The following is a 57,369-nucleotide window of genomic DNA, read 5'->3' as shown; positions in this document are numbered from 1 at the left end:
GCTCAACCCGTTTTTCGCCTTCAGGAGCGGTGTCTTCACGGGTTTTGGCTTTTATTTCATTCACGTCATTTGCAATCATGACGAGGTCTCTAACGAATGTATCGTTTTGAATGCTTCCCCGCGCCTTCACCCACATGCCTTTTTTCAGCGTTTTCATCAAAGCGGCGTCTTCTTTTTCTCTGGCGAACATTTTTACTAAAATGCTGTTTGTATAGTCCGTGATTTTGAAAATGCAGAGCGTGCGTCCGCTTTTCAGCTCGCGTGTTTCAGCATCAAACACAAACCCCTGCACCGTAATTCTTCTTTCTTCATCCATGATGCTGTCAAGCGTCCGGATTTCTTCGTTCTCTTTAATTTGATAGCCGATGACAAGCGGTCCGGACGGTGCCTGATCCTCATCGCCCTCTTTTTCCTTCTTCTCCATCTCGATAAGCGCCTGCATCGCCCGCTCCTGATCTTCAGCAAGCTTTTGCTCGCGGAATTTCTGGACTTCTTGGTCAGATACGAAAATTTCGGTATCCAGCTGCAGTTCCGGAAAGCCGAATTGGCGGTAGCTGTGCTGAATCAGTGCGCTGTATTTATTTTTGAGCGCAGATGCTTCTGTATCTGTTTTTGTTTTCACGATCAGTTTGTTTCCCTTGAGCTTCGGCTTCTGCTGATTCAAAAGAGCCACCATCGGCGGCGAGGTTCCTTCAAGCTCTTCAATACAGCGTGTCCAATAATCCTGTACAAGCTCCTCTGTCACTGTAGGGTCGATGACCTGAACAGACGATGTGACACGGGCGATGTGAGCAAACGATTGTGTTAACCTCATCATGAATGAATCATATATTTGATACGGCAAAAGAGCCTTAAAGCGAAATTGGAAATGCCAGGCCTTTTCTGCTTTATGGATTGTCAGTTTATCAATCTCTCCGTCTTCAAAGTATGTCATGAAGGTATCATCTGTCATATTAAGCTGCTGCAGAAGAATCTGAAACTGTCTTCTGTTTACTGATAACTGTTCCATTCAGACAGTATCCCTCCCTTAAAACATCATAAGTGAAGGTACCTCCGCAGGTGATGAGGTACCTTCTTTTTTCTCTATTTTAACATGATTTTGTATGATTCGTTATGGTGATTACTTCGTCTTGATAAATTCAGAAAGCTCATCCACTGAAACTTCGGCAGATTCACCGGTTTTGCGGATTTTCACTTCTACGATGCCTTCGTCGGCACGTTTTCCGACAGTGATGCGGATCGGAAGGCCGATCAGATCAGAATCAGCAAACTTCACGCCTGCGCGTTCAGCGCGGTCATCGTATAATACCTCATAACCTTCCGCCTGGAATTTGCCGTAAAGCTGTTCAGCAAGCTCTTTTTGCGCTTCGTTTTTCATATTCAGCGCCAAAATATGAAGGTCATACGGAGCAACGCTTTTCGGCCAGATCAAGCCTTTTTCGTCGTGATGCTGTTCAGCGATGGCTGAAAGCGTTCTGGACACGCCGATTCCGTAACATCCCATCAGCATCGGCTGCGCACGCCCGTTTTCATCAAGGTATGTCGCATTCATCGCTTCAGAGTAACGCGTGCCGAGTTTAAAGACTTGTCCGACCTCAATCCCTTCAGCGAAACGGATCGTGCCTTTTCCGTCAGGTGACGGATCGCCTTCCTGAATGATTCGAAGATCGGCATACGCTTTTACTGACGCGTCACGTTCGATGTTTACGTTTCGGTAATGACGGTCTTTTTCATTCGCGCCGCTAACGGCGTTTACCATTACTTTTACGGCTTGGTCGGCATAAATCTCAATGTCGCCGGCAGCGCCGATCGGCCCCGCAAATCCCGGCTCCGTGCCAAGTTTCTCTGCTACTTCTTCATGAGACGCAAGCTCAACCACTTCCGCGTTCAGAAGGTTTTTCACTTTCACGTCATTGACCTCATGATCGCCTCTTACTAACACGAGAACAAATCGGTCATCAGCTTTAAACAGCATTGATTTGATGCAGGCGCTCGGCTCGATCTGCAAGAACGAAGCGAGCTCTTCAATGCTTTTGATATTCGGCGTATCAATTTTTTCCAATGCCTCGGGGGTTTCATCTGACGGCTCGCTGTTCATGACAACTTCCGCCATTTCCGTATTGGCTGCGTAAGAGGATCCATCGGAATAAGCGATGGTATCTTCCCCTATTTCAGAAAGAGCCATAAATTCATGCGTGTCTTTTCCGCCCATCGCGCCCGAGTCGGCAATAACGGGACGGACGTTTAATTCACAGCGTGCGAAAATGCTGCTGTATGCGCCGTACATGTTTTGGTATGTTTCCTCAAGACTTTCTTCAGAAGCATGGAAAGAATACGCATCTTTCATGATGAATTCGCGTCCGCGCAATAAGCCGAAACGCGGGCGTTTTTCATCTCTGAATTTAGACTGGATCTGGTAAAGAGTGAGCGGCAGACGCTTATAAGATTTCACCTCATCGCGCACGAGAGAAGTAATGACTTCTTCATGTGTCGCGCCTAAAGCAAATTCACGGCCGTGGCGGTCTTTCAGACGCATTAATTCAGGCCCGTACGTATACCACCTGCCTGATTCCTGCCATGTTTCAGCCTGCTGAAGGGCCGGCATCAGCATTTCCACCGCGTTGATTTTTTCCATTTCTTCACGCACGATCTTCTGAATGTTTTGAATGACCCTGTAAGCCAGGGGCATATAGCTGTAAACCCCACTCGTATTTTGTCTGATAAATCCCGCTCTCAGCAGAAGCTTATGGCTTTTTGCTTCAGCATCAGCCGGCACTTCTCTCAGGGTCGGAATAAGCGTCAAACTTTGTCTCATGTCTTCGCACCTCTGATTTTTTACTAGTCAATTATAAGAATAAACGCTGGATATCGTTCCATGTGACAACCAGCATAAGAAGCATTAAGAAAGCTACGCCGATAAATACGACAAATGCTTCCTTGTCACGGTTTATCGGCTTGCCGCGGATTGCTTCAATGAATAAAAACAGCAGCCGCCCGCCGTCAAGCGCCGGTATCGGCAGCAGGTTGACGATTCCCAGGTTGATGCTTAAAAACGCCGCAAACTGGAATAGGTTGATAATACCGGTTTTTGCAACTTGATCCGTCATATCATAAATGCCGACAGGACCCGAAAGCATATCAAGCTTAAACTGGCCTGTCACAAGTTTGCTCAGATTGGTCAGGATCGCTTTTGTGACATCAACGGTAGATGTCGCGCCGTAGGCAATCGCTGCAAGCGCCCCTTTTTCAGTCGGCGCATAAGAGCCGAAGCGGCCGATTGTTTTTTTATTTTCATCTTTTACAGCTTCAGGTGTAACCGAGATATGAAACGATTTGCCGTCCCGTTTGACGGCGACATCGATTTTTTTTCCGGGATTTTCTTTTACCGCTGTCACGATGTCGGTCCATGACCTCATTTTTTCACCGTTAATGCTCTGGATATAGTCGCCTTCTTTTAAACCGGCAGCCGCTGCGCGTCCATTGTCTGTCAGCTTCCCGAGCTCAGGCTGATTCGAAGGCACGCCTTGAATGAATCCGAGCATGACGAGAATGACATACGCTAAGATGAAGTTCATTATCGGACCGGCAGCAATCGCCTTAATCCGCTTCCATACGGGTTTAGACCCGAATTGTCGATTGTAAGGCGCAATCTGCACTTCTTCTCCGTCTACGATAAAAAAAGAGGTCTGACTGACAGTAAAGCCCGCCAGTTCATCTTCTTTCCCCTGCTCGTACCCGGTAATCTTCATTTCGTGCTCAAGATCAGCCGTCTCCACCTCGATAATTAAAGCGTCGGGATATTTTTCCTTTTGATTAATGATGACTTTTTCCACTTCGTCATCTTTATTAAAAAGAAGTCCGACGGTATAACCGGGTTTGACTTCGATCATCTCCGGGTCTTCACCGGCCATGCGGACGAACCCGCCGACCGGAAGGAGTCTGATCGTATACACGGTTTCATTCTTTTTAAATGAAAAGATTTTAGGGCCGAAGCCGATCGCAAATTCACGGCAAAGGATTCCCGCTCTTTGGGCGAGCAATAAATGCCCCAGCTCATGGAAAAAAACGAGCGTTCCGAAAATAATAATAAACGCGATAACTGTATTCACGAACATACCACCTTATGTGAGTATTGAATTAACGTATCCCCGGGTGTCTTTGTCCACTTCTTGGATATCCGCAAGACTCGGATCCTGAATTACGCTGTGGCGGTCCAATGCTTTTTCAATCAGGTCCTCAATCGATAAGAATGAAATCCGTCCGGCAAGAAAAGCGGCAACGGCTTCTTCGTTGGCCGCATTTAAAACCGTCGGCATCGTTCCCCCTATTTTACCTGATTCAAAGGCAAATTGTAAGCAGCGGAACCTTTCAAAGTCAGCTTTCGCAAAATGGAGGCTTCCGATCTCCCATAATTCAAGCCTTTTTGTTTCAGGCAGAGGCAGCCGGTCCGGATATGTCAGCGCATATTGAATCGGCACCCTCATGTCCGGATTTCCGAGCTGGGCGATGACGCTTCTGTCGTGAAATTCAACCATCGAATGAATGATGCTCTCCTTATGTAATACAACGTCAATCTGTTCATACGGAATGTCAAACAGCCAATGCGCCTCAATGACTTCAAGTCCTTTATTCATCATTGTAGCCGAGTCAATCGTAATTTTTGCGCCCATCGACCAGTTCGGGTGGTTAAGGGCGTCGGCAATCGTTACAGACTCAAGCTCCTGCCGCGTTTTATCTCTGAAACTGCCGCCGGATGCCGTAATGATCAGGCGCTCGATATTTTTGCTCTGTTCGCCTTGCAACGCCTGGAAAATAGCGGAATGTTCGCTGTCGACCGGAAGAAGAGGAACACCGTATCGTTTTGCGTGTCCTTTCACTATATGCCCGGCAGTGACGAGAGTTTCCTTATTTGCAAGCGCAATTGTTTTTTTCTGTTCAATCGCTTTCAAAGTCGGGATTAAACCGACGCTTCCAAGCAGCGCATTGACCACGATATCGACTTCGTCCATGACTGCCGCTTCAATCAGGCCTTCTTCTCCGATGCCGATTTGACATTCATGAGAAAAAGACGCTTCTTTCACTTTTTGGTATGTATCCATGTCGCCGACTGCTACATATTTCGGCTGAAACGTTCTGATCAACGGGATCGCTTTCTCGGCGTTTTTACCGAAAGTCATCGAGACGAGACGGAACTGATCTTGATGCATGCGCAATACGTCTAACGTCTGCTCCCCTATTGATCCTGTTGCTCCTAAAAGACAAATATTCTTCAAAATGCCACTCCCATTCTATGCGTCCAGATCGGTCTTATTTTCATATTAGCCTTTCTCATGAAAAAAGCGCAAGCAGAAAGTATAAGAACGGCATGACAAACAAAAAGCTGTCAAATCGATCTAAAATGCCGCCGTGCCCGGGAAGGATTTTTCCCGAATCCTTCACATCATAGTGCCGCTTAAGCGCTGATTCAACCAAATCCCCGATCTGTCCGAACACAGACAAAACAAGCGTGATGACCAAAAGAACCGGGTATGAAATCGGAAGGTGCGCAAACAGCTGAAAAACAGCCGTAAAAATAAGGGCGATGACAATACCGCCGAGAAACCCTTCCACCGTTTTGTTGGGACTGATTTCGGGCCACAGCTTCCGCTTCCCGAGCGACTTTCCGACGAAATATGCGCCTGAGTCCGTTGACCATATGACAACGCAGGCATAAAAGATATACAAAAGCCCGTTTGTTTCAATGTTTCTGATTTCAATAAAATAATGAAAACACAGTCCGATATATACCGTCGCGAGAACGATAAACCCGACTTCGTCAAACGTAAAAGTGTTTTTCACGAGCACCGTATAGCTGAGCAGAATCAATACGGCGAAAATCGTTACTTCCATTTTCGCATCGAAAAAATGATACTTGTCCGGCATCATATACAGCCATAACAACAAGAGGCTGATCAGACCCGGAAAAGAAAAAAATCTGAGCTTTTTCATCCGCAAAAGCTCAAAAAGCGCTATACTTCCCATCACGTAAACAAATACGGTGAACGGCAATCCTCCGAAAATAACCAAAAATAAAAATAGTGCCGCTGCCAGAACACCCGTTAACAATCTTTGTTTCATTTCCACCATCCTCTAAATTCCGCCAAACCTCCGGCCCCGCTGTTGAAATTCTCCCACTGCCTGCAGAAAGTGATCTTCTTTAAAATCGGGCCACAGGACATCTGTAAAAACAAATTCACTGTAAGCCACCTGCCAAAGCATAAAGTTGCTCAATCTGATTTCTCCGCTCGTTCTGATGAGCAGCTCCGGGTCCTGGATTGATTCTGTCATTAAATGCCCGGAAAAGAGCGCTTCATCAATGTCTTCGATATTCAGCGTGCCGCTTTTCACCTGTTCAGCCAGTGCTTTTGCCGCATTGACGATTTCCGTGCGTCCGCCGTAGTTCAAAGCGAAATTGAGAATCAGCCCGTCATTTTGTTCTGTATCTTTTACGGCCTTCTCAATCGCCCTGTACGTATGAGAAGGGAGCGCGGATTCATCTCCGATAATTTTCACCTGTACATTTTCCTCTATTAATTCAGGAAGATACGTATTCAGGAACTCTTCCGGAAGCTTCATCAAAAAGTCGACTTCCATCTTCGGGCGCTTCCAGTTCTCCGTTGAAAACGCATAAAGAGTCAGAACTTTAACGCCGAGCTGACTTGCGAGCTTTGTCACCCTTTTTACCACTTTCATTCCTTCATGATGTCCTGCAATCCGAGGGAGTGAGCGCTTCTTCGCCCAGCGTCCGTTTCCGTCCATAATAATGGCAATGTGTGCGGGAATTTCACCCTTCAGTATGTCTTCTTTTGTATACCGTTCTAAGTTGGAAGCCGCATTCTGCTGATTCTTCCAATTTTTGAGTATGTTGAGCATGAGATTCCTCCGTCACCCAAAAAGGTTGCGTTGCTGATGATCAATGTAATCAACAGTATTAACAAAAAAACCCCCTGTAAACATGAGAGGGTCTTTTCACATTATCTATTGTACATAGTTTTTCATTAAACTTCCATGATTTCTTTTTCTTTGTCCTTCGTGACGCTGTCAATTTTTGACACATATTCATCTGTCAGCTTTTGAACGTCTTCACTGGAAGCACGAAGCTCGTCTTCTGTAATGTCTCCGTTTTTCTCAAGTTTTTTGAGGTCATCGTTGCTGTCACGGCGGACATTACGGACTGCTACTTTCGCTTCTTCCGCGTATTTTTTCACGACTTTGACAAGTTCTTTACGTCTTTCTTCCGTCAGAGCCGGGATCGCGATGCGGATAATTGTGCCGTCACTTGTCGGCGTTACGCCAAGATCAGCTTTCAGAATCGCTTTTTCAATATCGCCGATTGCCGTTTTGTCATACGGTGTGACAACAAGCATACGCGCTTCAGGCACATTGATGGAAGACAGCTGGTTTAAAGGTGTTTGGGCACCGTAGTATTCTACTGTCACTTTATCCAATAGAGATGGGTTTGCACGTCCTGCGCGGACTGACGCCAATTCGCGTGAATAAGCGGCAACCGCTTTTTCCATGCGTTCTTTTGTTTGTGTTAATACTTCGTTTGACAACGTTATTTCCCCCTTACGATCGTTCCGATTGATTCGCCGATTACGGCACGCTTAATATTTCCTTCTTCCATAATAGAAAAGACGATCAGCGGAATATCATTATCCATACATAGTGAAGAAGCCGTAGAATCCATGACTTCCAGCCCGTCTTTTAACACATCGAGATAAGATAATTTTTCGTATTTAACGGCTGACTCATCTTTTCTCGGATCAGCATTATACACACCGTCGACATTATTTTTCGCCATTAAGATCACGTCCGCTTCGATTTCAGCGGCACGCAGCGCTGCGGTTGTGTCCGTAGAGAAATAAGGGTTTCCTGTTCCCGCGGCAAAAATAACAACGCGTTTTTTCTCCAGGTGGCGGATGGCTTTTCTTCTGATGTAAGGCTCAGCGACCTGACGCATTTCAATTGATGTCTGCACTCTGGACTGAATTCCGAGCGTTTCCAGGCTGTCCTGCAGGGCAAGTGAGTTCATGACAGTAGCAAGCATGCCCATATAATCGGCCGTCGCACGGTCCATTCCTAAGTCACTGCCCGTTTTTCCGCGCCATAAGTTGCCGCCGCCTACGACTACGGCCACTTCGACGTCAAGCTCAGCGATTTCTTTTACCTGTTTAGCGATGGATTGGATGACAGTCGGATTAATGCCGTTTCCCTGCTCTCCTGCCAATGCTTCTCCGCTAAGCTTTAAAACGATACGATTGTATTTTGGTTTTTCCATAATAACCTCCAAGTGTAAACATTGCCGTTTCCTATTATGCAAGAGAAAAAAAGGTTTGTAAATATAGTTTTAAAAATAGGGAACACAAGTAGTGTCCCCTATACTGCCTGAAAAGCCGCGAAAGATTCGCCAAGGCTTTCCGCCATTATTTTTTCACTTGGTTCATAACTTCTTCAGCAAAGTTTTCTTGGCGTTTTTCAATACCTTCTCCAACTTCGTAGCGGACGTAAGTTTTAACAGATGCGTTTTTCGCAGCCACAACTTGTTTCACTTTTTCGTCTGGGTTTTTAACGAAAGCTTGGTCTAATAAGCAAATTTCTTCGAAGAATTTGTTCAGACGGCCTTCAACCATTTTAGCTACGATGTTTTCCGGTTTGCCTTCTTGAAGAGCTTGCTGAGTCAGAATCTGACGCTCATGGTTTGCTTCTTCTTCAGACACTTGGTCGCGGGAAATGTAACGAGGATTTACCGCTGCAACATGCATCGCGATGTCTTTTGCAAGATCTTCGTCAGTTGTTCCGCTAAGAACGGATAATACGCCGATGCGGCCTCCCATGTGAAGGTAAGCACCGAACGCTTCGCTGTCTTCTTTTGAAATAACAGCAAAACGGCGAAGAGTGATTTTCTCTCCGATTTTAGCAACGTTGCTTGTGATGTATTCTTCAACAGTAGAACCGTTTTCCATCTTTTGACCCATTGCTTCTTCAAGATCAGCAGGAGCGTTTGCAAGAAGGTGGTCAGCAAGCGTGTTCAGAAGCTCTTTGAAGCCTTCGTTTTTCGCAACGAAATCAGTTTCAGAGTTTACTTCTAAGATAACGCCTTTGTTGCCGTCAGTTTTAATAAGAGTAGAACCTTCAGCAGCGATACGGTCAGCTTTTTTAGCCGCTTTCGCAATTCCTTTTTCTCTCAGAAGGTCGATTGCTTTGTCCATATCTCCGTCAGTTTCAGTCAATGCTTTTTTACAGTCCATCATACCAGCGCCTGTTTTTTGACGCAGTTCTTTTACCTGCTGTGCAGTAATAGCCATTTGAATTCCTCCTTATATGTGTAAACAAGATATGTATAGATACATTTTTCTTGAAAAAAGGTGATAAAAGGCAGTCCCTCTTATCACCTTTTGATTAGGTTACGCAGTTGTCGTTTCTGTTTCAGGTGCAGTCTCTTCAGCAGCTTCCGCTTCTTCTTCGCCTTGCTTCGCTTCTAAGATAGCATCTGCCATTTTAGAAGTAAGAAGTTTGACAGCGCGGATTGCGTCATCGTTTGCAGGGATTACGACATCAATTTCATCAGGATCACAGTTTGTATCTACGATTCCGATGATAGGAATGTTCAATTTGCGAGCTTCCGCAACAGCGATGCGCTCTTTGCGAGGATCGATGATGAATAATGCATCAGGAAGATCCTTCATGTCTTTAATTCCGCCGAGGAATTTTTCAAGACGCTCTAATTCTTTTTTCAATTGAACAACTTCTTTTTTCGGAAGTACTTCAAATGTACCGTTTTCTTGCATTTTCTCGATGTCTTTCAGACGCTTAATGCGTTTTTGGATTGTTTCGAAGTTTGTCAGTGTACCGCCCAACCAGCGTTGGTTGACATAGTACATGCCAGAGCGTACAGCTTCTTCTTTAACAGAATCCTGAGCTTGTTTTTTTGTGCCGACGAAAAGGATTTTTCCGCCTTCAGCAGCAAGGTTTTTCGTGAAGTTGTAAGCTTCCTCTACTTTTTTCACTGTTTTTTGAAGGTCAATGATGTAGATTCCGTTACGCTCCGTGAAAATGTAACGCTTCATTTTTGGGTTCCAGCGGCGTGTTTGGTGGCCGAAGTGAACACCAGCTTCAAGCAATTGTTTCATAGAAATAACTGACATGTGATTTCCTCCTAATAAAATGGTTTTTTTCCTCCGCTTAGGTCATTTTTGTGCAGAACTGCCGTTTGCAGCACCCTCTGCATAAATCGTTAAGCGTGTGTATTTAACACCAAGACATAATATAACACAGCTTTATGCGACAATCAAGAATCCTTTACAGCTTTGCCGCGAAATTTTAAAAACAGCTCGATTTCTGTCTTTCCGCTCTGCATCCGTTTGGCGATTTCCGCGGGGGTGAGCCCTTGTTCATATAATTCTGAAACACGTTCTTCAAACGAATGCGCACCGTTGTTTTCATCACTTTCAGCCCGTTCCGTTGCACTGATGAGCTTTTCCATGTGGTCCGGAATAGCAGGCTCTTTTTTCGGTTCCGGCCGGGGTTCGGCGTCTTCTGCGTCCGGCGCTTGACGGCTTTTTGCGTCTTCGAGTCTTTCATTTTCTTCTTTCAGCTCAAGCAGAAACGCTGCAAGAGTGTTTTCCGTCTCTTCAAGAATCTTCTTCTGCTGGCGCTCCGTCTCCTTGAGGGCTGAAAACCTCGTGTACAGAATAATGACGGCATAAAGCAGTACGCCGTGAAGCACAAAGCTTAAAAGCCATAATAGTGTTGACATGTTTTTCACTCGCTAACCATGAGTTCATTATTGAATTACTTTTTCAAGCAGATGCTTTAATTTAAACAGCGCCTTTGAATGAATCTGTGAAATCCGCGACGTCGAAAGGTTCAGGACTTGTCCGATCTCGGTCAAAGTCAGTTCTTCTTTATAGAATAAACTGACGACAAGCTGCTCTTTTTCAGAGAGCTCGTGAATTTTGCCCGCAAGCTGAGCGATCAGCTCGTCCTTCATGATTTTTTCTTCCGGCGGCACATTTTTGTCATCTCTGATCATCACTTGAATATTCTCACCGTCATCCTGGTCGTGAAGCTTTTCATCAATGGATAAGAGATTGGCAAAAAACCCTTCATTCATCGTTGATACTACGTCCTGCTCCGTCATCCCCAGCTCTTCTGCGATCTCTGAAGGCGTCACATTCCGAAGGTAGCGCTGTTCAAGTTTTTCGATCGCCGCTTCGACTTTTTTTGTCTTCTCCCGTGAAGTTCTGGGCAGCCAATCTTCTTTACGCAGCCCGTCGATGATTGCACCGCGAATTCTAAACGAGGCATAGGTATCAAATTTTAAATCCCGGCCGGGGTCAAATTTTTCCAGGGCATCATATAAACCAAGCATACCAAGGCTCATTAGATCGTCTTTATGCACCGATTTCGGCAGTCCGACGGAAATTCTGCCGACATGATATGTGACCAGCGGCATGTAACGGCGCATTAAATCATCACCGGCTTTAGGATCTTTCCACTCTTTCCAGCGCGACCAAAGCACCTGATCTTCATAATTCAAGGATTGCATTGTTATCCCCCTACCTCATACCTTTATTAAATCGTTGTTTCACCTTGTTTAACAGTTCGAATGTGCAGCATGCAGGACTTTGGCTCAAATTCAATCGTCCGGCCGCTTGAGCCGCCCGTATCTTCACTGATGACCGGAATGTTATACAATGAAAGCTGCTCTTTGATGGCCGCTACATTCCTCGGACCGATTTTCATCAGGTCGTTTGTCATTTTAAACTTAAACATCTCCGCTCCCCCGGCGAGTTTTGCCTTCAGGGCAAACTTGCGGCAGCCGACTTTCAAAAGCATATCAATCGTCATCTTAACGGCGGTGTCCGCGTATTTTGCACGGTTGAGCTCCGCCGTTTTTGATAAACCGGAGTCCGGCAGCATGACGTGAACGAGTCCTGCCGTTTGTTTGTCTTTATCGTATAAAACCAGCCCCACGCATGAACCGAGTCCCGAGGTCCGGATTTTATCCGGGTAACGCGCGACTTGAACATCCGCAATCCCCACTTTAACGACTGCGGCTTCCGCACGGCTCATAAAGCCGCACCCAATGAGACGAAGAGCTTTTCAAAAGAATCATAGTCCGGGAGCATAAACATGTGGGCTTTGAGCTCCTGCCGGCTGCCCTGGTCAAAAATAGAAGTATCCACGACAATGGCATGCTCTCCGACTTGGCTGAGCTCCATCAGCCCTTCACTGATAACCGCGCCGAACATATCAAGTGAGATTTCCGGCACGCTCGGGTAAATCTCAAGCTTTGTCAAATCAGCCAATGCCGTTAAATAGGAACCTGCTAAAATATTGCCGAACTCATGTAAAGCAGAAGAACTCAAATGATCTTCACCCAACTGGTCAATATCAAAATCCGGATTTCCGATCAGCTCTCTGATAAACTGTTCCGCCTGATGGAAAGGCATGATGAGAAAGATAGAGCCGGTCATGTCGCCTTCCATTCTTAAAAAGATACTGGCGACCGGCGTTTCAGCCCCGCCGAAAAAATCAGCGAGCTCATCAAATGTCAATAAAGTCGCAAACGGCACTTCCATGTCTATCTTTCTGTTCAGCAGCTGAGCCATTGCAGAAGCCGAGTGACCCGCCCCGATATTTCCGACTTCCCGCAAAATATCCATCTGCTCTTCTTTGATCGCTTCAAACTTACTCATGTTGTCTTTTCCCCTTTAAGCATTAGGCTCTCCGGACGCAGATGCCGAAGCACCTTTATCCAGCACCGCATGCGCATCGATAATATTGAGGAGCCTGTTATCTTGCTTGACGATCTGTTTAATCCACACATCCGTTTCCTTTGTCTGGCTTTCAGGCGCGGATTCGATTTCATTTTCATGCACGGTGATGACGTCATTGGCCTCATCCACGACCCATCCGACATCGGCGTCACGATAAGAAATGATGATAATCCGAGTCTCTTCTGTGATGTCCTGTTCAGGCTGATTCAGACGTTTTCTTAAATCAAGAACCGGGGTAATCACTCCGCGCAGATTGATAACGCCGCGGATATAAGATTCCACACCTGGGACCCTCGTCGGTTTTTGCCACTTTTCAATTGATTTCACTTGGGAAACTGAGATAGCGTATTCTTTCCCGTTTATCATAAACACAATCATTTTTTCACCTGTTTTGATTTCAGCAGTCATTCGGGCACCTCCTCGTGTCGTTTTAGTAGATCAGCGCATTGCAATCAATAATCAGCGCCACTTCTCCGTTTCCGAGAATCGTAGCGCCGGAAATCGCAAAGACGCTTGTTAAATAGTCGCCGAGTGATTTCAGTACGACTTCCTGCTGTCCGATAAAAGAGTCCACGACAAAAGCAGTGGATTTATCGCCCTTTTTCACGACGATTACATGGAACTGATCGGCATCCTGTTTTGAATCCGTAATGCCGAATTCTTTTTTCAGATTGACGATCGGAACGATTTGGCCTCTGAAATCAATCACTTCTCTGTCATGCGTCTGCAGGATATCTTTCTTATCAATAACAGCCGTCTCTATAATAGAAGAAATCGGTATCGCAAACGTCTCTTCTTCCAGTTTAATGAGAAGAACGGATATAATTGAAAGTGTCAGCGGAAGCTGGATACTGAAAAGAGAACCTTGACCTTCCGCGGATTTGACACTGACAGAGCCGCCGAGTGATTCGAGTTTATTTTTTACGACATCCAGGCCGACGCCCCGCCCTGAAATGTCAGAAATTTGATCGGCAGTCGAGAAGCCCGGAGCAAAAATAAGCTCGTAAATCTCATTATCTTCAAGCGTTTCAGCATCACGTTCGGTGATTACACTCCGCTCGAGCGCTTTTTCAAGAATTTTCTTTCTGTTCAGGCCGGCCCCGTCATCTTCAACCTCAATAAAGACGTGGTTGCCGCTGTGATATGCCTTAAGCACGACATGACCTGATTCCGGTTTTCCTTTATTCACCCGCACTTCAGGCGATTCAATGCCGTGATCGATGCTGTTTCTGATTAAATGGACAAGCGGATCGCCGATTTCATCAATCACCGTGCGGTCCAGCTCCGTTTCAGCTCCGATGATGGACAATTCGATTTTCTTGTTTAATTCCTTTTGAAGCTGGCGGATCATTCTCGGGAAACGGTTAAAGACGGTTTCTACCGGCACCATCCGCATATTAAGAATAATAGACTGAAGGTCGCCCGAGATTCTGGTCAGGCGTTCAACGGTTTCAGTCAGCTCATTGTGGTCAAGCTCTTTGGCGATCTGCTCAAGACGTCCGCGGTCAATGACAAGTTCTTCAAAAAGGTTCATTGAAGAATCCAGTCTTTCAATGTTGACGCGAATCGTTTTCGAGCCGCTGTGATGCTTCGGCTGTTCTTCCGTTTTCGCTTGCGGCTTAGGCTGTTTCTCAGCCTTTTTAACCGGAGCTTCCTTCACCGGTTCAGCCGCTTGCGGTTTTTCGGCCGTTTTTAACGGCGCACCGGCAGAAATTTCGACATTCTCCACTTCTGAAATGCCGCTGATGAGTTCTTTAATTTCTTCAGCAGGCTGCTTTGTCAAGAAACACACCTGAAAATCCGTTCCGAAATCTTCCGTCTCAAGCACTTCCGCGGCGGGTATCGTTTTTGCGACTTCCCCGGCTTCATTCAGCTTTTCAAATATCATGTACACGCGCACGGCTTTGAGCATGCAGCTTTCATTCAGGGAAACCGTTATTTCATAGCGGCTGAATCCTTGCTCTTCCGCCTCTTCAATAACAGTCCGTTCGAACTCATCATAATTCCATTCAGTTGAAGCCTGTTGTATTGAAGCCGGCGGTTCTGCTGTTTCGGCTGAAGCCGCAGTCTCATGCACCGCATTTACGTCGAGCTTCGCACTCACTTCAGAAATATCACGTTTGCCGTCTCCTCCGTCAATAATGGACTGCACCATCTCTTCAAGATGATCAAGCGCTTCAAACAGCACGTCCAGCCAATCTGATGTAACGGTCATTTCTCCGTTGCGGATGGCGTCCAGCACATTTTCCATCAGGTGGGTTAAATGCGCCAGATCTGTATATCCCATCGTTGCGCTCATGCCTTTCAGCGTATGGGCAGCTCTGAAGATGTCATGCACAAGCTGAAGGTCTGCCGGATCTTTTTCCAACAGCAGCAGCTTTTCGTTACATGTCTGTAAGTGCTCTTTACTTTCATCAATAAAGACATCTAAATATTGATTCATATCCAATTGATTCACACCCTCTCTTTTTTCACACATCCGGTGATGGATGTCGCGATATCTTCCACATGTTTAATCTCATGAATGAGGCCCGCCTTTATCGCTGACTTCGGCATTCCGAACACAACACAGGATTCGTCCGATTCCGCAATCGTTTTAACGCCGCCTGTTCTGAGCATTTCTTTTACGCCCTCGGTTCCGTCGCTGCCCATGCCGGTCATAATGACGGCTACCTTTTCGTAATCGGATAAGCGGCTTGCCGACCGAAACAAATAATCGGCTGACGGTTTATGCCGGCTTTCCGTATCATGAACGTCAAGAATGATGCGGAGCCTTCCGCCCTCCTCTGCAACCGTCATATTTTTTCCGCCGGGCGCGATGTACACCCATCCGTCTTTCGCTTCTTCACCGTTTTCCGCTTCTTTGACCTGAATATCTGACAAATGGTTGAGTCTGTCTGCAAGTGAAGCGGTGAAGCCTTCAGGCATGTGCTGAACGACAAATACAGGCGCCTTTAAATCCTTCGGCAGTTTCGGAATCACCTTTTGCAGAGCCCGCGGTCCGCCTGTAGAGGTCGCGATGAATACGGCCTGCTTGGCTGATTTTGCTTTCGGTCTTTCAAATCCCGCCAAAGCCGGACGTTCCGGGATAGAAGACTCTTTCACTGCCGCCTCAGGTTTTTGTGCGCGGGACAGCCCGGCTGCAATCACCCTCTCAATCAGCTGCTCTTTAATTTTATAAAGATCAAGTGAAATCGCTCCGGAAGGCTTGGTGATAAAATCAAAAGCGCCCATTTCCAGGCAGTTGATCGTTCGGTCCTTCCCTTGCTGTGTCTGGCTCGATACCATGATTACGGGAAGTTTATATATGCTGATGATCTTCCGCAATGTATCCGTTCCGTTCATGACCGGCATTTCAATATCAAGCGTGACAACATCAGGCTTGAGAAGCTCTATTTTCTTCAGCGCCTCTTCCCCGTTTCTGGCTGTCCCGATGACTTCTATCTGCACTTCCGCAGCCAGAAAATCGGTAATCATCTTTCTCATAAAAGCTGAGTCATCAACGACAAGCACACGAATCACTGTAAAGTCCTCCTCAATAAAAAAGAAGATAATCTCTCAATAAATGCCGGTTTCTCTTCTCTTGGTTTGTTTTCTTCCGTTTGAAACAAGACATCCGTCAGAAGACGGACGGACCTGCTGGCTTTTGCTTGAGGACTTTTTATTAAAAAAGGCACCTGGTCAATGACGGCTTGACTTACTAACGGGTCATCGGGTATGGAGCCGGCGAAACGCACCTCCGCGCCTAAAAACGTGTGAATCGCATGAGAAAGGCGGTTGTACGTGTCCAGCGCCTGTTTTTGGGCGCGGGCGCGATTGACGGCAATGTTTACGGTCAGCCGTTCATCCGCGAGCAAAAGATGTTTGATCGCGCTGTAGGCATCCATAATGGCCGTCGGCTCAGGCGTTGTCACGGCGAGAATGTCTTCCGCCGATAAAATAAACGGCAGCTGTTCTTTTGAAAGTCCAGCTCCCATATCAAACAGAACGTAATCAAAATCGCTTAATACAGCGGAAAGACCATTCATAAAAGCCGCCCACTTCTCTCCGTCTGCTTGATAGATCGCCTCAAGCCCCGTTCCTCCGGATATGTAGCGAAGGCCTTTCGGACCGGAGGACAGTGATTGCGCCAATGCGTGCCGATTCTCCATCACATCAATAATGGTGCGGGAAGAAGCAGCGCCGATCAGCACATCAATGTTGCCCATTCCGATGTCAAGATCAATGATGAGTGCTTTTTTTCCTTTTTCCTGCAGGGCAACTGCCATGTTTAATGTTAAATTAGATTTTCCGACGCCGCCTTTACCGCTGATGACGGCTAATGTCTTCGCTTTTTTCTCATAAAGCTCCGGCTTGATCATTTGCCGCTCTCTCATTTTCCTTCTTAATGACTCTGCCTGATCGGGTTTCATGTCAAAAGCATCCTTACAAACTCTTTTGGTGAAGCCGATAGGATGTCTTCAGGCACATCCTGTCCATTTGTCAAATAGGCGGCGCCGATTCTTGATTCCGACAGCACTTGAAACACGGGGCCGAGTGAGGCGGTTTCATCCGTTTTCGTGAAAATGAATTGATTGACCGGCACACCTGAAAACTGTTTCAGCACCTGTTTCATATCGTCATATTTTGCAGATGCCGATAATACGAGAAAGGATTGTAAGCCTGATTCAAACGGAATCATCTCTTGTAATTCCGTAATATACTGCTCTTCTTTAAAGTTTCTACCGGCTGTATCAATGAAAACATGGTCATATTCAGCGAATTTTTCCAGTGCCTTCAGACATTCTTCCTTTGAATAGCATACTTCAAGAGGAGCCTGAAGCAGCTCCGCATATGTCTTCAGCTGCTCGACCGCGGCAATCCGGTAAGTATCCGTCGTCATAAAGGCAATTCTTTTATGCTCTGTCAGCATTGATGAGGCCGCGAGTTTCGCAAGTGTAGTCGTTTTACCGGCCCCGGTTGAACCGAAAAGCACGACGTATTTTGATTGAATCCCTTCCTGCCACCTGTCTGCCGAAGGGAGTTTTTTCACTAACAAATCCTGCAGTTTGGAGCTGACATTATCTTCAGTTAAATCTCCGGAAACAATTGAAGAACGGAGCAATTCACTGAGTACGGCGTTTTGCGTATGATCAGGAAGTCCGGCTTGCTTCAATAGTCTCTCGGCTTTTTTTAATGGTTCAGGGAACACTTCTTTATAATGCGCCAGTTCGCCGGAAATACTTTGATCCGGAAGACGCGGCGGCTGAACAGGCTCAGCTTTCTCCGCCGTTTCCGTCTTTTTCATTTCTTCAGCGGCAGCCGGCGGCGTTTTTCTCGCTTCCCTGACGTCACGATCTAAAACCGCTATCACTTCGACGGCCTGCTGCGACCGCAGCCCCAGCCATTTTCGTTTCTTTACTTGTTTGGAATGTAAAATAACGGCATCATTGCCGAGTTCCTTTTTGATTTGCTTCGCGGCATCCTGCATTGAAGCGGCTGTAAATTTTTTTATTTTCATTAAATATCCACCACTCCAATGCTTTGTACTTCAACATTTGCTTCCAGCTCATTATAAGAAAGAACCGGAAGATCAGGGAAATACCGTTCTAACAGCTGTTTTACATACATTCTGACAGCAGGCGAGCAAAGAAGAATCGCCGACTCCTGGCGGATGGAAAGCTGCTCGGCCTCTTTAGCGACAGAACGGATGATGCTGTCTGAAACCTCAGGGTCGAGTGACAGGTAATTGCCTTGTTCAGTCTGCTGTACCCCGTCTGCAATCGCTTTTTCCACCCGGCCTGAGCATGTAATGACCTTCAGCGTTTCATGCTCTCTCGCATATTGTGCCGTGATTTGTTTGGCAAGCGACTGTCTCGCGTATTCTGTCAAAAGATCTGAATCTGTCGTTAATCTTCCGTAATCGGCAAGAGTTTCAAAAATGGTCACCAAGTTTCTGATTGAAACTTTTTCTCTCAGCAATTTGGCAAGCACCTTTTGAATATCGCCGACAGAAAGAGGGTTTGGCGTGACTTCCTCAACAAGCACAGGATAATTTTCCTTCAGATGATCGATCAGCTGCTTCGTTTCCTGTCTGCCGACCAGTTCATGGGCATGCTGCTTAATTTTTTCTGTAATATGCGTAGATACGACTGACGCCGGATCAACAACTGTATATCCCAGCATGTCCGCTTCATCTTTTGCAGCTTCACTGATCCATTTTGCGGGAAGTCCGAACGACGGCTCTATCGTTTCAATTCCTTCAATGACGTCATCTTCAGGCGTCGGTGACATCGCTAAGTAATGATCTAGCAGGAGCTCTCCTTTAGCGACTTCATTGCCTTTAATTTTCAATCTGTATTCATTCGGCTGGAGCGCGATGTTATCCCTGATGCGCACAACCGGAATGACAAGTCCCAATTCAAGCGCAAGCTGACGTCTGATCATGACGATGCGGTCAAGAAGATCACCGCCCTGCCCCGCGTCTGCAAGCGGCACGAGTCCGTATCCGAACTCAAATTCAATCGGATCAATATGTAAAAGCTGCACAACGCTTTCCGGGCTTTTCAGTTCATCCGCCTGAGCCTCTTCTTCAAGAATTTCTTCCTCTTCTTCGCTCGGCTTATCCGCTTTGGACAGCATGTAAGCGCCGAATGCAAGCAGACCGGCGATCGGCCCCGTCAGCAGAATGCCGATCGGTGTAAGAAGACCGAGCAAAAGTACAGTTCCCGCAGCTACATACAAGAGCTTCGGATAAGCAAACAGCTGGCCTGTAATATCATGACCGAGGTTTCCTTCAGATGCCGCTCTCGTCACGACAATCCCTGTAGCCGTTGAAATGAGCAAGGCCGGCATTTGAGAAACGATACCGTCACCGACCGTCAGCATTGTAAAGTGAGACGCAGCTTCTTGTATGCTCATCCCCTGCTGCAGCATGCCGATTACGATTCCGAAAATAATATTGATCATCACGATGATGATCCCCGCGATGGCATCCCCTTTGACGAATTTGCTCGCACCGTCCATAGCGCCGTAAAAATCCGCTTCCCGGGCGACTTTTTCACGTCTGTGCTTTGCATCCTGCTCCGTAATCATGCCGGCATTTAAATCCGCGTCAATACTCATTTGCTTTCCGGGCATCGCATCAAGCGTAAATCTCGCCGCCACTTCCGATACCCGCTCGGCGCCTTTTGTAATGACGATAAACTGAATAATAATCAAGATAATGAAGACAACAAGCCCTACCAGCACATTTCCGCCGACAACGAAATTCCCGAATGTCTCAACAACCTTTCCCCCTTCTCCGTGAGAAAGAATCGAACGTGTCGTCGACACATTGAGCGAAAGCCGAAACAGCGTCAATAACAGCAGCAATGACGGGAATATCGAGAATTGCAGCGGTTCTTGCATATTCATTGTGGTGAGAAGCACGATCAACGCAAGAGAGATATTAATGATGATCAAAATACTTAACAACCATGGAGGGAATGGAATCACCAGCATTGCCACAATGAGGACAACACTTATTAAAACCGATAAATCTCTTGTTGACATGCTGTTTTTCTCTCCTTTTGAATCTGAAATTCACTATACTTTTTGTTTCGTTTTATATACATAAGCCAAAATTTCCGCAATGACTTTGAAAAACTCTTCCGGCACGGCCTGGTCAATGTCAACCTGATCATATAACGCACGCGCGAGCGGCCTGTTTTCAATCGTCATGACATCGTGTTCTTTGGCGATCTGCCTGATTTTTAATGCGAGATGGTCCACCCCTTTGGCAACAATGTAAGGGGCGTCCATTTTCTTTTCATCATATTTTAAAGCTATCGCATAATGGGTCGGGTTGGTAATGATGACATCCGCTTTCGGCACTTCCTGCATCATCCGCCTCATCGCCATTTCCCGCTGCTTCTGCTTAATTTTGGACTTGATAATCGGATCACCCTCCGATTTTTTGTATTCATCTTTTATATCCTGTTTTGACATTCTGATATTTTTCTCATAATCAAAACGCTGATATAAGTAATCAAGCCCGGCCAGCAGCATTAAAGCCCCTGATCCCGCAAGCCCCATCCAAAGCGTGAGCTTAGAAACGAAAGTGAGCACTTCCGCAGGCGTTAAGAGAGGAAGGCGGAGAATATCGCCATAATGAAGCCAGAGCACCATAAAGGCGGCAAAACCGACCACAGTAATCTTCAAAATGGATTTGACCAGTTCAACAATCGCCCTCATGCTGTAAATCCGCTTAAATCCTTTCAGCGGGCTGAGCTTATTCAAGTCAGGCTTGAGGACTTCCGCAGAAAACAGAAAACCCACCTGCATGTAATTGCTCACGACACCTGCCACAAGCGCGACCAGCATAATCGGCGCGAGAATGAGGCTGATATCTTTCACCGTATCCACGAACAGTTCATGCACGGCAGATGCTGACAGATGTAAAGATATCGATTTCGTATAAAACGTTTTAATAAAGGACAGCAGCCTGTCCCGCATATAAGGACCGAGCGCGATCAGCGAAAGAAAGATAATCAGTAAAGAAACGGCTGTATTCACATCCGTACTTTTCGCGACCTGTCCTTTCTTTCTTGTATCCTTCCGTTTTTTCGGAGTGGCTTTCTCCGTTTTTTCACCGGCAAAGAATTGCAGATTCAGTCTGAGCCTCATCATGTCACACCGACCAATGCCAATAGATTCCGCATGGTTTCAACGGTAAGGCTGAAGATGTTGCGGACAACGACAAACATCACCGCCATACAAACGATCAGCATAATAAAGCTCACGGCTATTTTCAGAGGAAGCCCGACAACGAAAACATTCAGCTGCGGCACCGTTCTCGCCACGATACCGAGCGCCAAATCAACTAAAAACAGACTGGCCACAACCGGCGCAGACATTTGAAAAGCGATAATAAACATGGCATTGAAGCTTTTTGCGATAAAAAGTCCAAAGTGATCATTTCCAAACGACGGAAATGCCTGATCAAGCGGGATATACTGAAAGCTGTAATAAATCCCGTCCAACAAAAGATAATGGGCGTTTATGCTGAGCATAAATAACAGCGCCAGCGTATAAACGAATTGTCCGATCAGCGGGCTTTGCGTTCCTGATTGCGGATCAATGACATTGGCGATGGAAAAGCCCATCTGAAAATCAATAAAGGAACCCGCTATCTGAATGGCTGTCATCATCATGAAAGCGATCAGCCCGAGGCTCAAGCCCACAACGGCCTCTTTTATGACAAGCAGCATATATTGTTCCCCTATTTCTATTTCCGGCGCATGTTTCAGCGTGCTGAAGCAGATCACCGAAAGAAAAAAAGCAAAGCCGATTCGGTGAACCGCCGGCAGATTCCGATGTCCGAACACCGGCACCGTTACAAAAAAAGCAGAGATTCTGATAAAGACCAATAAAAAAGCGGGAAATAAATCAATGATGGAATTCATTTGATTCTACCCTGCAAATCGGTTCAGATGAGAGAACAGATCAGTTGTGAACGAAAGAATCGTCGACAGCATCCAAGGACCGAAAAAGATCAGTCCAAGCATCACCGCCACGATTTTCGGAATGAACGCAAGCGTCTGTTCCTGGATTTGAGTTGTCGCTTGAAAGATACTGACGAGCAAACCGACGATCAGCGCGATCGCAAGCAGCGGCCCGCTGATCATTAGTGTTACATATACGGCTTTTTCCGCCATGGAAATTACAAATTCTGAACTCACAATTAGCACCTACCCTAAAAGCTGTCAAGCAAAGATTTCACGATTAAATACCATCCATCGACCAAAACGAAAAGCAATATTTTAAAGGGCAGAGAGATCATAACCGGCGGTAGCATCATCATTCCCATTGACATTAAGACGCTCGCCACGACCATATCGATAATTAAAAACGGAATAAAAATCATAAAGCCCATTTGAAAAGCGGTTTTGAGTTCTGATATCGCATAAGCGGGCACCATCGTCGTCAAAGGAATATCCTGAATCGATTCAGGTTTTTTCATTTTGGCATAGTTCATAAACAGCGCCAGATCCTTCTGCCTTGTATGCTTGCTCATATACTCTTTAATCGGCTTCTCGGCTTTTGTATATGCTTCATCGAGACTGATTTTGTTGTCCATCAGCGGCGTTAAGGCTTCCTTATTAATCTCTGAAAAAGTCGGCGCCATAATAAAAAACGTCAAGAACAGCGCAAGGCCGATTAAAACCTGGTTGGGAGGCATGTTCTGCGTCGCCAGTGAGGTTCTTACAAAAGACAGGACGATGACGATTCTCGTAAAGCAGGTCATCAAAATCAGAATCCCCGGCGCCACTGAAAAGACAGTCAAAAGCAGCAGTAATTTAACAGTGGAGCTGACTTCGGTCGGACTGTTTGAATTAAAAAGATTAATGAATTCATTCATGGTGATAAGGGCCTTTCTTCTTTCCTTCAGAACGGCTTTGTTTCAGCTCGTTCAGCTGTTCTTTCAGCGCTTTTGAAAACGACGGAAGCATCGTTTGCGGCTTTTTTTCTCCATCCTTACGCGGATTTACGAGCTTGGTCCATTCCACTTTTGAAGACATCGACTCTTCGTATTGGCTCAGAATCGCCTCGCGCTCTTTTTCATCTTCAATTTCTTTTAAAAGCTGTATCGTTTCGCCCACACCGACTACGAGAACGCTGTTTCCCACTTTGATCAGCTGCACGGAACGGTTTTGGCCGACTGACGTTCCGCCGATATTTTCTACATATTGAAACGGCTTCAGCAGACGGTTTCTTCTATTCATCAGTTTGACAAATCCATAGATCAGCAGAATGACGAATAATAACGCCCCAATCATCTTTACAAAATCAAAAGCGGAGACAGAAGATGCAGAAGCATCCCCTATCTCTTGATCAGCCGTTTGTTTCGATGTATCGCTTTTTTTCTCTGTTTTGTTTGTTGATTGTTTGTCAAACCATTCGTTGACGGTGGAATTGTCAGACTCCGCCGCAAAAGCAGGGAACGGATGTACATTGAGTAAAACGAAACAACAAATCAAAGCTAGTAAACCATGACTCTTTTTCAACAGTCGTACACCCTTTAGCTTAATGTTTTATTAATAGCTTCAAGCACGCGGTCCGCTTGGAACGGTTTCACGATAAAGTCTTTTGCGCCGGCTTGAATCGCGTCAATAACCATTGACTGCTGGCCCATAGCCGAACACATGATGATTTTCGCCTGCGGATCGATTTGTTTAATTTCCTTTAAAGCTGTAATCCCGTCCATTTCAGGCATTGTAATATCCATTGTCACAAGGTCGGGGGAATGCTCTTTGAATTTTTCGACTGCCTGCGCTCCGTCTGAAGCTTCAGCTACAACGTCAAAACCGTTCTTCACTAAAATATCCTTGATCATCATTCTCATAAATGCTGCATCGTCTACAATTAAAATTCTGTGTGCCATAATCTGTTTCTCTCCTCTATGTTCGCTTATTTTAAATTGTTAAGGCGGTCTGCCTGACTTAAAATATCAGTGACTCTCACGCCGAAGTTTTCTTCTATGACAACGACCTCGCCCTTTGCCACGATCCGCTGGTTGACCAGGATGTCAACAGGTTCACCAGCCAGCTTGTCAAGCTCAATAATGCTTCCCGCAGAAAGTTCAAGGATTTCTTTGACGCTTCTCTTCGTTCTGCCGAGCTCAACCGTAACGGAAAGCGGAATATCCATCAGCATATCAAGGTTATTCCTTGATCCTTGCGCCGCTTCGTTATGATCAAACGCCTGGAATTCTACCGGAGCGACTTGAACAGGAGCAGCTTTTTTGGCGGTTCCCTGTCTCTTCGGAAGCTCGGGTTTTGCCTGCGGCTCCGGCTGCATGGCAGGTTCCGGCTGCGGCGTTTCGTATGTTTCCTGTGGTTCTGATCCGGTTTCTGCGGCCTCTGACTCATGCTGGTCTGCAGTCATCAGGTCTGCGATCAGATCTTTCGCAAACGTAATCGGATAAAGCTGCATGATGCTCGAATCGATTAATTCGCCGACTTTCAGACGGAATGACACTTTTACGAGCAGGTCATCCTCTGGTATTCTGTCGGTCCCTTTTTCTTCCGTCACATCCAGAAGTTCAACCCTTGGCGGAGAAATGTCAATCTTTTTACTGAACACGGTCGACATTGACGTAGCAGCCGAGCCCATCATTTGATTCATTGCTTCCTGCACGGCGCTCAGGTGGATTTCACCGAGTGACGGATCGGCGCCCCGGCCGTCCCCGCCGATCATCAAATCCGCGATGATGGCCGCGTCGCTTTGTTCGACGACGAGCAAATTGCTGCCGTCAAAGCCTTCTGTGTAGTTCACTTCAATGGCAACATACGGATGAGGAAATTCATCACTGATTTTGCTTTTTGAAATGACGGTCACACTCGGCGTCGTAATGTCCACTTTTTGATTTAAAAGAGTGGACAGCGCCGTAGCCGAGCTGCCGAACGAAATATTCCCGATTTCTCCGATCGCATCGCGCTCAAGTTCAGACAAGTTCGCCCCTTGAGGCTGTTCTGTATCCTCTGACTGACTGCTTGTGCCGTTAAGAAGAGCATCGATTTCATCTTGAGATAATCTATTGTTCATCTTGTTCACCTCTTATGTCGTGATCTAAAATTTGCACTGCCTGTCTTCGATTCACCCGGCCGGCCTGCCCTAAAAACTTCGGTTTGTTTCCGACCAATACAGTAAGAGGATCAGTCACTGATTTGTCCAGAGTTATACAGTCCCCGACTTCCAAACTTAAAAATTCTTCTATTGTCAGTTCAGAAGCGCCCAAGAGAGCCACAACGGGAATTTGAGCCGTCATGATGCGCTTTTCAAGCAACTTCGTTTCTTCGGGCTTCGCTTCATTCCGGTCTGATTGCATCCAATAATGTACGGAAAGCTTAGGGATAATCGGCTCAAGTACGACATGGGGAATACAAAGATTAATGACACCGCTGATTTCACCTATCTGTGTATTGAGAGAAATGACAACGACTGTTTCATTTGGGGAAACCATCTGCACAAACTGAGGATTCACTTCAAATTCAGTCATTTCAGGGTCAATATCAGCAATCGATTGCCAAGCTTCTTTGTAGTTGCCCAGTGCATTTTCAAATAAGTTAGAAATAATATTCGTTTCAATTTCCGTAAGGCTGTCAGCTTTGTTATGAGTGATGCCGATGCCTCCCATGACGCGGTCAAGCATTGCGTATGCGATGGTGGGATTAACCTCCATCATGATTCTGCCTTCCATCGGATGAACATCGAATAAATTTAAAATCGTCATGTTCGGTATGGAACGGATAAATTCTTCATACGGCACCTGGTCAACTGAGCTGACGGATATATGAATATACGTTCTGAGCTTGGCGGAAAAGTGTGTTGTGAGAAGCCTCGCAAAGTTATCATGTATCCGGGTTAAACTGCGTATCTGATCTTTCGAGAATCTGAGAGCCCGTTTAAAATCATATACCTTTACTTTTTTCTCTTTAACTTCCTTTTTCAGCTCTTCCGCATCCGCCTCACCCGTGGAAATGGCGGAAAGCAGTGCGTCTATTTCATTTTGGGAGAGAACTTCTCCTGACATTTTCTTCACCTCCGTATTCTGTCAAATTTGTTTTTATTGCAGATTAAAGGAGGTAATGTACACTTTCTGAACTTTTCCTTCTTGGAGATAGCTGTTTACTTTCTCTTTTAATGATTGTTTAAACGCTTCTCTTCCTTTATCTCCCTCAATCTCTCCGGCGCTTGTGTCGGCTAAAATGGAAATGATGTTGTCTTTCACCTGAAAATCGCGTTTTTCAAGTTCTTCCTTCGCTTTAGCCGAGTCGGTTTCAAGCTTGATGCCGATACGGATGATGCTGTCAGACTTTAAGTTTGTCGTGATATCGTCGACAGACACAGTGGCTGCAACGACTTCGTCAATTGTCGGCTTTTTATCTTTGCCGGAATGTCCGCTGACGACAAAATATGCTGCCGTTCCGAGGCCGGCGATGACAATTAAAATAATCAGCAAAATGATGACTAATTTTTTCTTCATTCTTCTTCCTCTATTCCCTGATCCAGTGAAAATATTTGTATGCTATGGTAAAACGATATGACTTTTTTGAGAACTGCTTCTTCCGGTTCTTTCACTACGAACTTTTTGCCGTTGGACAGTGTAATCGTCGTGTCGGGGAAGCACTCAATCTGTTCGATAAACAGCGCGTTCAGCGTAAAAGGCTGGCCGTTTAAACGGGTGACTTGAATCATGCAATCCGGAGAAGCGGCCTAACCGCCTCTCCTCCCTCCTTACCGTTTCAGATTAACCAGCTCCTGAAGGATTTCATCTGAAGTCGTAATGATTTTTGAGTTTGATTGGAAACCGCGCTGAGCAACGATCATTTCGGTAAATTCATCTGTCAGATCTACGTTTGACATTTCAAGATAGCCTGCCAAAAGCTTACCCGTTCCGTTTTCGCCCGGAGTGGTGACTGCGCTCGCAGCTCCTGAACTTAATGATTCTCTGTAAAGGTTTCCTCCGATTTTTTCCAGACCGGCGCTGTTAGGGAACGTGACCAGACCGATTTGTCCGGCATCATGAACCTCATCCCCTGCATCAGTGTATGTAACGGTTCCGTCTGCACCGATGCTGTAATCTTTCGCATCAGTCGGAATATTGATTTTGCCGCCGCCGATTTTTTCAAGGTAGTACCCGTCAGTCGTAACAAGGTTCCCTTGATTGTCCTTTCCGAAATTCCCCGCACGTGTGTAAACAATTCCCGCACCTGTATTAATCTGAAAGTAGCCGTCTCCGTCAATGGCTAGGTCGGTTTTATTCTGTGTAGCCTGCGGGGCGCCGGTTGAATGAACAACATCAATGGAAGAAGTCGCGGCACCCAAGCCGATTTGTTTTGAATTGGTCACGTTTGAACCGCCGGCGACTGTCTGGCTGATCATATCTTTAAATGTAACGCGGCTTTTCTTAAATCCCACTGTGTTGACGTTGGCGATGTTATTGCCGATTACATCTAGTTTTGTCTGAAAGTTTTTCATGCCGCTGATACCGGAATATAATGAACGTAACATGTTAAATTCCCCCTGAGTTTCTTATTATTTAGATGTTTCGCTGACGGCCGTGACATTCCACGGACTGACCTCTTTGCCGTTTTCAAGTACGAGCACGTAATTGCCGTTTGAATGCTTGACTGAATTGACTGGGCTTGTCTGATCCTTCCCGTCGCTGTCGCTGAATGTGACATTTTTGCCGATCCAGTTCACATACATCGTAAACGGATCTTGATTTTCTACAAATTTAGTCATCGTCGTATTCATATTCATCATTTGCTCCAATGAAGAAAATGTCGCCATCTGGCTGATGAATTCTTTGTCATCAACCGGATTGAGCGGGTCTTGGTTTTGAACCTGTGTCATTAAGATCTTCAGAAATTCGTCTTTCCCTAAATTCGTGCTGCTGTTTACTGCGGCGGTGCTCTTCGCGCTTGAAGCGCCCGCCGCGGCATAATCCGAGTTTACTGATGTCAACTATTCTTCCTCCATTTCATTGAGAGATAGCTCCTCCAGCATATCTCCGAAATCGCCTGACTGCTGCTGGTTCTTCTGCTCTCTCTGTCCCTGATGCTGCTGTTTATTGTGATCGGCCGTCTGTCCGTAAACAGGCTGCTGATCCCCGCTTTGAAGAGGGACTGTAAAACGGTCGACCTGGACCGACATATTCGGAAGCGACTGTTTCAGCTGAGGAAGATGCTGTTCCAGCAGCTCTTTCGCGGACTGGCTGGATGCGATTATTTTGCTTTGAAACATCCCGTTTTCGTTTGTCACCTTAATTGTGACAAATCCGAGGTTCTCGGGATTAAGACGAATCGTAAAGCTTCCGGTTGTTTTCCCGAAAGGCGTGTATTTCATCTGTTTCCAGCCGCTGATGACCTGATCCGTTAACGGTTTATTTTCTGCCGGCTGCTGTTCAGTTCCTGCGGACGTTTGCTGAATGCCGGCAAGGCTTCTCGTTCCCGAAAACAGTATATGTGCAGACAATTTGCTGTCAGGCGCCTTTGCGTGAGAAACCGTGCCGCCGTTTTGCTGTTCTGTTTTCCCGGCTGACTCTTGGGATGATTCAGATGATTGAGATAACACAAAAGCTTTCAGCTCAGTTTCAGCCATATCCCATTCCTTTGTTCCCTTTTGAGAAAGGCCCGCAAGCTGCTCCGCGACGCTTTGAAAGCTCTTCAGCTCAGCGGCTGTCATGGAGTAAAGTTTAGATGCAGATTCGTTTTTCGGAAAAAATGTCTGCCGCAGGTCTTGAATCACGCGGTCTGGGACACCTTGTTTTTTCAATGCCTCTAATAAACGGGCGCCTTCCTGGTAAACCGCCTTTGCCTGCGCGCTGTCCGGCAGTTCCTGCTGAGATGTGAAGAGCTGGGATACGGCTTCTTGAATGAAAAGCAGACCCTTCTCAAGCGCATCCTTGACGGAATCCCCGTCTTTTGCGGAAGAATCCGGCTCATCCGTTTCAGGCTTCGCCCCATGCTGTTTGCCCGCTAACATGTCTTCTACAGATTCGGCAAGCTGTTTCAATAAAGGAAGAGCTGTTTCAGCCGTCTGCTTTCCTTCAAGAGCTTTTACCGCCTCAAGCAGCTGTTTTAGCTGCAATTCTTTATCTTCCGGGCCGGCTTTCAGCCAATCACCGATTTTCGATAGGGCATCATTCAGCTCTGCGTCACTTGTTTTGGTTTCATCTCCGGGCTGCCGGGGAGAAGTGATTTCCGACAGGAGCCAGTTCTGAAATAGACCTAAGCTGTTTACATTCATCTTCACATTGCTGTTTTGCGCAGTCTGCGTACGATTACCCGTTAATTCAAGCAGCTTCAACTTACATCACTCCTTTTTTCCGTCAGCGGATAGTTTTTCTGTATATTTAGCCGCTTGTTCAGGAGTCATTTTCGTCAAGATTTCAGCAAGCTGCTTTTTACTTAATCCGTTTAAAATATCGAGGGCTTCTTTTTCTTTCAGCTTTACGATAATGCTTGCCGCTTTACCGCTGTCCATACTTTTATAGATGTTGATCATTTTATCTTTTCCGGCTGAATCCGCATCGTCTTTTTTCGTTTCATCCGTCTTCGTTTTCTGCTGCTGTTCAGCTTCCTGTTTTAGTGAACGGATTTTCTGATTCAGATTATCGATTTCGGACTTGCTTGTGTCTAAATCTTTATTCAAAATGTTAATTTCACTTTTTTGTTCCTTTATGGTCTTTTCAAGAGAAGCCGTTCTGTCTTCCTTCTGCTTTTCCGCCGCGCTTTTCATTTCTTTCGTTTCGGGAACCAATTCTTTTAAAACAGGCGTTTTAGCGGCTGTTTCCTGAATCGGCTTCATCACATCAACGCCGGCAGCCCAAAGGATGATGCTTGCGACGATGATCAGAAAAATCAGCGGGATCATGATAAAAAGCAGGATTGAACCGAACTTTCCAGATCTCTTTTCTTTATCGGCCATTTCATTCGCTCCTAATGCCCCTGAATCATAAACTGCTTGATTGAAATGTCGTCCATTTCCCTCATCTCTGCAGCTTTGTCTTCAAGTGCGAACATATTAAATTGTTTTTCCCGCATTTTTTCAAATTTCTTTACTTCAATGTTTTTTTCGGTGAGCTGTTCCTGCTTCTCATTCATTTCATTTCGTTTCATGATGACAAGCTTTTGATAATGATAGATGGTGTTCTCAAGATTGGAAACGAATTGCTGATAATGTCTCATTTCCTGAACGCTCATCCCGCATTTCAGCTTTGATTCTTTGTCTTTTTCGAGCAATTCTTTTTTGCTCATATTTTCATATAGTTTTTCAGCCACTGTCTCAAATTCAGAAACCGATTGTCTGTATTCAGTCAATGTTTGGTCTTTTTCATTTTCTTTTAATTCCAGCAGCTTTTGAAATCTGAATTGGTATGCCACGATGTTTATTCCTCTTTTCCTGTCAGACTCGTCAATGCCGCAATGCTGTCTTCCAATTGAGCAGGTTCTTCCGTTCCTTGTTTTAAAAATTGAATAAGCTGCGGATAAAACTGAATCGCTTCATCAATTTCTCTTGATGATCCTCTTTTGTAAGCTCCGATATTAATGAGATCTTCAGAGTTTTGATAAGTTGACAGAAGATCGCGGAATTTGTTGGCCGCCTCTATATGCGATGTGTCTGAAATATTAGACATGACCCTGCTGATGCTTTTCAGGATGTTCACGGCCGGGAACTGCCCTTTGTTGGCAAGCGCCCGATCGAGAACGATATGCCCGTCTAATATTCCGCGCACCGTATCGGCAATCGGTTCGTTCATGTCATCTCCGTCTACAAGAACCGTATAAAAAGCGGTTATCGTTCCTTGTTCATTCGCGCCCGTTCTTTCCAGCAAACGGGGCAAAATAGCGAACACAGAAGGTGTATATCCTTTTGTTGTCGGCGGTTCCCCCGCTGCCAGGCCGATTTCCCGCTGAGCCATCGCGACCCTCGTGACAGAGTCCATCATGAACATCACATTCCGGCCTTTATCGCGGAAGTACTCTGCAATGGCGGTGGCCGTATACGCCGCTTTTAAACGCATTAAGGCAGGCTGATCAGAGGTCGCGACTACGACTATCGAGCGTTTCAGGCCTTCTTCGCCTAAATCCTTCTCGATGAATTCACGCACCTCGCGCCCCCGTTCACCGACGAGTGCGATAATGTTTAAATCAGCTTCAGTCTGCTTCGCGATCATTCCCATCAGGGTGCTTTTTCCGACTCCGCTTCCGGCAAAAATCCCGATTCTCTGCCCTTTTCCTACCGTCAGCAGACTGTCAATCGATCTGACACCGACACCCATCTTTTCCCGTATCGGCGGGCGTTTCATCGGGTTTGGCGGCGGCTGTTCCGTCGAAACGGGGGACAAACCTTTCGGAAGCGCCCGGCCGTCAAGAGGTTCGCCGAACGCGTCGACAACTTGTCCGATTAAACCCGCGCCTACTTTGATGCGGAGCGACTCCCCAGTGGCCTCCACAATGCTGCCCGGCGCAATGCTGGCCGCTTCCAGATAAGGCATTAACAGAATGTTTTCATCTTGGAAGCCTACAACCTCAGCTTTAATCGCTTTTTTCGCATGGCCTTTCGGATAAATGAGACAAACATCTCCGATTGAGCTTTCGGGCCCTTTTGATTCAATCATCAGCCCGATGACCCGTTTAACCTTGCCGTAGCGCTTGTACGGATCCGCTGTTTCAATTGAGTCTATTAAATACTGTGTCTTCATTGCTCCGCTCCCGCCTCAAGCGCCGTTAAAAGTTTTTGCTTTAATTGCATCAGCTGGGTGTCTATGCCTGCATCAACACGTCCGAACGGAGTTTCTATCGAGCACGTTCCTTTCGCGGCTTTTTCATCGGCATATAAGCTTAATCTGCATTCTTTGTATAACAGCTGCTGAATTTCGTCCATATGCTGATGAACCGTCTCATAATATTCAGGGTCCACATAGATGGAGATGTCATCATAATCTTTTACTTCGGCTACTACCTGTTTGACCAGCAGAAGGAAAGCCTCTTTATCATCACTTTTTTGCCGCCATACTTTTTTAGCGAGCGCAACGGAAAGCTCAATGATTTCTTCCTCAGCGCTTTCCAGTTTTTCCTCGACTGACTGTCTCGCCATTTCCATAACGGCATTGGCCCGGCTGATGAGATTGGCGTATTCAGCTTGAGCCTCGGCTTTTCCCAATGCCATGCCTTCTTCATATCCTTCTGCCTTTGCTTCTTCTATCAATCTTTGTTTTTCTTCCGCCCAGCGGTTTTTCTCTTCTTCAATCTGCAGAAGAGTGTGCTCTAATTGATTTTTCGCTTCTTCAGACACCCTGTCGGCTTCGGCCTTGGCAAAAGCCATGAGAGCCTCCGGATTTTCGGGTTCCTCCCGCTCTGGATGGGAATGTGTTTTCCTGACTTCCTGCAAGGAAAGCTTGCGCCGTTTTTGTTCAGGAGAAAATGATGATTGCTGTTTAATGATATTAGACAATAATATCGTCTCCTCCGCCTCGCGCGATTACAATTTCTCCGGCTTCTTCCAGCTTGCGGACGACGCCCACGATTCTTGATTGCGCCTCTTCTACATCACGCAAACGCACAGGCCCCATAATTTCCATTTCCTCTTTAAACGTTTCAACCATACGCTGTGACATATTGCTGAAGACGATCTCTTTGACTTCCTCGCTCGCAACCTTCAATGAAAGCAGGAGGTCGTCGTTTTCAACATCTCTGATCACGCGCTGAATCGCACGATTATCAAGGGTGACAATATCTTCAAAGACAAACATCCGTTTTTTGATTTCATCCGCCAATTCAGGATCTTGGATTTCTAATGAATCAAGGATCGTTTTTTCCGTTCCTCTGTCTACGCCGTTTAACACTTCAACAACGGCTTCTATGCCGCCGGTCTGCGTATAATCCTGCGTAAAGGAGGAGGACAGCTTTTGTTCAAGGACCCGCTCCACTTCATTTATGATTTCAGGAGACGTTCTGTCCATAACCGCAATCCTTCTTGCCACCTCAGCCTGAACGTCCGGGTTCAGCTCAGACAAAATCTGTCCGGCCTGCACCGGGTCAAGGTAGGATAAAATCAGCGCCATCGTTTGCGGATGTTCCTGCTGAATGAAATTTAAAATCTGTTCGGGCTCCGCTTTTCTCGCGAAATCAAACGGCTTTACCTGCAAAGAGGAGGTGAGCCTGTTTAAAATGCTTACCGCTTTGTCTTCTCCGAGCGCTTTTTCAAGCACTTGGCGGGCGTAATTTAAACCGCCTTGTGAAATATAGTCCTGAGCGATTGCGATATTATGAAATTCTTCAATGATTTCATCTTTTCTTTGATGATCGACGCTTCTGACTCCCGAAATCTCGAGTGTCAATCTTTCAATTTCTTCTTCAGACAAATGCTTGTACACAGAAGCTGATACATCAAGGCCTAAGGAAATCATGAGGATGGCTGCTTTTTGTTTTCCTGTAAGCTTGTTCTGATCACGTTTCGCCATTTTCCATTCCCCCTAATCCTCGTCCAGCCAGCTTCGAAGCAATTTAGCAAAGTCTTCCGGTTTTTCTTTAGCCATTTTTTCAAGCTGTTTTCGTCTGACTGTTTCTTCCGTTTCAATTTTCTCTTCGTTGATATCAGGCAATCGAACCGGCTCCGGCGGTGTTTCATATTCATATTCTTCGTATTCATCCTCTTGTGAGCGTTTCTTTCTGATGAGGAGAATAATAAGCAGAATAATGGCCGCAAGCAGTACGCCGCCTGTAATGTATACCCAGATCGGAAGACCTGAAGATTGTGCCGAATCTGTGTTCAGGCTTGTTTTTCCGTCAAACGGCTGAACGGATACAACGATTTTATTGTTGATATCATTGTCTGTCAGGTTTTGATTTTGCGTTTCGTTTTTATCAAGAGACGTTCTGACGACCGTTCCTAAAATCTTCTGTATATCAGCCTGTCTCTGTGCTGATAAGGAAGCGGCATTTTTCGGATTAGGCGGCTCCACCATGACCTGAATGCCTAAATCACGCACTTTATACGGGCTTTCCGCGATTTCTTTATGAATGCGGTTGACTTCATAGTTGATTTTATTGCTGCTTTTTTCGTAGTCCCCGCTGTTTGAACCGCCGTTTGTCTCGGCATAGTTCGCGGTGTCATTGCTTCCCGTTCCGGCCGTTCCGCCGTTGGCCGCGCCGTCGCCTTTATACGTTTCCGCAACTTTTTCGGCGCTTACCGCTATGCCTTCCATGTTATCTTTATCGACAGGTTCGACAGTGTCTTCAGTGCGTTTTTCCTTCGTGAAGTCAACATCCGCCGTCACGGAAACAACGACCTTATCCTGCCCCATCATTGTGCCGAGCAGTGACTGAACATGTTTTTGAATGTCCTTTTCGACCTGCGACTTAATACCTTGCTGAGAAGCATAACTGTCAGAAACGGACCCTGCACCGCTGTCACTTTTGTCATAATATGTAGAATTTTGATCCATTATGACGATATTATCTTCTTTTAAGTTCGGAACACTTTTAGAAACGAGATGGTACAGCCCGTTGATCTGGTTTTGATCAAGCGAGTAGCCCGGTTTCATCTGCAAAACGATTGAAGCGGACGCTGCCGGCTGATCTTCACCGACGAACACGGCTTCTTTCGGCATATTGATCATGACCTTCGAGCTTTTAATACCGTCCATTTCATTTATCAGGTTTGACAATTCGGTCTGAGTCGCCTCAACCTTTAAAACGTCAAACTCATTATCCGTCAGGCCGAAGCCCGCATTTTGTCCGAAAAACGAATAATCAATTGATCCCGTTTTCGGCAGGCCTTCCGCGGCAAGCTGGACTTTAAGCGAATCCACTTGGCTCTCAGGAACCTTAATGACCGTGCCGCCGTCAGCAAGTTCAGAAGACACCTTTTTCGTATCGAGCTCTTCTTTAATCTTCCCCGCTTCTTCTGCGGACAAATCTTTATAAAGAGGCACCATCTTTTCAGACGAAGTAAAAATAATAACGACGATGAGTAAAATAATGAATGCGGCCAAGCCGCTTACCATGAGTATCTTCTGTGTTTTTGATCTGTTGTTCCAAAACGCTGCCGTTTTGGTTTTCATTTGCATTAGAGTACGATTCATGTTAACCCCCGGTCATTCCAGTCATTCTCTTCAATCTGACCACTACATCTGCATTCTCATGATTTCCTGATAGGCTTCCACGGCTTTATTGCGGAATTCGGTAGCGGCCGTCAGAGAAATATTTGCTTTTTGGGCAGCGATCATGACCTCGTCAAGGTTTACATCCTTTCCTGCAGCCAGTTCGTTCGTTATTTGGTCAGATTTCACTTGTGACTCATTTAACGAATCAATAGAGTTTTTTAAAAGCTCCGAAAAGCTTGTTTGGTTTGAAGAATCAGTTTTTTGAGTTTGGTTTAATTGATTCGTTACGTTTTGAGTATTTTGGGTTTGTTGAAGCTGAAAAGGAGTAATAGCGTTAACCACTTACATCACCTTACTTTCCGATTTCTAACGCCTTCAAAAGCATGCCTTTGGAGGCGTTTAATGCAGTTACGTTTGCTTCATATGATCTCGAGCTGCTGACAAGATCCACCATTTCCTTTAATGGATCTACATTTGGTTTTTGTACATATCCGTCTTTATTCGCATCAGGATTCTCCGGATCATAAACGAGATTAAAAGCGGACGGGTCTTCCGTAACACCAGATACCTTTACGCCATTTCCCGCGCTTCCTGTTCCGTTCATCTTGGAATGTAAAAGGGACGAAAATGATTCGCCTCCGGATTGGAGAGATACCAGCTTTCTTCTGTAAGGCACCCATTCGCCATTTACCTGCTTCGCTCTCGTTGTATCCATATTGGCCAGGTTGGACGATACGACGTCCATCCGGACACGCTGTGCAGTTAAAGCGGAACCCGAAATATTTAAGCTTTGAAAGCCACTCATTATTTTCCTCCTGTCAAGACGGTTTTCAGAGAATTGAATTTGCCGCTCATTCTTTCAACCAAAGCCTGATAATTAATTTGGTTTTCGGCTAAATCTGTCATTTCTTTGTCGATATCGACATTGTTTCCGTTTTGCTGGTACGATGTATCACTGCTGGACACGATAGAATAATCGTCCCCCGAACCCGTAAAGTCAACGTGCCGATAGTCGGTTTTTACAGCCTCAAGATTGGATGTTTCCTGATCTAACAAATTTCGGAAAGAGACTTTTTTTGTCTTATAGTTCGGTGTATCTATATTGGCGATATTATTAGTTAAGACTTTTTGCTTAATGTCCGCTCTCCCCAAGGCATTCTCAAGATTTTGTATGGTTCCAGAAAATAAGTCCAAATCCACTTACCTCCATTTCAGATATTTTTCTCCTAAAAATCCTTGTCGAGAATTGTAAAACCATATGCTTATTGTAAGAAATAACAGGCTTAAAGTCTATGAAGTTAGGCTAAAAAAAAGTGCTCAATTATATCTATTTTGCATGTAGGTATTAAGTCCTAGAATATTTGTACTACAAGGATTTGTTTAATATAAGACTGAAAATAGCACAATTTCTGTTTCTTCCTCCTTTTTTCGCACAGCAAGATGGATTATCTCAGATCAGATTCCAATAAGCAACTTTAAACTGCAACTTTTCACCTATTGTCCATAAAAAAAGCAGAACCCCCATTTTTAGGGATCCTGCTTTTGTCTTAATGAGATTTAAGGTTTTCCAATTCAATAAGGAATTTGTTGTTCAGAACTTTAATGTACGTTCCCTTCATTCCCAGTGATCTGGATTCAATGACGCCTGCGCTTTCCAGCTTTCTCAGCGCGTTAACGATTACTGAACGCGTAATGCCGACACGATCCGCAATCTTACTTGCCACAAGCAAGCCTTCGTTTCCGTCAAGCTCTTCAAAGATATGCTCAATCGCTTCAAGTTCACTGTAAGACAGAGAACTGATCGCCATTTGAACAACCGCTTTGCTTCGTGCCTCTTCTTCGATTTCTTCCGCTTTTTCTCTTAAAATCTCCATTCCTACAACGGTTGCTCCGTATTCAGCAAGAATGAGATCATCATCTTCAAATTGATCCTGCAGACGGGACAGAATGAGCGTGCCCAGTCTCTCTCCTCCGCCGATGATCGGCACGATCGTTGTTAAGCCCGCTTGGAACAGGTCTCTGTTTTCCACAGGAAACGCCGTGTATTCGCTGTTGATATCAAGGTTTGAAGACGTCTCCGGAACATTGAACAGATTTCTCGTGTACTCTTCCGGGAACTGGCGGTCTTCAAGCATTTTTTTCATGCGGTCATTTTCAATCTGCTGATTAATAGAGTAGCCCAAAAGCTTTCCTCTGCGGCTGACGACGAAAATATTAGAATCAATGACGTCACGAAGCGTTTCAGCCATTTCTTTAAAGTTTACGGGTTTGCCTGCCGCAGCCTGCAGCATACTGTTAATAATTCGTGTTTTTTGTAGTAAAGCCATGATAAATAATCCTCCTAGAATTCCTCTTATTAAATTTTCACAATATAAATTGACTTAGATCTTTGTTGTTTGCAATCGTTCCGAGCTTTTCTTCAACGTATTGCGGCGTGATGGCGACTTTTTCCATCGTCACGTCCGGCGCTTCAAACGACAGGTCTTCCAAGAGACGTTCCAATATCGTGTGAAGCCTTCTCGCTCCGATGTTGTCCGTATCCTGATTCACATGATAAGCCACTTCGGCGATCTTACGAATAGCTTCGTCAGAAAATTCAAGAGATATACCTTCTGTCTGCAATAAAGCTTGATATTGTTTTAACAGCGCGTTATCGGGTTCGACGAGAATCTTCACAAAATCATCTACCGTCAGCTTGCTCAATTCTACACGAATCGGAAAGCGGCCCTGCAGCTCCGGAATCAGATCAGACGGTTTGGCCATATGGAATGCCCCGGCTGCGATAAACAGCACATGATCTGTTTTGACGGAGCCGTATTTCGTGACGACGGTAGATCCTTCGACAATCGGAAGGATATCTCTTTGAACGCCTTCTCTCGATACATCTGCTGAGGAAGAAGCCCCTCCGTTTTTTGCGATTTTATCTATTTCGTCAATAAAGATAATGCCGCCCTCTTCAGCTCTTAACACGGCCTCTTGGCCGACTTCATCCATATCGATTAATTTGCCTGCCTCTTCATTGGTCAGAACCTTCCTTGCTTCTCTGACCGTCATTTTGCGGCGTTTTTTCTTTTTTGGCACCAGATTGCTCAGCGCATCCTGCATATTCATGCCCATCTGCTCCATCCCGGAGCCTTGCAGCATGTCAAACATCGACGGCTGCTGCTCTTCCACCTCTACGGAGACGTAATGGTCTTCGAGCTCTCCCAACGCGAGCTGATGCGCCATGCGCTTTCTTTTCTCTTCAAGGCTTGCTTCTTCCTGCTGGTCGGCTTCATCATCATTTGCCGCCTGGCTTCCTCCGAAAAGCATTTCAAACGGATTTTTCACACCCGCTTGTTTTTTCTTTCCCGGAACGAGAAGCCGCACTATACGTTTGTTTGCATTTTCTTCAGCCTGTTCTTTCACTTCGCTGATTTTTTCTTCTTTAATGAGCCGCACGGATGTCTCAACGAGGTCTCTGACCATTGATTCGACATCTCTGCCTACATAGCCGACTTCTGTAAATTTTGTCGCTTCAATTTTTATAAATGGCGCACCGGTAAGCTTGGCGATCCGTCTGGCGATCTCTGTTTTCCCCACCCCGGTCGGGCCCATCATCAGGATGTTTTTGGGAACGATCTCGTCTCTCAGTTTTTCATCAAGAAGACTTCTGCGATAGCGGTTTCTTAATGCCACGGCGACAGCTTTTTTCGCATCCTGCTGTCCTACAATGTATTGATCCAACCGATCTACGATTTGTCTCGGTGTTAACGGTTTGTTTTCCATGCGCCTCAAGTCCTTTCTATTCAAGTTCTTCCACAATGATCTGATCGTTTGTGTACACACAAATCTCGCCCGCGATTTTCAAAGCGGCTTTTGCAATATCTTTGGCGGACAGATTCTCTCCGGCATAGGTTTTCAGCGCTCTTCCTGCTGACAGGGCGTAGTTTCCGCCGGAGCCGATTGCCAAAATGCCGTCATCCGGCTCAATCACTTCACCTGTTCCCGATACGAGAAGCAAGGTATCCTGGTTCATGACAATCAGCATGGCTTCCAGCTTGCGCAGCACTTTATCGCTGCGCCATTCTTTCGCAAGCTCAACCGACGCACGTTTTAAATTGCCGTTGTATTCTTCAAGCTTCGCCTCAAACATTTCAAAAAGTGTGAAAGCGTCTGCAACAGATCCCGCAAATCCGGCCAGAACCTTTCCGTTAAACAGCTTTCTCACTTTTCTCGCGGTATGTTTCATGACTACAGCCTGACCGAATGTGACCTGGCCGTCTCCTGACATAGCGCTTTTCCCGTTATGCTGGACGGCAAAAATCGTTGTCGCATGAAAAGATGACATGAGAAGGGCCTCCTTTTAATTTTCTTTAAAAGCTCTCGGGTGGTGGGACATATATGTGTTTCTCAGCATTTCCTTCGATACATGTGTGTATATCTGCGTAGAAGACAGATTGGAATGGCCCAAAAGCTCCTGGACGCTTCTTAAATCAGCCCCTTCATTCAGCAGATGAGTCGCAAACGTGTGCCGAAGCATATGCGGGTGTATATGTAAAGTGCCGGATGCTTTTTTTACAAGCCCGCTTAAAATATACCGGATTCCTCTGGCGGTCAGCGGGCCGCCTCTTTGATTGACAAACAGCACATCATGAGGCTCTTTTGCTTTTTCAAGCAGGCACTGCCTTCCGCTGTTGATATACAGCTCCAGCGCATCACGGGCATATGAGCCGAACGGGATATAGCGCTGCTTCTTGCCTTTCCCGTGAACGAGCACCGTATCCATGAACAGGTCAAGATCGCCGACAGTGAGCGTACAGCACTCACTGACCCTCATTCCGGTCGCATAAAGAAGCTCAAGCAGGGCCTGATCGCGCATCCCTGACGGCTGACTTCTGTCTGAAACAGCGAATAGTTCCTCAAGTTCTTTTTCATAAAGAAACTTCGGAATCCGTTTCTCTTGTTTCGGCAGATGAACAAGCTGAAACGGATTCTCTTCAACAAGCTTTTCCCTCATTAAAAATTTATAGAAGCTTCTCAAAGCTGAAATTTTCTTGCTGATTGTTTTTCTTGACAGGCCTTTTTCATAAGCCTCTGTCAAAAATATTCTAACATCATGATATGCAGCTTCTTTCATTCCATTTATATTTTGAGCATGCAGAAACATCCCAAATTCTTCAATCGAATTAACATAATTCACAATAGTATATTGTGAATAATTTTTTTCAATTTGTAAATATTCAACGAATAACTTTAAAAAAAAGTTAACATTCTCAGTCATTATGAAGACCTCCCTCTCCGAAGGGCTTTTAAATGGTATCATATAATGCATCGAAGTTGCAATGAAAAGCTATATCGTTTTCGAAATAGTTTGAATAGTCTCAATTGCGCGTTTAGCGTATTCTTCATTTCGTTCTTTTTTGTTTTTGATTTTTACAGGCAATTCTTTTAAGAGGCCGAAGTTTGCATTCATCGGCTGGAAGTTCTTCTGATTTGTCGTCGTAATGTAGTGAGCCATGCTTCCGATCGCCGTCTCCTGCGGGAATGTCACAAGATCCTGACCGAGCACAAGTTTGGCGGCATTGATTCCCGCTACAAGACCTGAAGCGGCAGATTCAACATAACCCTCTACGCCGGTCATTTGGCCTGCGAAAAACAGATCGTTCCGCTGTTTAAATTGATATGTCGGATTCAAAAGGCTCGGCGAGTTGATAAATGTGTTTCTGTGCATGACGCCGTATCTGACGATATCAACATTTTCAAGACCGGGGATCAGTTTAAGCACTTCTTTTTGGTCTCCCCATTTTAAATGTGTCTGAAAACCTACAATATTATAAAGCGTTCCCGCCGCATCATCCTGTCTGAGCTGAACGACTGCATAAGGGCGCTTGCCTGTTTTCGGATCTTCCAGTCCGACCGGTTTCATCGGTCCGAACAGCATTGTTTTCTTGCCTCTTTTCGCCATGACTTCAATCGGCATGCAGCCTTCAAAGAAGATTTCTTTCTCGAATTCTTTTAAAGGTACCGTCTCAGCCGTCGTCAATGCTTCATAGAAACGGTCGAACTCTTCCTCTGTCATCGGGCAGTTTAAGTACGCCGCTTCTCCCTTGTCATAACGGGATTTTAAGTACACTTTCTCCATATCGAGGCTGTCTTTTTCGACAATCGGCGCCGCCGCGTCATAAAAATACAGATACTCTTCTCCCGTGAGCTCTTTCAGCTGCTGTGAAAGCGATTCTGACGTAAGCGGTCCGGTCGCGATAACAGTCGGGCCTTCCGGAATCTCTGTTACTTCCTCAGTAAGAACCGTTACGTTCGGATGGTTTTTCACGAGATCCGTCACGCTTTGCGCAAATTCATGACGGTCAACGGCAAGCGCTCCCCCGGCCGGAACCGAGCATTTATCAGCAGATTGAATGATTGCCGAGTCAAGGGCCCGCATTTCTTCTTTTAATACGCCTACCGCATTGGCGAGTGTATTTGAACGGAGGGAGTTGCTGCATACCAGTTCGGCGAATTTATCAGTATGATGGGCTGCCGTCTGCCTGACGGGCCGCATTTCATATAGTTTCACTTGAATTCCTCTTTTTGCAAGCTGCCATGCCGCTTCACTTCCGGCAAGGCCTGCTCCGATTACATTAACTGTTTGCTGGTTCATTTCTTTTCATCTCCTGTTGTTTGTCCCTTCCACACAAAGAAGGTGAGCAAGGCTCTGCTCACCGCTACTTCTGTGGTTCTTCCTTATAATCGCATTCGACGCATTGGACTTGTATGCCTTTTTTAAGCTTTTTCTCTACGAGCATATTTTCACATTTCGGGCATTTTCGTTCAATCGGTTTGTCCCAAGATACGAAGTCGCATTCAGGATAACGGTCACAGCCGTAAAAGATGCGTTTCTTTTTTGATTTTCGTTCGACAATGTTTCCTTCATGGCACTTAGGACATTTTACGCCGATTTGTTTGACAATCGGTTTTGTATTCCGGCAGTCAGGGAAATTGGAGCACGCCATAAATTTGCCGTATCGGCCCATTTTATAAACCATCCGGGAGCCGCATAACTCACAATCTTCATCGGCGTATTCAGGTTCAATTTCCACTTCTTTCATTTCGGCTTCCGCTTTTTTCACGCGTTTTTCGAAATCAGTATAGAAGCTGTCAATGATTTGAACCCATTCTGTCTGGCCATCTTCAACATGGTCAAGGTCTCTTTCCATTTTAGCCGTGAATTCAACGTTAATGATTTCCGGGAAAAACTCCATGATAAGATCCAGCACGATCTGCCCAAGCTCAGTCGGCACAAACCGTTTATTGTCTAATCCCACGTAACCGCGGCGCTGGATGGTGTCAAGAGTCGGCGCATATGTCGAAGGACGGCCGATCCCCAGTTCTTCAAGCGTTTTAACCAGGCGCGCCTCTGTATAACGCGGAGGCGGCTGAGTAAAGTGCTGCTCAGGCTCAATATCTTTCGATAAAACCGTGTCTCCCTCTTTAAGGTCCGGAAGCATGCGGTCTTTTTCTTCCAGCTGATCGTCTTTACCCTCTACATAGACTTTCATGAAGCCGGCGAATTTGACTTTACTTCCGTTTGCCCGGAATGTCAATCCGTTATTGCTGAGATCGACGCTCATCGTATCAAGGACGGCAGGGGCCATCTGGCTTGCAACAAAGCGCTCCCAAATCAGCTTATATAATCTGAGCTGGTCTCTTCCAAGCACCGCTTTTAAGTCGGCAGGTTTTCTGAGCACCGAAGTCGGGCGGATCGCTTCGTGAGCATCTTGTGCGTTTTCATTTTTCTTTGCCGGTTTCCGTTTTCCCGCTAAGTACTCTTTTCCGTACGCCTGATCAATAAAAGCTGACGCTTCTTCAACGGCTGTATTGGAAATCCGCGTTGAGTCCGTTCTCATATACGTGATGAGCCCGACTGTCCCTTCTTTGCCGAGATCAATTCCTTCATATAATTGCTGCGCGATCATCATCGTTTTCTTCGCTCTGAAATTCAGCTTTCTTGCAGCCTCCTGCTGCAGAGTGGACGTTGTAAACGGCAGAGCGGGATTTCGTTTGCGCTCTTTTTTCGTGACCTTGTCAACTGTATACTTATTGCCTTTCAGCTGAGCAAGGATGGCTTTTACGTCTTCTTCGCTTTTTAAAGGAAGCTTTTTGCCGTTTTTCCCGAAAAATCCGGCTTCAAACGTCTCTTTTCCTTTTAAAAATGAGCCGGTAATCGTCCAGTACTCTTCAGGTTTAAAATCGTTGATTTCCTTTTCCCGGTCGATGATCAGCCGGAGCGCAACGGATTGCACACGGCCCGCACTGAGGCCTTTTTTTACTTTTTTCCAAAGAATCGGGCTGATTTTGTATCCGACGAGTCTGTCTAGTATGCGGCGCGCCTGCTGCGCATCGACAAGATCCATATTAATCATGCGCGGATGTTTAAATGATTCTTTAATGGCGTCTTTCGTTATTTCATTAAAGACGACCCGGCAGTCCGAGCTGAGATCCAGATCAAGACTGTGTGCGAGATGCCATGCAATCGCTTCCCCTTCTCTGTCGGGGTCGGCCGCGAGATAGACTTTTTTTGCTTTCTTTGCCGCTGTTTTTAATTCTTTTAAAACAGGGCCTTTTCCGCGGATCGTAATATATTTCGGTTCAAAGTTCTGTTCGATGTCAACTCCCATTTGACTTTTCGGAAGATCCCGGACATGTCCCATTGAAGCTTTGACTTTATATTTCTTCCCTAAATAACGTTCAATCGTTTTCGCCTTTGCCGGCGATTCCACGATGACTAGATAATCAGACATTTTCATCCCCCTCAAGAGGTGTTCTCTCTCTTTTCAAGTATCAATTCATTTTAGAGCTGCCTTTTTATGGCTTTCAACATTTCATTCTTTATGATGAACGTCATTTTATACATGAAAATAATGTGCAACTTTAAATCCTCACTATTATTAAATATTACAATACCGTTTGTCAAACGATATTTCAAAAGGGTTCCGTATACTGAACGCATCGGGCGGTCAGCTCTCCGTCAATATCCTCTGCGCATAATACAGCTTTCGCCCCTTCTTGAATGAGTTTTATAGGTCCTCCGGAATATGGATTAAATATGGAACCCGGAACGGCAAATACCTCTCTGCCTTGATCGAGAGCCTGGTAAGCTGTGATTAATGAACCGCTTTTTTCTTTTCCCTGCACGACCACAATTCCTTCACTTAATCCGCTGATTATGCGGTTTCTCATCGGAAAGTGCCATTTTTTCGGCTTTGTTTCAGGAGGATGTTCTGAGAGTAGGAGATGGTGTTCAGCCATGTATTCTGCTAACAGGAGATTTTCCCGGGGATAGATGTGATGGAATCCGCCGGCTATCACGCCGATCGTAAGCCCTTTTGCCCTGATGCTCGCCTTATGAGACAATCCGTCTATACCGGATGCAAGCCCGCTTACAATGACCCAGCCTTTTTTTGAGAGTTCGGCGGAAAGATGCCCAACCGCTTTTATTCCGTCTTCCGTCGGTTTCCGCGTTCCTACAATCCCGATTTTTCTGCCTTTTTCAAGAAGCAGCGTGTTCCCTTTTGCATACAAGACAGCCGGCGGATCATAAATCGCTTTAAGCCATGTTGGATAGCGGCTTGATGAAATCGGAATGACAGTGATGCCTTCGCGGCGGTAATCGGACAGAACTTCATCAAGTTCCGGATCCTTGCGCTCTATTTCCCGAAAAATTGCTTCCGGGGCTGTTTTCCCTTCTGATAAAACAGTTAATGAATGCGGATCCGGTAAAAAAGACAGAGAATGATCAGCTTTCCACCATTTTAATAGAAGAGACGGGGAAATGATTTGATTAATACTGCAGACCATTAAACAGCGCGATGCTTGATCCAAATCTGGAAACCTCCTCTTTTTTTCAGCAAAAACAGGAACAGCCGTTACGGCTGCCCCTGCTTCGATCAGTGCGTTTTGCACGTTTCAAATAAGCCTTTTTCTTTTAACACCTTAATCAGCGTTTCACCCATTACAGAAGGGGTTTCCGCGACTTCAATTCCGCAGGCGTTCATCGTTTTGACTTTTTCTTCTGCCGTGCCTTTTCCTCCGGAGATGATGGCGCCCGCATGGCCCATGCGTTTTCCCGGAGGCGCGGTTTTACCGCCGATAAAGCCGACAACAGGCTTCGTCATGTTCGCTTTCACCCACTCAGCCGCTTCTTCTTCAGCTGTGCCGCCGATTTCTCCGATCATGATGACGGCATGTGTTTCAGGATCTTCGTTGAACGCTTTTAACACGTCAATAAAGTTCGTGCCGTTGACCGGATCGCCGCCGATCCCTACAGCGGTAGATTGGCCTACGCCGGCTTCTGAAAGCTGATGGACAGCCTCGTATGTCAATGTTCCTGAACGGGACACAACGCCTACATGACCCTTTTTATGAATGTATCCCGGCATAATGCCGATCTTGCATTCTTCAGGTGTAATAACACCAGGGCAGTTCGGCCCTATTAATCTCGTTTTCTTGCCTTCCATAAAGCGCTTCACTTTCACCATGTCCAAAACCGGAATGTGCTCAGTGATACAAATGACAAGATCAATTTCCGCGTCAACCGCTTCCATAATTGCGTCCGCCGCAAACGGAGCCGGCACGTAAATAACTGACGCATCTGCGCCCGTTGTATGAACCGCTTCTGCGACCGTATTGAATACCGGTACGCCTTCCGCTTCCGTTCCGCCTTTTCCAGGTGTTACACCGCCAACGATATTCGTGCCGTATTCCAGCATCTGCTTTGTATGAAATAAAGCGGTAGAACCTGTAATCCCCTGTACAATAACTCTTGTATCTTTATTGATAAAAACACTCATTATCTGGTCCCCTGCCTTTCATTCTTTCCTAAACTAAGGATACTATTTTCTGTGCGCCGTCTGCCATTGATTCCGCAGATGTGATGTTTAAGCCTGATTCATTCAGGATTTTCTTTCCTAAATCTACGTTTGTCCCTTCAAGGCGCACGACCAGCGGCAATGTCAATCCGACTTGTCTCGTCGCTTCAACAACGCCCTCGGCGATGACATCACACTTCATGATGCCTCCGAAAATATTGACGAAAATTCCTTTTACGTTTTGATCGGAAAGAATGATTTTAAAAGCTTCCGTAACTTTTTCTGCGGTTGCGCCGCCCCCGACATCAAGGAAGTTTGCAGGTTCTCCGCCGTAGTGTTTAATGATATCCATAGTAGACATTGCAAGACCCGCGCCGTTTACCATACAGCCGATATTTCCATCAAGGGAAATGTAGCTTAAATCGTATTTTGACGCTTCGATTTCTTTCGGATCTTCTTCATCTAAATCTCTGTATTCCATAATGTCTTTTTGTCTGTATAACGCATTGCTGTCGAAGTTCAGCTTAGCATCCAGCGCCATGACGTTTCCGTCCCCCGTAACGACGAGAGGGTTGATCTCGGCGATGGAGCAGTCCTTCTCAACAAATGCTTTATATAAACCGAGCATAAATTTAGCGGCTTTGCCGACAAGCTCTTTCGGGATGTTAATTGCGAATGCAATTTCCCTTGCCTGATAGCCCTGAAGGCCGACAGCCGGATCAATTACCGCTTTTTTAATTTTTTCAGGTGTTTTTTCCGCTACTTCTTCAATCTCCGTTCCGCCTTCTTCAGACGCCATTAAAACGATTCTTGAAGTAGCGCGGTCAAGTACAAGCCCGACATAGTATTCCTTTTTAATATCGCAGCCTTCTTCAATAAGTAAGCGTTTTATTACTTGTCCGTCCGGACCCGTTTGATGTGTGACGAGCGTCTTGCCTAACAGTTCTTCGGCATACTCTTTCACTTCATCTTTTGTTTTTGCAATCTTTACCCCACCAGCTTTGCCGCGGCCGCCAGCATGGATTTGCGCCTTTACGACATAAACCGAGCTTGACAGGCTCTCTGCTTTTTCAACTGCTTCCTCTGCTGTAAAAGCCACTTTACCTTCAGGAACAGACACCCCGTATTTTCTGAGGACTTCTTTTCCCTGGTACTCATGGATATTCATTTCCCATCCTCCTAACTTATGTAGCAAAACTAAAAATAGACTGCGCTTTCATTCTATATAATACTGGAAGAATTGTCTAGGGTTCAAAACAAAATCTTTATATCCTTCCAAACATTCTAACTTTTATTTTATTGAAAATATAAATTTAAACGGAGTCCGGGAAATGAATGGTCCTTATTTTTCGTTTTTCAGGGTTTCGTCCAGTTTGTAAACAAATGAAAAAATTTCGGCAACGGTTTCATAAAGCGCCTCCGGTATCTGATCGTCAACCGTCAAATGGCGCATTAATTCGACAAGAGTTCTGTCTTCCTGAATGGGAACCCCCGCCTTCTCAGCTTCTTTTATGATATTTTCCGCCACGTGCCCCCTGCCTGTTGCGACAACCTTCGGGGCTTGGTCTTTCTGCCGGTCGTAATGCAGGGCGACAGCTCTTCTTAACGGCGTTTGCTCTTTCATATTTTCACATCCACTTTTCTTCCGCCGTCTTTTTCTATAAACTCTCCCACAAGAGCGCTCTGGTCTTTCGGGCGCCGTTTTTTAGCCGTGACGCCTGACAGGCTGAAGCCCGTTTCTTTTACGGCTTCTTTTAAAGCCGGTACGAGAGGGTCGATGGCCGCCTGAAGCTCAAAATCAGTCTCAACCGTAATGGTCATTACATTTTGCTGAATCATGCAGTCCACAACGGTTTCTTGCAGTGTTTCAAGGTGCAGCAAAAACAGGAGCCTGCAATGTGACGGATCGAGTTTTCCGTCCGGCTTCTTCCGTCCTTTAAAGAGAACTGTGATGTCATTCTCATACGCGGACGCTCCCAGCGGAAATGACAGCACCATCTGCGTAAAAGAAGGGTTATGCTGCTCAATAAACAGCTGGCCGTTTAATTTATGAATAAGCGGTTCCGCCTCTTGTTTAACGGATTGGGGCGCCTCTTGAAGCGTCCGGACGGCTTGGAGGGCCGTTTTCAGCGCTTGTTTCTCCGGCTGCGGAGATACGCCTTTTTCAAGCGCTGTAATGAATGATAATTCATCACGCGTGCCCAGTCCTTTTTTGATTTTCTGCAAAAGGCTTAATACATCATGTTTTTCTGCATATTTCAATTCGGTGAGCTGAGCGGCTTTTTCGAAAACAGCCGCCTCCTGTTCTGTCAGATGTGCGTTTTGAAGAACAGGCGCTGTTTTCAATGTTTTTTCTTGAGAAATGAAAGCCTTAATGATCTCCGCCGTTACTTTTACGGGACGGTTTTCAGTTTTTTCTGCCGATGTCATTAATTTCTCTATAATCTGTTTTGCCGTTTTTTCAGGAAGTTCCGGATCTGTCCGTGCACTCGGAGGAGAAGGCTGGCTTGAGACTGCCTTTCCGTTTTCACGAGTCTCTCGGACAAATGGTGATTGTTTTGATTCCGTCCGTTCTCCTTCATCCATCAGCCCGGTTTCTGAGAGCGGCATGCGTGCAGCCTCGGCAAGCTTCTTCAAGAGACGTTCTGCATGAAGATCCGTTTCCGCGTTTAACACGTCAGAAACCGCCTCTTTGAGCACAGACAGCTCTTTTGCCGATTGCGGAGCCTGATTGATTGCCTGAAGCAGTCCTGAGAGGAGGCGCCGGGTCGGAACCGGATATTTAACGGCATGAATGGCGGACAAGACTTCCGGATGTGCGGGCAGTTCCCGTTTCAGCGCAAATACGATTGTTTCCGCCGCTTTTTTCAATTCGGCGGCCGGAAGCGATTCAGCCCAGCGGATGCAAGCTTTGAGGCTGTTTTCCGTCATCGGCAGCTTCTGCTGCATAAACGTTTCGGCAATCTGCAGAGACACAGGGCCTAGTTTGACAGAAAGAGCGTTTAACAGTCTTCCCGCCGCTTCCTGAACGGTTTTCGGGCTTCCTTCGAATTGGTCGATGACATGAAGCCGGCCTGTTTTTTCCGCCGGCTGTTTGTCATAAGAGAACCAGTAATACGCCTGCGGACGAAGGGCGGTTTCAAGTTTTCCCTGCATCGTCCGGCCGCCGATTTGGATAAAAGCGCTTTGATCGTCCAGCAAACGGAGAACCTTCCCTAACAGCAGCCTTTGAGCGCCGCTGTCTTTACCGCCGTCTTGCCGGTCCGGAGGGATTTCCGCCGTCAGCTGTCTGAAAGCCGCTTGGATTTCGCCGCTTATGTTCATGTCTTAAGCCTCTTTTCTAACAATAAGATTGAACGGGAGCGAACGTTTTTCGGTGAATAGTTGTCGGTCCGTATGCCTGAAGAGCTTCAAGATGTTCTTTCGTTCCGTAGCCTTTATTTTTTTCAAAGCCGTACATGGGGTAGGTTTTGGCGTACTCAGCCATGAGACGGTCCCGCGTTACTTTTGCGATGCAGGCTCCGGCGGCAATTGACACGCTTTTGGCATCCCCTTTTATAACTGATGACTGCGGAATGTCAAGCGGAAGGGTCATGGCATCAACAAGCAGATAATCAGGTGTTTCCGTTAAAGCATTGACGGCTTTTACCATCGCCAGTCTCGCGGCCTCATAAATGTTGATCCGGTCAATGACGTCCGCATGGACAATGCCGACTCCTACAGCCGCCGCTTCTTCCGTGATCCGGCTGTAATACTCCTCGAGCTTCTTTTCCGACAATTTCTTCGAGTCCGTGAGACCGAGAATCTCGCATTCTGCCGGCAAAATGACGGCGCCGGCGACAACCGGTCCGGCAAGCGGCCCTCTTCCGGCTTCGTCAACACCCGCAATCAGGCGGAAGCCCTTTTTGGATGACAGTCTTTCGTATGCCGTCATGTTCAGCCATTGCTCTTTAAGAGCTTTTTCCTTCGCGTGCTTTTTCAGCCATTGCTCTAAAAGCGTCTGTACGCTTTTTCTCGGGTCTTTCTCACATTGGGCAAGGAAGGGGTCGCTTTCGTCCCTGACCTCTTGCAGGCGTTCTTTTACGCTTTTTACGGTTAATGTATTCACGTTCTCTTCTCCCTTACATTATGTATATCGGTATTCTGCGGAAAAAATAAAGACCCGCATCGCTGCGCGTCTTTATTCTGATGGTGTTTCAAATGAAAGCCTGCCGAATTTTTCCGTCCGGATGTCCCGAATGATGACTTCCGTTGTTTTATCATAGTCAACCATTCCGCCGCCCATCAAACAGCCGCGTTTTTCACCGATCGCGTCGAAAAGAGCGGCGATATCCTCAGGGATTTCCTGAAGTCCGTAGCGCTCCATCAAGCGGTCGGGATAATGCTCTTCCAGAAAGCGCAGCCCGAAGACGGCCACATCCTGCAGGTTGATAATCGTATCTTTAATCGCCCCGGTGATCGCCAGGCGCAAGCCGACAAGCTCATCTTCAAATTTAGGCCATAAAATTCCCGGTGTATCGAGCAGCTCTAATTCCTTGCCTACCTTTACCCACTGCTGTGAAGTGGTAATGCCGGGCCTGTCTCCCGTCTTGGCAATGTTTTTCTTGGCCAGCCGGTTAATGAGCGTTGATTTGCCGACATTCGGAATGCCGATGATTAATGCGCGGATTGCTCTTGGCCTAATGCCTTTTGCTTTCATTTTATCGAACTTATCCTTCAGCAGCTCTTTTGAGGACGGCACGATTTGATGCAGTCCCTGCCCGTTAACGGAGTTTATTGAAAGAGAGGGAATGCCCTGTTCCTGAAAGTGGTCCTTCCACTGGGCAGTCACAGCCGCATCCGCCTTATCGGCTTTATTTAAAAGCATAATGCGCGGCTTATTTTTTAAAATCTCCTCAATCATCGGATTTCTCGATGACATCGGAATTCTCGCATCCACCAATTCGTATACGATATCAATTAATTTCAGTTTTTCTGTTACTTCCCGTCTCGCTTTAGCCATATGGCCCGGGAACCATTGAATGGTCATGTGACTTCGACACCTGCCTTATTTACCGGAACCGGATGTTCCGATGATCTCTTATGTATTTTACGTTGCTTGTTCTGCTTTTACAAATTTCATATAAAAAAAGAGCCTGTTACGGGTAACAAGCTCTTTTCGTTCGTTATCATTATCGTCTGATTTCTTTAATACGAGCCGCTTTTCCGCGAAGTTCACGCAGGTAGTAAAGCTTAGCGCGACGTACTTTACCGTAACGTACAACTTCGATTTTCGCGATTTTTGGTGTGTGTACAGGGAATGTACGTTCAACGCCAACACCGTAAGAAATCTTACGAACTGTGAACGTTTCGCTGATTCCACCACCACGACGCTTGATCACAACACCTTCGAAGATCTGGATACGCTCACGGTTACCCTCAACAACTTTTACGTGTACACGTAAAGTGTCACCAGGACGGAACGCAGGAAGATCAGTGCGAAGCTGTTCTTTTGTGATATCTTGAATTAGTTTTTGCATCGTTTTCAACTCCTTCCAACAGATGCTCTTGGCCACAACTGCAAGGCACAGCGGAACATCGTTTTCAAGCTTCTGAAGGATAAGCCTCCTTAAGCCACAAGTAGTATCTTATCATATCTTCATCGCCTGCGCAATAGAATCTATTCGTTTTCCCACTCGGAAATCCATTTTCTTTGCTCATCAGTGAGAGGATAGTTTTCAAGAAGATCGGGACGTCTTAAAAAGGTTCTTCTGATTGATTCTTTATTGCGCCATTCTTGTATTTTGGCATGGTTGCCGGACAGAAGAGTCTCAGGCACTTTTAAGCCTTTATAATCTGCTGGCCTCGTATAGTGAGGATGCTCTAAAAGCCCCGTGCTGAAGGAATCCTCCACGTGGGATGCTTCTTTTCCGAGGACGCCCGGCAAAAGCCTGACAACACTGTCGGCGATCATCATGGCAGGGAGCTCTCCCCCGGTCAGCACAAAATCCCCGATGGAGATTTCATCAGTGACAAGATGTTCCCGGATCCGTTCATCATACCCTTCATAATGTCCGCAAATAAACATGAGATGTTCCTCTTGTGCCAGCTCCTCGGCTTTCTTCTGCGTATAACGCTCACCTTGCGGGCAGACGAGAATAATGCGCGGCTTGGCGTCCGTACCGGCTGTCAGCTTTTCAACCGCATCAAATACAGGCTGCGGCTTTAACACCATCCCGGCTCCCCCGCCGTACGGGTAATCATCAACCGTTTGGTGTTTATTATCCGAAAAAGCCCGGAAATTGATGACGTCAAAACGGACAGCCTCTTTTTCCTGTGCTTTTTGCAGAATGGATGAGCCGAGCACCCCTTGAAACATTTCGGGAAACAGTGTTAAAAAGTCGATTTTCATTCGTCTATTAACCCTTCCATTACATGAATCTTAATTTTCTTCTCATTTATATTAATATCCTTTACCACAGAAGCAATATACGGAATGAGCGCATCTTTTTTGCCTTTTCTTGCAACCACCCATACGTCATTAGCCCCGGGCGTCAAGATTTCCTTCACTGTGCCGATCAGTTCCCCGTCTTCTGACACAACCTCGCAGCCGATGATTTCATGAAAATAAAATTCATCTTCTTCAAGCTCTCCCAAGTCTTCTTCAGGGACTTTGATCACCATGTTTCTTAGGTGTTCGACTTCATTGAGACTCGGCATTTCTTTGAATTGCAGCAGGTGAAACTGCTTGTGAAGCCTGTGGGCGCTGACCGTTACTTTAATTGGCTCCGCAGCCCCTTCCGCAAACAAATAGAGCGTATTGCCGGGCTTGTACCGTTCTTCGGCAAAGTCCGTTTTAGAAATGACCCGCACTTCGCCTTTAATGCCGTGGGTATTTACAATTTTGCCTACATTAAACCATCTGTTTGTCATATTATCACCTCGGGCGGATTTCAATTACTACCCCGTCTTTTATGACGATGGTATTTGCCGCTGTTTTTTCATGCCAGTTATCACCGACGTTGATTGAAAGCAGCGCATCGATCTCCTTTTCCTTCACTTCGCTTCCAAGCGGGAGCGACTTTGTCTGGCTTATTTGGAAATCGATCATTTTGATTTTGTCTTGTCTTTTCTCAATGGCTTTTTTAAAAGATTCCGCTACATCGGGATTCTGCTGATCTTTTTCATGTTTTCTAAGCTGAAAATAGAGCTGGCTGCATTCTCGTTCAAGCGTTTGCTTTTTTTCTGCAAAAGAGGCCAAAAGCTTTTCCTTGCTTTGCTCGGTCAGAACCTGCATAACGGTTACCCTGTGAATAATCTGCATAGGACCAGACTCCCCACTCTTCCAACATATTTCTGTTCATTTGCCTTTTTTACGTGTAAAAAAAGGGGAGGTGCCGGCCCTCTCCCTTTTTCAGTCAAATATTTCAAATTGAACTTTCTTAGAAGACTGTGCGCCAGCTGCAAAAACGACGGTTCGAATCGCTCTTGCAGTCCGGCCTTGCTTTCCGATAATCTTACCGGTATCTGACTTATTGACAGATAAGCGCAGCGCAATCTTTTGATCAGTCTCTTCCTTTGTGACCGTTATGTCTTCCGGATGGTCGACAAGCGGAGCCACAATGCTGACAATCAAATCTTCCAAGTTCTGATCAGTCATTACTTGCCTTGTTTAGCGTTGTGGAATTTTTCCATAATTCCTTGGCTTGAGAACAAGTTGCGGACTGTATCAGAAGGTTTAGCTCCTGTTTGAAGCCATTTAAGAGCAAGCTCTTCGTTGATTTTCACTTCAGCCGGCTTTGCAACCGGGTTGTATGTGCCGACTGTTTCGATGAAACGGCCGTCACGCGGTGAACGAGAATCTGCTACAACAATACGATAGAAAGGAGATTTTTTTGCTCCCATACGTTTTAAACGAATTTTTACTGCCATTTTACTAGCACCTCCGAAAATATTTCAACAAGATAGTATATTAACAATGATAAAAGTGTTTGTAAAGTGTTTTTTCTTAACAACGGTTTTATCATGTATAACCGATTACATAAAAGGTAATTTAAAGCCTTTTTTCTTCCCTTTTGTCATGTTGGTCATCTGCTTCATCATTTTTTTCATTTCCTCAAACTGCTTTAAAAGACGGTTGACTTCCTGAACGGATGTTCCGCTTCCTTTGGCAATCCGCTTCCGCCGGCTGGCGTTAATGACATCCGGCTGTTCTTTTTCAAGAACAGTCATTGATTTAATGATCGCTTCCACATGATTCAGCTGTTTTTCATCGACTTGGATGTTTTTTAAGCCTTTCATTTTGCCTGCGCCGGGCATCATTTGCAGCAGTTCGTCAAGAGGCCCCATGTTTCGGACCTGGCCGAGCTGCTCCAGAAAATCATCCAATGTGAAGCTCATCGTTCTCATTTTCTGCTCAAGCTCTTTGGCTTTGTCTTCATCAACAGTCGCCTGAGCTTTTTCAATCAAGGTCAGCACGTCACCCATTCCGAGAATCCGGGATGCCATCCGTTCAGGATGGAACGCTTCAAGAGCATCGAGCTTTTCTCCCATTCCGGCGAATTTAATCGGCGTTTCGGTGACCGCGCGGATAGAAAGCGCCGCACCTCCGCGGGTATCCCCGTCAAGCTTTGTTAAAATGACACCCGTTAAACCGAGCTGGTCATTAAAGCTTTTGGCGACGTTTACCGCATCCTGACCGGTCATTGAGTCGACGACAAGGAAAATTTCCTCAGGATTTGCGACTTCCTTTACGCCGGAGAGCTCATCCATCAGTTCATGATCGATGTGCAGCCGTCCGGCGGTGTCTAAAATCACATAATCATGATGCTCTTCCTTCGCTTTTTCAATCGCCTGTCTGGCAATTTCCACCGGGCTGACCTGATCGCCAAGCGAAAAGACCGGCATATCAAGCTGTTTCCCCAGGGTTTCCAGCTGTTTAATCGCGGCGGGGCGGTAAATATCCGCAGCCACGAGCAGCGGTTTGCGGTTATGTTTTTTGCGCAGCAGGTTGGCAAGCTTCCCCGTGGTTGTCGTTTTACCGGCACCTTGGAGCCCGACCATCATAATAACGGTCGGCGGGCGTTTGGCGACGGCAATTTTGCTTTCTTCGCCGCCCATCAGCTCGGTAAGCTCTTCTTTTACGACTTTAATAACCTGCTGACCGGGTGTCAGACTCTGCATAACGTCCTGTCCGACAGCCCGTTCACTTACTTTTTTCACAAAATCCTTTACGACTTTAAAGTTAACGTCAGCCTCAAGAAGCGCAAGACGAACTTCACGCATCATCTCTTTTACGTCTTGTTCGCTGACTTTTCCTTTTCCGCGGATTTTTGAAATCGTCTTTTGCAGTCGGTCGGCTAATCCTTCAAATGCCATTGTTTGCCGCCTCCTAATCTAATTTCTCAAGCGCTTCAATCAGAGCCGTCATTTTTTCCTCTTCCTGCAACCCGGAAGCAAGCTCTTTCAGCTTTGTAAACATTTCTTTACGCTCCTGAAACTTTTTAAAAAGGAGCAGTTTTTCTTCATATTGTTCAAGCATCGCTTCAGTCCGTTTGATGTTATCGTAAACGGCTTGCCTTGAAACGTCATACTCTTCGGCTATTTCACCAAGGGAGAAATCGTCCAGATAATAAAGCGACATATAGCTCTTTTGTTTTGACGTCAGCAACGACTGATAGAAGTCAAATAAATAGTTCATTCTCGTCGTTTTTTCGAGCGACATTTGAGCTCTCCCCTTTGTTAAGTCAAATCCCTTTACAAAAACTTAGTTTACATGGTTTCAGAGCGTGTGTCAAGTTTTTATCTTGTCAAAGCATGATGCTCTTTTTACATAATAAGTTTTTTCAAAAAAATTCATATAGACCGTCGTTAAAATACTCGAATTCTTGTTTTGATACACGATAGCGGCAATAGCCTTCGTAAAAAGCATTGAGGCATGCTTCATTTGTGACAAAATGACTGATCGCTAATGATTCATCATATCGCGGATCTCCCGCCGATATTCCCGCAGTATCGATAAACAGATAGACCTCTCCGTCTTTCACCAGCACATTATCAGTCGTGCAGTCACCGTGTATCATTGTCTGCTGAACAGGAACAGGCCTGTACCTGTCCAATTCCTTCAAAAGCTCTGCACTTCCTTCAGCCTGTCCTTTTTTGATATATTCCCCGGCTCGTTTGATTTGCAGATCGAGCCAGTCTGATTCCGGCTGTAAACCAGGGACCATTTCGGTTTCATGCAGACGTTGCAGAAACTGGCCGAAACTTTTGATCAGCTTTTTCTTTTCAGTATCCCCTTTTGCTTTTCTTAAAGCCGAAGTCAGGGTGATTCCATCCTCAAATGACATGATGATATGGCTGGCATGCTGTTCCTGTATCATCCCATAATAAATAGGAACAGGCAGACGACGAGTTTCCGTCAGTTTTTGTAAAACGAAGGCTTCTCTCATTAACCATTCCCGATACTTCTGTTGAAAAGAACTTTTCAGCAGAAATGCGTCTTGGCCGGCCACTATTTTTCGAACGGTTGAAGTGCCTCCCTGTTCATCCAGCAGCGACATATGGTTTATCGCGCCGATCTTACTTTCCAATTCAGCTTTCAGCCATTTGTCCAACAATTGCCCCCTCCATTCCGATCTATCAATGCGTATAAAAAAACGAGTATAAAACCGTCCATTTTACACTCGTTTTTTATTCATTAATCCTCGGCTTTTTCAACTAAATCAGAAAAGAGACCGTATACGTAAGATTCTGCATCAAACCGCTGGAGATCGTCAACCTTTTCTCCGAGGCCGACCAGTTTCACGGGGATGTGAAGCTCATTGCGGATCGCCAGGACGATACCGCCTTTTGCGGTGCCGTCAAGCTTCGTTAACGCGATACCCGTCACATTCGTCGCTTTGGAGAATTCTTTCGCCTGCGCCATCGCATTTTGGCCTGTCGTCGCGTCCAGCGCAAGGAGAACCTCATGCGGAGCCTCAGGCACTTCGCGTTCGATGACGCGTTTGACTTTTTCAAGCTCTTTCATTAAGTTTACTTTATTCTGAAGGCGGCCGGCCGTATCACAAATCAGCACATC

65 protein-coding genes (2 of these 65 running past the window's edge) are annotated in these 57,369 nt (G+C 45.9%); all 65 read right to left on the bottom strand.

Annotated elements, in window-relative coordinates; all coding sequences use genetic code 11:
- Positions 1–1,009, bottom strand: the beginning of a protein-coding gene (locus G9F50_RS04870) for a PolC-type DNA polymerase III (protein ID WP_132106025.1). It extends 3,305 nt beyond the left edge of the window; the window shows 1,009 of its 4,314 coding nt (coding positions 1–1,009); its start codon is at positions 1,007–1,009; its stop codon lies beyond the left edge, outside the window.
- A 111-nt stretch (positions 1,010–1,120) separates the two neighbouring features.
- A complete protein-coding gene (gene proS / locus G9F50_RS04865; protein ID WP_060561684.1) occupies positions 1,121–2,815 on the bottom strand; it encodes a proline--tRNA ligase in 1,695 nt (564 codons plus the stop codon).
- 31 nt (positions 2,816–2,846) lie between these two features.
- Positions 2,847–4,115, bottom strand: coding sequence for an RIP metalloprotease RseP (gene rseP, locus G9F50_RS04860; RefSeq protein WP_007611459.1), 1,269 nt, complete (start codon positions 4,113–4,115; stop codon positions 2,847–2,849).
- A 6-nt stretch (positions 4,116–4,121) separates the two neighbouring features.
- Entirely contained in the window at positions 4,122–5,273 is a 1,152-nt protein-coding gene (gene dxr / locus G9F50_RS04855; protein WP_003154208.1) for a 1-deoxy-D-xylulose-5-phosphate reductoisomerase, read from the bottom strand.
- 55 nt (positions 5,274–5,328) lie between these two features.
- A complete protein-coding gene (locus tag G9F50_RS04850) occupies positions 5,329–6,126 on the bottom strand; it encodes a phosphatidate cytidylyltransferase (RefSeq protein WP_007409796.1) in 798 nt (265 codons plus the stop codon).
- 3 nt (positions 6,127–6,129) lie between these two features.
- The gene (locus tag G9F50_RS04845; RefSeq protein ID WP_007611457.1) at positions 6,130–6,912 is read right to left on the bottom strand and encodes an undecaprenyl pyrophosphate synthase; all 783 of its coding nucleotides are present in this window, start codon (positions 6,910–6,912) and stop codon (positions 6,130–6,132) included.
- A 125-nt stretch (positions 6,913–7,037) separates the two neighbouring features.
- Complete coding sequence (gene frr, locus G9F50_RS04840) at positions 7,038–7,595, bottom strand: ribosome recycling factor (RefSeq protein WP_003154212.1); 558 nt, start codon at positions 7,593–7,595, stop codon at positions 7,038–7,040.
- Between the two features lie 2 nt (positions 7,596–7,597).
- Entirely contained in the window at positions 7,598–8,320 is a 723-nt protein-coding gene (gene pyrH / locus G9F50_RS04835; RefSeq protein WP_003154213.1) for a UMP kinase, read from the bottom strand.
- Between the two features lie 145 nt (positions 8,321–8,465).
- A complete protein-coding gene (gene tsf, locus G9F50_RS04830) occupies positions 8,466–9,347 on the bottom strand; it encodes a translation elongation factor Ts (protein WP_007611455.1) in 882 nt (293 codons plus the stop codon).
- 99 nt (positions 9,348–9,446) lie between these two features.
- The gene (gene rpsB, locus G9F50_RS04825) at positions 9,447–10,187 is read right to left on the bottom strand and encodes a 30S ribosomal protein S2 (RefSeq protein WP_003154215.1); all 741 of its coding nucleotides are present in this window, start codon (positions 10,185–10,187) and stop codon (positions 9,447–9,449) included.
- Between the two features lie 143 nt (positions 10,188–10,330).
- Positions 10,331–10,798: a DUF6115 domain-containing protein gene (locus G9F50_RS04820; RefSeq protein WP_060561685.1), complete on the bottom strand. Its 468-nt coding sequence runs from the start codon at positions 10,796–10,798 to the stop codon at positions 10,331–10,333.
- Positions 10,799–10,825: 27 nt separating this feature from the next.
- Positions 10,826–11,590, bottom strand: a complete 765-nt coding sequence (sigD, locus tag G9F50_RS04815) for an RNA polymerase sigma-28 factor SigD (RefSeq protein WP_003154217.1) — start codon at positions 11,588–11,590, stop codon at positions 10,826–10,828.
- A gap of 26 nt (positions 11,591–11,616) precedes the next feature.
- Complete coding sequence (gene cheD / locus G9F50_RS04810; RefSeq protein WP_060561686.1) at positions 11,617–12,117, bottom strand: chemoreceptor glutamine deamidase CheD; 501 nt, start codon at positions 12,115–12,117, stop codon at positions 11,617–11,619.
- Positions 12,114–12,743: a CheY-P phosphatase CheC gene (gene cheC / locus G9F50_RS04805; protein WP_003154222.1), complete on the bottom strand. Its 630-nt coding sequence runs from the start codon at positions 12,741–12,743 to the stop codon at positions 12,114–12,116. Before cheC ends, cheD begins: the two co-directional genes overlap by 4 nt.
- Positions 12,744–12,758: 15 nt before the next feature.
- On the bottom strand, positions 12,759–13,232 hold the full coding sequence (gene cheW / locus G9F50_RS04800; protein ID WP_003154225.1) for a chemotaxis protein CheW: 474 nt from the start codon (positions 13,230–13,232) through the stop codon (positions 12,759–12,761).
- Positions 13,233–13,254: 22 nt separating this feature from the next.
- Positions 13,255–15,273, bottom strand: coding sequence for a chemotaxis protein CheA (cheA, locus tag G9F50_RS04795; protein ID WP_060561687.1), 2,019 nt, complete (start codon positions 15,271–15,273; stop codon positions 13,255–13,257).
- Between the two features lie 5 nt (positions 15,274–15,278).
- A complete protein-coding gene (locus G9F50_RS04790; protein ID WP_060561688.1) occupies positions 15,279–16,346 on the bottom strand; it encodes a protein-glutamate methylesterase/protein-glutamine glutaminase in 1,068 nt (355 codons plus the stop codon).
- A complete protein-coding gene (locus G9F50_RS04785) occupies positions 16,343–17,236 on the bottom strand; it encodes a MinD/ParA family protein (RefSeq protein WP_015239860.1) in 894 nt (297 codons plus the stop codon). Before G9F50_RS04785 ends, G9F50_RS04790 begins: the two co-directional genes overlap by 4 nt.
- Positions 17,233–18,324 carry a flagellar biosynthesis GTPase FlhF gene (flhF, locus tag G9F50_RS04780; protein WP_060561689.1) on the bottom strand — a complete coding sequence of 364 codons (1,092 nt, stop codon included), beginning with the start codon at positions 18,322–18,324 and terminating at the stop codon, positions 17,233–17,235. The genes G9F50_RS04785 and flhF overlap by 4 nt, the downstream gene beginning before the upstream one ends.
- Positions 18,324–20,357 carry a flagellar biosynthesis protein FlhA gene (gene flhA / locus G9F50_RS04775; RefSeq protein WP_007409788.1) on the bottom strand — a complete coding sequence of 678 codons (2,034 nt, stop codon included), beginning with the start codon at positions 20,355–20,357 and terminating at the stop codon, positions 18,324–18,326. Before flhA ends, flhF begins: the two co-directional genes overlap by 1 nt.
- 33 nt (positions 20,358–20,390) lie before the next feature.
- Positions 20,391–21,470, bottom strand: coding sequence for a flagellar biosynthesis protein FlhB (gene flhB, locus G9F50_RS04770; RefSeq protein WP_007409787.1), 1,080 nt, complete (start codon positions 21,468–21,470; stop codon positions 20,391–20,393).
- On the bottom strand, positions 21,470–22,249 hold the full coding sequence (fliR, locus tag G9F50_RS04765) for a flagellar biosynthetic protein FliR (RefSeq protein ID WP_012117557.1): 780 nt from the start codon (positions 22,247–22,249) through the stop codon (positions 21,470–21,472). The genes flhB and fliR overlap by 1 nt, the downstream gene beginning before the upstream one ends.
- Before the next feature lie 6 nt (positions 22,250–22,255).
- Complete coding sequence (gene fliQ / locus G9F50_RS04760; RefSeq protein WP_003154234.1) at positions 22,256–22,525, bottom strand: flagellar biosynthesis protein FliQ; 270 nt, start codon at positions 22,523–22,525, stop codon at positions 22,256–22,258.
- Positions 22,526–22,539: 14 nt separating this feature from the next.
- The gene (gene fliP, locus G9F50_RS04755; protein WP_012117556.1) at positions 22,540–23,205 is read right to left on the bottom strand and encodes a flagellar type III secretion system pore protein FliP; all 666 of its coding nucleotides are present in this window, start codon (positions 23,203–23,205) and stop codon (positions 22,540–22,542) included.
- Positions 23,198–23,851, bottom strand: a complete 654-nt coding sequence (fliZ, locus tag G9F50_RS04750; RefSeq protein ID WP_003154237.1) for a flagella biosynthesis regulatory protein FliZ — start codon at positions 23,849–23,851, stop codon at positions 23,198–23,200. Before fliZ ends, fliP begins: the two co-directional genes overlap by 8 nt.
- Before the next feature lie 14 nt (positions 23,852–23,865).
- Positions 23,866–24,228, bottom strand: coding sequence for a chemotaxis protein CheY (gene cheY / locus G9F50_RS04745; RefSeq protein WP_003154238.1), 363 nt, complete (start codon positions 24,226–24,228; stop codon positions 23,866–23,868).
- Between the two features lie 26 nt (positions 24,229–24,254).
- A complete protein-coding gene (fliY, locus tag G9F50_RS04740) occupies positions 24,255–25,391 on the bottom strand; it encodes a flagellar motor switch phosphatase FliY (protein ID WP_060561690.1) in 1,137 nt (378 codons plus the stop codon).
- Positions 25,381–26,379, bottom strand: coding sequence for a flagellar motor switch protein FliM (fliM, locus tag G9F50_RS04735; RefSeq protein ID WP_003154240.1), 999 nt, complete (start codon positions 26,377–26,379; stop codon positions 25,381–25,383). Before fliM ends, fliY begins: the two co-directional genes overlap by 11 nt.
- 33 nt (positions 26,380–26,412) lie before the next feature.
- The gene (gene fliL / locus G9F50_RS04730) at positions 26,413–26,832 is read right to left on the bottom strand and encodes a flagellar basal body-associated protein FliL (protein WP_003154241.1); all 420 of its coding nucleotides are present in this window, start codon (positions 26,830–26,832) and stop codon (positions 26,413–26,415) included.
- On the bottom strand, positions 26,829–27,044 hold the full coding sequence (gene swrD / locus G9F50_RS04725) for a swarming motility protein SwrD (protein WP_003154243.1): 216 nt from the start codon (positions 27,042–27,044) through the stop codon (positions 26,829–26,831). Before swrD ends, fliL begins: the two co-directional genes overlap by 4 nt.
- A gap of 39 nt (positions 27,045–27,083) precedes the next feature.
- Positions 27,084–27,860, bottom strand: coding sequence for a flagellar basal body rod protein FlgG (gene flgG / locus G9F50_RS04720; protein ID WP_007409783.1), 777 nt, complete (start codon positions 27,858–27,860; stop codon positions 27,084–27,086).
- Positions 27,861–27,884: 24 nt separating this feature from the next.
- The gene (gene flgD, locus G9F50_RS04715) at positions 27,885–28,316 is read right to left on the bottom strand and encodes a flagellar hook assembly protein FlgD (protein ID WP_060561691.1); all 432 of its coding nucleotides are present in this window, start codon (positions 28,314–28,316) and stop codon (positions 27,885–27,887) included.
- Entirely contained in the window at positions 28,317–29,660 is a 1,344-nt protein-coding gene (locus G9F50_RS04710) for a flagellar hook-length control protein FliK (protein WP_060561692.1), read from the bottom strand.
- A 6-nt stretch (positions 29,661–29,666) separates the two neighbouring features.
- On the bottom strand, positions 29,667–30,281 hold the full coding sequence (locus G9F50_RS04705) for a MotE family protein (RefSeq protein WP_060561693.1): 615 nt from the start codon (positions 30,279–30,281) through the stop codon (positions 29,667–29,669).
- A gap of 11 nt (positions 30,282–30,292) precedes the next feature.
- On the bottom strand, positions 30,293–30,736 hold the full coding sequence (gene fliJ, locus G9F50_RS04700) for a flagellar export protein FliJ (protein ID WP_003154253.1): 444 nt from the start codon (positions 30,734–30,736) through the stop codon (positions 30,293–30,295).
- A gap of 5 nt (positions 30,737–30,741) precedes the next feature.
- Entirely contained in the window at positions 30,742–32,058 is a 1,317-nt protein-coding gene (gene fliI, locus G9F50_RS04695) for a flagellar protein export ATPase FliI (protein WP_007611430.1), read from the bottom strand.
- Entirely contained in the window at positions 32,055–32,810 is a 756-nt protein-coding gene (gene fliH / locus G9F50_RS04690; RefSeq protein WP_060561694.1) for a flagellar assembly protein FliH, read from the bottom strand. The genes fliI and fliH overlap by 4 nt, the downstream gene beginning before the upstream one ends.
- Positions 32,803–33,819, bottom strand: coding sequence for a flagellar motor switch protein FliG (gene fliG, locus G9F50_RS04685; RefSeq protein WP_003154256.1), 1,017 nt, complete (start codon positions 33,817–33,819; stop codon positions 32,803–32,805). Before fliG ends, fliH begins: the two co-directional genes overlap by 8 nt.
- 12 nt (positions 33,820–33,831) lie before the next feature.
- A complete protein-coding gene (gene fliF, locus G9F50_RS04680) occupies positions 33,832–35,442 on the bottom strand; it encodes a flagellar basal-body MS-ring/collar protein FliF (RefSeq protein WP_012117551.1) in 1,611 nt (536 codons plus the stop codon).
- 42 nt (positions 35,443–35,484) lie between these two features.
- The gene (fliE, locus tag G9F50_RS04675; protein ID WP_007409777.1) at positions 35,485–35,805 is read right to left on the bottom strand and encodes a flagellar hook-basal body complex protein FliE; all 321 of its coding nucleotides are present in this window, start codon (positions 35,803–35,805) and stop codon (positions 35,485–35,487) included.
- Positions 35,806–35,815: 10 nt separating this feature from the next.
- Positions 35,816–36,268 (bottom strand): flagellar basal body rod protein FlgC, encoded by a 453-nt coding sequence (gene flgC, locus G9F50_RS04670; RefSeq protein ID WP_015239851.1) that lies wholly within the window; start codon positions 36,266–36,268, stop codon positions 35,816–35,818.
- Entirely contained in the window at positions 36,268–36,657 is a 390-nt protein-coding gene (gene flgB, locus G9F50_RS04665) for a flagellar basal body rod protein FlgB (protein WP_060561695.1), read from the bottom strand. Before flgB ends, flgC begins: the two co-directional genes overlap by 1 nt.
- 353 nt (positions 36,658–37,010) lie before the next feature.
- Positions 37,011–37,790 carry a GTP-sensing pleiotropic transcriptional regulator CodY gene (codY, locus tag G9F50_RS04660; RefSeq protein ID WP_003154263.1) on the bottom strand — a complete coding sequence of 260 codons (780 nt, stop codon included), beginning with the start codon at positions 37,788–37,790 and terminating at the stop codon, positions 37,011–37,013.
- A 37-nt stretch (positions 37,791–37,827) separates the two neighbouring features.
- Positions 37,828–39,231: an ATP-dependent protease ATPase subunit HslU gene (gene hslU, locus G9F50_RS04655; protein ID WP_007611413.1), complete on the bottom strand. Its 1,404-nt coding sequence runs from the start codon at positions 39,229–39,231 to the stop codon at positions 37,828–37,830.
- 16 nt (positions 39,232–39,247) lie between these two features.
- Complete coding sequence (gene hslV / locus G9F50_RS04650; protein ID WP_063095268.1) at positions 39,248–39,793, bottom strand: ATP-dependent protease subunit HslV; 546 nt, start codon at positions 39,791–39,793, stop codon at positions 39,248–39,250.
- A 15-nt stretch (positions 39,794–39,808) separates the two neighbouring features.
- Positions 39,809–40,726 (bottom strand): tyrosine recombinase XerC, encoded by a 918-nt coding sequence (gene xerC / locus G9F50_RS04645; protein WP_007409774.1) that lies wholly within the window; start codon positions 40,724–40,726, stop codon positions 39,809–39,811.
- Positions 40,727–40,795: 69 nt separating this feature from the next.
- Positions 40,796–42,103 (bottom strand): FADH(2)-oxidizing methylenetetrahydrofolate--tRNA-(uracil(54)-C(5))-methyltransferase TrmFO, encoded by a 1,308-nt coding sequence (trmFO, locus tag G9F50_RS04640; protein ID WP_012117550.1) that lies wholly within the window; start codon positions 42,101–42,103, stop codon positions 40,796–40,798.
- A 64-nt stretch (positions 42,104–42,167) separates the two neighbouring features.
- A complete protein-coding gene (gene topA, locus G9F50_RS04635; RefSeq protein ID WP_007409771.1) occupies positions 42,168–44,243 on the bottom strand; it encodes a type I DNA topoisomerase in 2,076 nt (691 codons plus the stop codon).
- Between the two features lie 181 nt (positions 44,244–44,424).
- A complete protein-coding gene (dprA, locus tag G9F50_RS04630) occupies positions 44,425–45,324 on the bottom strand; it encodes a DNA-processing protein DprA (protein ID WP_060561696.1) in 900 nt (299 codons plus the stop codon).
- Positions 45,325–45,389: 65 nt separating this feature from the next.
- A complete protein-coding gene (gene sucD / locus G9F50_RS04625) occupies positions 45,390–46,292 on the bottom strand; it encodes a succinate--CoA ligase subunit alpha (RefSeq protein ID WP_003154281.1) in 903 nt (300 codons plus the stop codon).
- Positions 46,293–46,320: 28 nt separating this feature from the next.
- Positions 46,321–47,478: an ADP-forming succinate--CoA ligase subunit beta gene (gene sucC, locus G9F50_RS04620; protein ID WP_003154283.1), complete on the bottom strand. Its 1,158-nt coding sequence runs from the start codon at positions 47,476–47,478 to the stop codon at positions 46,321–46,323.
- Between the two features lie 174 nt (positions 47,479–47,652).
- Entirely contained in the window at positions 47,653–47,934 is a 282-nt protein-coding gene (locus tag G9F50_RS04615; protein WP_015239847.1) for a FlhB-like flagellar biosynthesis protein, read from the bottom strand.
- On the bottom strand, positions 47,931–49,634 hold the full coding sequence (locus G9F50_RS04610) for a hypothetical protein (RefSeq protein ID WP_060561697.1): 1,704 nt from the start codon (positions 49,632–49,634) through the stop codon (positions 47,931–47,933). Before G9F50_RS04610 ends, G9F50_RS04615 begins: the two co-directional genes overlap by 4 nt.
- A 16-nt stretch (positions 49,635–49,650) precedes the next feature.
- Positions 49,651–50,418, bottom strand: coding sequence for a ribonuclease HII (locus G9F50_RS04605; protein ID WP_007611398.1), 768 nt, complete (start codon positions 50,416–50,418; stop codon positions 49,651–49,653).
- A gap of 72 nt (positions 50,419–50,490) precedes the next feature.
- Positions 50,491–51,339 carry a ribosome biogenesis GTPase YlqF gene (gene ylqF, locus G9F50_RS04600; RefSeq protein ID WP_060561698.1) on the bottom strand — a complete coding sequence of 283 codons (849 nt, stop codon included), beginning with the start codon at positions 51,337–51,339 and terminating at the stop codon, positions 50,491–50,493.
- 142 nt (positions 51,340–51,481) lie between these two features.
- On the bottom strand, positions 51,482–51,829 hold the full coding sequence (gene rplS, locus G9F50_RS04595; RefSeq protein WP_003154288.1) for a 50S ribosomal protein L19: 348 nt from the start codon (positions 51,827–51,829) through the stop codon (positions 51,482–51,484).
- A gap of 140 nt (positions 51,830–51,969) precedes the next feature.
- Entirely contained in the window at positions 51,970–52,701 is a 732-nt protein-coding gene (gene trmD / locus G9F50_RS04590) for a tRNA (guanosine(37)-N1)-methyltransferase TrmD (RefSeq protein ID WP_015417462.1), read from the bottom strand.
- Positions 52,698–53,222 (bottom strand): ribosome maturation factor RimM, encoded by a 525-nt coding sequence (gene rimM / locus G9F50_RS04585; RefSeq protein WP_003154290.1) that lies wholly within the window; start codon positions 53,220–53,222, stop codon positions 52,698–52,700. The genes trmD and rimM overlap by 4 nt, the downstream gene beginning before the upstream one ends.
- Before the next feature lie 4 nt (positions 53,223–53,226).
- Positions 53,227–53,613: a YlqD family protein gene (locus G9F50_RS04580; RefSeq protein ID WP_165406461.1), complete on the bottom strand. Its 387-nt coding sequence runs from the start codon at positions 53,611–53,613 to the stop codon at positions 53,227–53,229.
- A 90-nt stretch (positions 53,614–53,703) separates the two neighbouring features.
- Complete coding sequence (locus tag G9F50_RS04575) at positions 53,704–53,949, bottom strand: KH domain-containing protein (protein ID WP_007611392.1); 246 nt, start codon at positions 53,947–53,949, stop codon at positions 53,704–53,706.
- Entirely contained in the window at positions 53,949–54,221 is a 273-nt protein-coding gene (rpsP, locus tag G9F50_RS04570) for a 30S ribosomal protein S16 (protein WP_003154296.1), read from the bottom strand. The genes G9F50_RS04575 and rpsP overlap by 1 nt, the downstream gene beginning before the upstream one ends.
- Before the next feature lie 105 nt (positions 54,222–54,326).
- Positions 54,327–55,667, bottom strand: coding sequence for a signal recognition particle protein (ffh, locus tag G9F50_RS04565; RefSeq protein ID WP_025284722.1), 1,341 nt, complete (start codon positions 55,665–55,667; stop codon positions 54,327–54,329).
- A gap of 13 nt (positions 55,668–55,680) precedes the next feature.
- Positions 55,681–56,013 (bottom strand): putative DNA-binding protein, encoded by a 333-nt coding sequence (locus G9F50_RS04560; RefSeq protein ID WP_003154299.1) that lies wholly within the window; start codon positions 56,011–56,013, stop codon positions 55,681–55,683.
- A 121-nt stretch (positions 56,014–56,134) separates the two neighbouring features.
- Positions 56,135–56,905, bottom strand: coding sequence for a phosphotransferase family protein (locus G9F50_RS04555; protein ID WP_060561699.1), 771 nt, complete (start codon positions 56,903–56,905; stop codon positions 56,135–56,137).
- An 83-nt stretch (positions 56,906–56,988) separates the two neighbouring features.
- Positions 56,989–57,369, bottom strand: partial view of a signal recognition particle-docking protein FtsY gene (ftsY, locus tag G9F50_RS04550; RefSeq protein WP_003154301.1) — the 3' end only. 609 nt of this gene lie beyond the right edge of the window; the window shows 381 of its 990 coding nt (coding positions 610–990); its start codon lies beyond the right edge, outside the window — the gene reads right to left on this strand; it ends in the stop codon at positions 56,989–56,991.

Origin of the sequence: Bacillus sp. EKM206B (assembly GCF_011066015.1) — a bacterium.
GTDB classification, from domain to species: domain Bacteria; phylum Bacillota; class Bacilli; order Bacillales; family Bacillaceae; genus Bacillus; species Bacillus velezensis.
Note: the sequence above shows the minus strand (reverse complement) of the source record. Positions and strands in the feature narration are given on the sequence as shown.

Bases quoted from the DNA above. Each gene is read 5' to 3' on its own strand.
- proS (WP_060561684.1), bottom strand. From the start codon at position 2,815: ATGAGACAAAGTTTGACGCTTATTCCGACCCTGAGAGAAGTGCCGGCT.
- rseP (WP_007611459.1), bottom strand. From the start codon at position 4,115: ATGTTCGTGAATACAGTTATCGCGTTTATTATTATTTTCGGAACGCTC.
- G9F50_RS04850 (WP_007409796.1), bottom strand. From the start codon at position 6,126: ATGGTGGAAATGAAACAAAGATTGTTAACGGGTGTTCTGGCAGCGGCA.
- G9F50_RS04845 (WP_007611457.1), bottom strand. From the start codon at position 6,912: ATGCTCAACATACTCAAAAATTGGAAGAATCAGCAGAATGCGGCTTCC.
- pyrH (WP_003154213.1), bottom strand. From the start codon at position 8,320: ATGGAAAAACCAAAATACAATCGTATCGTTTTAAAGCTTAGCGGAGAA.
- tsf (WP_007611455.1), bottom strand. From the start codon at position 9,347: ATGGCTATTACTGCACAGCAGGTAAAAGAACTGCGTCAAAAAACAGGC.
- rpsB (WP_003154215.1), bottom strand. From the start codon at position 10,187: ATGTCAGTTATTTCTATGAAACAATTGCTTGAAGCTGGTGTTCACTTC.
- G9F50_RS04820 (WP_060561685.1), bottom strand. From the start codon at position 10,798: ATGTCAACACTATTATGGCTTTTAAGCTTTGTGCTTCACGGCGTACTG.
- sigD (WP_003154217.1), bottom strand. From the start codon at position 11,590: ATGCAATCCTTGAATTATGAAGATCAGGTGCTTTGGTCGCGCTGGAAA.
- cheD (WP_060561686.1), bottom strand. From the start codon at position 12,117: ATGAGCCGTGCGGAAGCCGCAGTCGTTAAAGTGGGGATTGCGGATGTT.
- cheC (WP_003154222.1), bottom strand. From the start codon at position 12,743: ATGAGTAAGTTTGAAGCGATCAAAGAAGAGCAGATGGATATTTTGCGG.
- cheW (WP_003154225.1), bottom strand. From the start codon at position 13,232: ATGACTGCTGAAATCAAAACAGGTGAAAAAATGATTGTGTTTATGATA.
- G9F50_RS04785 (WP_015239860.1), bottom strand. From the start codon at position 17,236: ATGAAACCCGATCAGGCAGAGTCATTAAGAAGGAAAATGAGAGAGCGG.
- flhF (WP_060561689.1), bottom strand. From the start codon at position 18,324: ATGAAAATAAAAAAATTTACAGCCGCTTCAATGCAGGATGCCGCGAAG.
- flhA (WP_007409788.1), bottom strand. From the start codon at position 20,357: ATGTCAACAAGAGATTTATCGGTTTTAATAAGTGTTGTCCTCATTGTG.
- flhB (WP_007409787.1), bottom strand. From the start codon at position 21,470: ATGAGGCTCAGACTGAATCTGCAATTCTTTGCCGGTGAAAAAACGGAG.
- fliR (WP_012117557.1), bottom strand. From the start codon at position 22,249: ATGAATTCCATCATTGATTTATTTCCCGCTTTTTTATTGGTCTTTATC.
- fliP (WP_012117556.1), bottom strand. From the start codon at position 23,205: ATGAATGAATTCATTAATCTTTTTAATTCAAACAGTCCGACCGAAGTC.
- cheY (WP_003154238.1), bottom strand. From the start codon at position 24,228: ATGGCACACAGAATTTTAATTGTAGACGATGCAGCATTTATGAGAATG.
- fliY (WP_060561690.1), bottom strand. From the start codon at position 25,391: ATGAACAATAGATTATCTCAAGATGAAATCGATGCTCTTCTTAACGGC.
- fliM (WP_003154240.1), bottom strand. From the start codon at position 26,379: ATGTCAGGAGAAGTTCTCTCCCAAAATGAAATAGACGCACTGCTTTCC.
- fliL (WP_003154241.1), bottom strand. From the start codon at position 26,832: ATGAAGAAAAAATTAGTCATCATTTTGCTGATTATTTTAATTGTCATC.
- swrD (WP_003154243.1), bottom strand. From the start codon at position 27,044: ATGATTCAAGTCACCCGTTTAAACGGCCAGCCTTTTACGCTGAACGCG.
- flgG (WP_007409783.1), bottom strand. From the start codon at position 27,860: ATGTTACGTTCATTATATTCCGGTATCAGCGGCATGAAAAACTTTCAG.
- G9F50_RS04705 (WP_060561693.1), bottom strand. From the start codon at position 30,281: ATGGCCGATAAAGAAAAGAGATCTGGAAAGTTCGGTTCAATCCTGCTT.
- fliI (WP_007611430.1), bottom strand. From the start codon at position 32,058: ATGAAGACACAGTATTTAATAGACTCAATTGAAACAGCGGATCCGTAC.
- fliG (WP_003154256.1), bottom strand. From the start codon at position 33,819: ATGGCGAAACGTGATCAGAACAAGCTTACAGGAAAACAAAAAGCAGCC.
- fliF (WP_012117551.1), bottom strand. From the start codon at position 35,442: ATGAATCGTACTCTAATGCAAATGAAAACCAAAACGGCAGCGTTTTGG.
- flgC (WP_015239851.1), bottom strand. From the start codon at position 36,268: ATGAGTGGCTTTCAAAGCTTAAATATTTCGGGTTCCGCTTTAACTGCA.
- codY (WP_003154263.1), bottom strand. From the start codon at position 37,790: ATGGCTTTACTACAAAAAACACGAATTATTAACAGTATGCTGCAGGCT.
- hslU (WP_007611413.1), bottom strand. From the start codon at position 39,231: ATGGAAAACAAACCGTTAACACCGAGACAAATCGTAGATCGGTTGGAT.
- hslV (WP_063095268.1), bottom strand. From the start codon at position 39,793: ATGTCATCTTTTCATGCGACAACGATTTTTGCCGTCCAGCATAACGGG.
- xerC (WP_007409774.1), bottom strand. From the start codon at position 40,726: ATGACTGAGAATGTTAACTTTTTTTTAAAGTTATTCGTTGAATATTTA.
- trmFO (WP_012117550.1), bottom strand. From the start codon at position 42,103: ATGAACCAGCAAACAGTTAATGTAATCGGAGCAGGCCTTGCCGGAAGT.
- topA (WP_007409771.1), bottom strand. From the start codon at position 44,243: ATGTCTGATTATCTAGTCATCGTGGAATCGCCGGCAAAGGCGAAAACG.
- sucD (WP_003154281.1), bottom strand. From the start codon at position 46,292: ATGAGTGTTTTTATCAATAAAGATACAAGAGTTATTGTACAGGGGATT.
- sucC (WP_003154283.1), bottom strand. From the start codon at position 47,478: ATGAATATCCATGAGTACCAGGGAAAAGAAGTCCTCAGAAAATACGGG.
- G9F50_RS04615 (WP_015239847.1), bottom strand. From the start codon at position 47,934: ATGAAAGAGCAAACGCCGTTAAGAAGAGCTGTCGCCCTGCATTACGAC.
- G9F50_RS04610 (WP_060561697.1), bottom strand. From the start codon at position 49,634: ATGAACATAAGCGGCGAAATCCAAGCGGCTTTCAGACAGCTGACGGCG.
- ylqF (WP_060561698.1), bottom strand. From the start codon at position 51,339: ATGACCATTCAATGGTTCCCGGGCCATATGGCTAAAGCGAGACGGGAA.
- rplS (WP_003154288.1), bottom strand. From the start codon at position 51,829: ATGCAAAAACTAATTCAAGATATCACAAAAGAACAGCTTCGCACTGAT.
- trmD (WP_015417462.1), bottom strand. From the start codon at position 52,701: ATGAAAATCGACTTTTTAACACTGTTTCCCGAAATGTTTCAAGGGGTG.
- rimM (WP_003154290.1), bottom strand. From the start codon at position 53,222: ATGACAAACAGATGGTTTAATGTAGGCAAAATTGTAAATACCCACGGC.
- G9F50_RS04580 (WP_165406461.1), bottom strand. From the start codon at position 53,613: ATGCAGATTATTCACAGGGTAACCGTTATGCAGGTTCTGACCGAGCAA.
- G9F50_RS04575 (WP_007611392.1), bottom strand. From the start codon at position 53,949: ATGACTGATCAGAACTTGGAAGATTTGATTGTCAGCATTGTGGCTCCG.
- rpsP (WP_003154296.1), bottom strand. From the start codon at position 54,221: ATGGCAGTAAAAATTCGTTTAAAACGTATGGGAGCAAAAAAATCTCCT.
- ffh (WP_025284722.1), bottom strand. From the start codon at position 55,667: ATGGCATTTGAAGGATTAGCCGACCGACTGCAAAAGACGATTTCAAAA.
- G9F50_RS04560 (WP_003154299.1), bottom strand. From the start codon at position 56,013: ATGTCGCTCGAAAAAACGACGAGAATGAACTATTTATTTGACTTCTAT.